General features: G+C 54.0%; 47 protein-coding genes and 3 pseudogenes (2 of these 50 cut by a window edge). 32 read left to right on the top strand and 18 right to left on the bottom strand.

The window, feature by feature from the left end; all coding sequences use genetic code 11:
* From ACN2TU_RS16750 to ACN2TU_RS16735, 4 genes are all read left to right on the top strand, one after another.
* Positions 1–777, top strand: the 3' portion of a protein-coding gene (locus ACN2TU_RS16750; RefSeq protein WP_435156922.1) for a branched-chain amino acid ABC transporter permease. It extends 267 nt beyond the left edge of the window; the window shows 777 of its 1,044 coding nt (coding positions 268–1,044); its start codon lies off the left edge, out of view; it ends in the stop codon at positions 775–777.
* Positions 774–1,529 (top strand): ABC transporter ATP-binding protein, encoded by a 756-nt coding sequence (locus ACN2TU_RS16745; protein WP_435156920.1) that lies wholly within the window; start codon positions 774–776, stop codon positions 1,527–1,529. Before ACN2TU_RS16750 ends, ACN2TU_RS16745 begins: the two co-directional genes overlap by 4 nt.
* Positions 1,530–1,641: 112 nt before the next feature.
* Positions 1,642–2,346, top strand: coding sequence for an ABC transporter ATP-binding protein (locus tag ACN2TU_RS16740; RefSeq protein ID WP_435156919.1), 705 nt, complete (start codon positions 1,642–1,644; stop codon positions 2,344–2,346).
* Between the two features lie 125 nt (positions 2,347–2,471).
* On the top strand, positions 2,472–3,620 hold the full coding sequence (locus ACN2TU_RS16735) for an NAD(P)/FAD-dependent oxidoreductase (RefSeq protein WP_435156918.1): 1,149 nt from the start codon (positions 2,472–2,474) through the stop codon (positions 3,618–3,620).
* 730 nt (positions 3,621–4,350) lie between these two features.
* Here the strand turns inward: ACN2TU_RS16735 and dacB are convergent.
* On the bottom strand, positions 4,351–5,838 hold the full coding sequence (gene dacB / locus ACN2TU_RS16730) for a D-alanyl-D-alanine carboxypeptidase/D-alanyl-D-alanine endopeptidase (RefSeq protein WP_435156917.1): 1,488 nt from the start codon (positions 5,836–5,838) through the stop codon (positions 4,351–4,353).
* A 562-nt stretch (positions 5,839–6,400) separates the two neighbouring features.
* Positions 6,401–9,025 carry an efflux RND transporter permease subunit gene (locus ACN2TU_RS16725; RefSeq protein ID WP_435156916.1) on the bottom strand — a complete coding sequence of 875 codons (2,625 nt, stop codon included), beginning with the start codon at positions 9,023–9,025 and terminating at the stop codon, positions 6,401–6,403.
* 130 nt (positions 9,026–9,155) lie between these two features.
* Here ACN2TU_RS16725 and ACN2TU_RS16720 point away from each other — a divergent pair, with 130 nt between their 5' ends.
* The 3 genes and pseudogenes from ACN2TU_RS16720 (at position 9,156) to ACN2TU_RS16710 (ending at position 12,094) form a co-directional block, all read left to right on the top strand.
* On the top strand, positions 9,156–9,950 hold the full coding sequence (locus ACN2TU_RS16720; RefSeq protein ID WP_435156915.1) for a TrmB family transcriptional regulator: 795 nt from the start codon (positions 9,156–9,158) through the stop codon (positions 9,948–9,950).
* 679 nt (positions 9,951–10,629) lie between these two features.
* Positions 10,630–11,019, top strand: coding sequence for a Rid family detoxifying hydrolase (locus tag ACN2TU_RS16715; protein ID WP_435156914.1), 390 nt, complete (start codon positions 10,630–10,632; stop codon positions 11,017–11,019).
* A gap of 7 nt (positions 11,020–11,026) precedes the next feature.
* A pseudogene (locus ACN2TU_RS16710) lies at positions 11,027–12,094 on the top strand (glucose 1-dehydrogenase).
* Positions 12,095–12,151: 57 nt separating this feature from the next.
* Here ACN2TU_RS16710 and ACN2TU_RS16705 read toward each other — a convergent pair.
* Positions 12,152–12,355, bottom strand: coding sequence for a hypothetical protein (locus ACN2TU_RS16705; protein ID WP_435156913.1), 204 nt, complete (start codon positions 12,353–12,355; stop codon positions 12,152–12,154).
* Positions 12,318–13,532: an aminotransferase class V-fold PLP-dependent enzyme gene (locus tag ACN2TU_RS16700; protein ID WP_435156911.1), complete on the bottom strand. Its 1,215-nt coding sequence runs from the start codon at positions 13,530–13,532 to the stop codon at positions 12,318–12,320. The genes ACN2TU_RS16705 and ACN2TU_RS16700 overlap by 38 nt, the downstream gene beginning before the upstream one ends.
* A gap of 106 nt (positions 13,533–13,638) precedes the next feature.
* On the opposite strand from ACN2TU_RS16700, the gene ACN2TU_RS16695 reads away from it, so the two are divergent.
* The 3 genes from ACN2TU_RS16695 to ACN2TU_RS16685 all read left to right on the top strand — a co-directional run bounded on the left by ACN2TU_RS16695 (position 13,639) and on the right by ACN2TU_RS16685 (position 15,345).
* A complete protein-coding gene (locus ACN2TU_RS16695; RefSeq protein WP_435156909.1) occupies positions 13,639–13,779 on the top strand; it encodes a hypothetical protein in 141 nt (46 codons plus the stop codon).
* Between the two features lie 170 nt (positions 13,780–13,949).
* Complete coding sequence (locus ACN2TU_RS16690; RefSeq protein WP_435156907.1) at positions 13,950–14,102, top strand: DUF2080 family transposase-associated protein; 153 nt, start codon at positions 13,950–13,952, stop codon at positions 14,100–14,102.
* 1 nt (position 14,103) lies between these two features.
* Positions 14,104–15,345, top strand: coding sequence for an RNA-guided endonuclease TnpB family protein (locus ACN2TU_RS16685; RefSeq protein WP_435156905.1), 1,242 nt, complete (start codon positions 14,104–14,106; stop codon positions 15,343–15,345).
* A 190-nt stretch (positions 15,346–15,535) separates the two neighbouring features.
* On the opposite strand, the gene ACN2TU_RS16680 is transcribed toward ACN2TU_RS16685, so the two are convergent.
* Positions 15,536–16,360 carry a PIG-L deacetylase family protein gene (locus ACN2TU_RS16680; protein WP_435156903.1) on the bottom strand — a complete coding sequence of 275 codons (825 nt, stop codon included), beginning with the start codon at positions 16,358–16,360 and terminating at the stop codon, positions 15,536–15,538.
* Positions 16,361–16,484: 124 nt separating this feature from the next.
* On the opposite strand from ACN2TU_RS16680, the gene ACN2TU_RS16675 reads away from it, so the two are divergent.
* Entirely contained in the window at positions 16,485–17,600 is a 1,116-nt protein-coding gene (locus tag ACN2TU_RS16675; RefSeq protein WP_435156902.1) for a mandelate racemase/muconate lactonizing enzyme family protein, read from the top strand.
* Between the two features lie 6 nt (positions 17,601–17,606).
* Here ACN2TU_RS16675 and ACN2TU_RS16670 read toward each other — a convergent pair whose 3' ends face one another.
* Positions 17,607–17,858 (bottom strand): hypothetical protein, encoded by a 252-nt coding sequence (locus ACN2TU_RS16670; RefSeq protein WP_435156901.1) that lies wholly within the window; start codon positions 17,856–17,858, stop codon positions 17,607–17,609.
* A gap of 128 nt (positions 17,859–17,986) precedes the next feature.
* On the opposite strand from ACN2TU_RS16670, the gene ACN2TU_RS16665 reads away from it, so the two are divergent.
* The 5 genes and pseudogenes from ACN2TU_RS16665 to nagZ all read left to right on the top strand — a co-directional run bounded on the left by ACN2TU_RS16665 (position 17,987) and on the right by nagZ (position 24,545).
* Positions 17,987–18,823, top strand: coding sequence for an SDR family NAD(P)-dependent oxidoreductase (locus ACN2TU_RS16665; RefSeq protein ID WP_435156899.1), 837 nt, complete (start codon positions 17,987–17,989; stop codon positions 18,821–18,823).
* Positions 18,824–19,515: 692 nt separating this feature from the next.
* Positions 19,516–20,136 (top strand): annotated as a pseudogene (locus ACN2TU_RS16660) (N-acetylmuramoyl-L-alanine amidase).
* 283 nt (positions 20,137–20,419) lie between these two features.
* Positions 20,420–21,592, top strand: coding sequence for a hypothetical protein (locus tag ACN2TU_RS16655; RefSeq protein WP_435156898.1), 1,173 nt, complete (start codon positions 20,420–20,422; stop codon positions 21,590–21,592).
* A 178-nt stretch (positions 21,593–21,770) separates the two neighbouring features.
* The gene (locus ACN2TU_RS16650) at positions 21,771–22,937 is read left to right on the top strand and encodes an exo-beta-N-acetylmuramidase NamZ family protein (protein ID WP_435156897.1); all 1,167 of its coding nucleotides are present in this window, start codon (positions 21,771–21,773) and stop codon (positions 22,935–22,937) included.
* A gap of 6 nt (positions 22,938–22,943) precedes the next feature.
* On the top strand, positions 22,944–24,545 hold the full coding sequence (nagZ, locus tag ACN2TU_RS16645; protein WP_435156896.1) for a beta-N-acetylhexosaminidase: 1,602 nt from the start codon (positions 22,944–22,946) through the stop codon (positions 24,543–24,545).
* A 52-nt stretch (positions 24,546–24,597) separates the two neighbouring features.
* Here the strand turns inward: nagZ and ACN2TU_RS16640 are convergent, their stop codons facing one another.
* Positions 24,598–25,395 carry a creatininase family protein gene (locus ACN2TU_RS16640; RefSeq protein ID WP_435156895.1) on the bottom strand — a complete coding sequence of 266 codons (798 nt, stop codon included), beginning with the start codon at positions 25,393–25,395 and terminating at the stop codon, positions 24,598–24,600.
* A 525-nt stretch (positions 25,396–25,920) separates the two neighbouring features.
* Here ACN2TU_RS16640 and ACN2TU_RS16635 point away from each other — a divergent pair.
* Complete coding sequence (locus ACN2TU_RS16635; protein WP_435156894.1) at positions 25,921–26,763, top strand: glycoside hydrolase family 18 protein; 843 nt, start codon at positions 25,921–25,923, stop codon at positions 26,761–26,763.
* Positions 26,764–26,838: 75 nt separating this feature from the next.
* On the opposite strand, the gene ACN2TU_RS16630 is transcribed toward ACN2TU_RS16635, so the two are convergent.
* On the bottom strand, positions 26,839–27,600 hold the full coding sequence (locus ACN2TU_RS16630) for an IclR family transcriptional regulator (protein ID WP_435156893.1): 762 nt from the start codon (positions 27,598–27,600) through the stop codon (positions 26,839–26,841).
* An 890-nt stretch (positions 27,601–28,490) separates the two neighbouring features.
* Here ACN2TU_RS16630 and ACN2TU_RS16625 point away from each other — a divergent pair.
* Positions 28,491–28,919 (top strand): DoxX family protein, encoded by a 429-nt coding sequence (locus ACN2TU_RS16625; RefSeq protein ID WP_435156892.1) that lies wholly within the window; start codon positions 28,491–28,493, stop codon positions 28,917–28,919.
* 17 nt (positions 28,920–28,936) lie between these two features.
* Here the strand turns inward: ACN2TU_RS16625 and ACN2TU_RS16620 are convergent, their stop codons facing one another.
* Positions 28,937–29,449, bottom strand: a complete 513-nt coding sequence (locus ACN2TU_RS16620; RefSeq protein WP_435156891.1) for an MOSC domain-containing protein — start codon at positions 29,447–29,449, stop codon at positions 28,937–28,939.
* Between the two features lie 904 nt (positions 29,450–30,353).
* Positions 30,354–30,731, bottom strand: coding sequence for a hypothetical protein (locus ACN2TU_RS16615; RefSeq protein ID WP_435156890.1), 378 nt, complete (start codon positions 30,729–30,731; stop codon positions 30,354–30,356).
* A gap of 1,166 nt (positions 30,732–31,897) precedes the next feature.
* Here ACN2TU_RS16615 and ACN2TU_RS16610 point away from each other — a divergent pair.
* The 4 genes from ACN2TU_RS16610 to ACN2TU_RS16595 all read left to right on the top strand — a co-directional run bounded on the left by ACN2TU_RS16610 (position 31,898) and on the right by ACN2TU_RS16595 (position 37,582).
* Positions 31,898–32,920: an O-antigen ligase family protein gene (locus tag ACN2TU_RS16610; protein WP_435156889.1), complete on the top strand. Its 1,023-nt coding sequence runs from the start codon at positions 31,898–31,900 to the stop codon at positions 32,918–32,920.
* Between the two features lie 504 nt (positions 32,921–33,424).
* The gene (locus ACN2TU_RS16605; RefSeq protein ID WP_435156888.1) at positions 33,425–34,255 is read left to right on the top strand and encodes an undecaprenyl-diphosphate phosphatase; all 831 of its coding nucleotides are present in this window, start codon (positions 33,425–33,427) and stop codon (positions 34,253–34,255) included.
* 769 nt (positions 34,256–35,024) lie between these two features.
* Positions 35,025–36,470 carry a sugar transferase gene (locus ACN2TU_RS16600; RefSeq protein ID WP_435156887.1) on the top strand — a complete coding sequence of 482 codons (1,446 nt, stop codon included), beginning with the start codon at positions 35,025–35,027 and terminating at the stop codon, positions 36,468–36,470.
* Positions 36,471–36,667: 197 nt separating this feature from the next.
* A complete protein-coding gene (locus tag ACN2TU_RS16595) occupies positions 36,668–37,582 on the top strand; it encodes an NAD-dependent epimerase/dehydratase family protein (RefSeq protein WP_435156886.1) in 915 nt (304 codons plus the stop codon).
* Positions 37,583–37,599: 17 nt separating this feature from the next.
* On the opposite strand, the gene ACN2TU_RS16590 is transcribed toward ACN2TU_RS16595, so the two are convergent.
* From ACN2TU_RS16590 to ACN2TU_RS16580, 3 genes are all read right to left on the bottom strand, one after another.
* Positions 37,600–38,664: a glycosyltransferase family 2 protein gene (locus ACN2TU_RS16590; RefSeq protein WP_435156884.1), complete on the bottom strand. Its 1,065-nt coding sequence runs from the start codon at positions 38,662–38,664 to the stop codon at positions 37,600–37,602.
* 139 nt (positions 38,665–38,803) lie between these two features.
* A complete protein-coding gene (locus ACN2TU_RS16585) occupies positions 38,804–39,946 on the bottom strand; it encodes a glycosyltransferase family 4 protein (protein WP_435156883.1) in 1,143 nt (380 codons plus the stop codon).
* Between the two features lie 76 nt (positions 39,947–40,022).
* Positions 40,023–41,180: a glycosyltransferase family 4 protein gene (locus tag ACN2TU_RS16580; protein ID WP_435156882.1), complete on the bottom strand. Its 1,158-nt coding sequence runs from the start codon at positions 41,178–41,180 to the stop codon at positions 40,023–40,025.
* Between the two features lie 319 nt (positions 41,181–41,499).
* Between ACN2TU_RS16580 and ACN2TU_RS16575 the strand changes: the two genes are divergently transcribed.
* The 4 genes from ACN2TU_RS16575 (at position 41,500) to ACN2TU_RS16560 (ending at position 47,687) form a co-directional block, all read left to right on the top strand.
* Positions 41,500–42,813: a sulfatase-like hydrolase/transferase gene (locus ACN2TU_RS16575; RefSeq protein WP_435156881.1), complete on the top strand. Its 1,314-nt coding sequence runs from the start codon at positions 41,500–41,502 to the stop codon at positions 42,811–42,813.
* Between the two features lie 375 nt (positions 42,814–43,188).
* Entirely contained in the window at positions 43,189–44,937 is a 1,749-nt protein-coding gene (locus ACN2TU_RS16570) for an O-antigen ligase family protein (protein WP_435156880.1), read from the top strand.
* Between the two features lie 141 nt (positions 44,938–45,078).
* Positions 45,079–46,014, top strand: coding sequence for a hypothetical protein (locus ACN2TU_RS16565; RefSeq protein ID WP_435156879.1), 936 nt, complete (start codon positions 45,079–45,081; stop codon positions 46,012–46,014).
* A 131-nt stretch (positions 46,015–46,145) separates the two neighbouring features.
* On the top strand, positions 46,146–47,687 hold the full coding sequence (locus ACN2TU_RS16560) for a flippase (RefSeq protein ID WP_435156878.1): 1,542 nt from the start codon (positions 46,146–46,148) through the stop codon (positions 47,685–47,687).
* A gap of 170 nt (positions 47,688–47,857) precedes the next feature.
* Here ACN2TU_RS16560 and ACN2TU_RS16555 read toward each other — a convergent pair whose 3' ends face one another.
* Entirely contained in the window at positions 47,858–48,769 is a 912-nt protein-coding gene (locus ACN2TU_RS16555; RefSeq protein ID WP_435156877.1) for a hypothetical protein, read from the bottom strand.
* Positions 48,770–49,007: 238 nt separating this feature from the next.
* Here ACN2TU_RS16555 and ACN2TU_RS16550 point away from each other — a divergent pair, with 238 nt between their 5' ends.
* Positions 49,008–49,931: an NAD-dependent epimerase/dehydratase family protein gene (locus tag ACN2TU_RS16550; RefSeq protein ID WP_435156876.1), complete on the top strand. Its 924-nt coding sequence runs from the start codon at positions 49,008–49,010 to the stop codon at positions 49,929–49,931.
* Between the two features lie 425 nt (positions 49,932–50,356).
* Positions 50,357–50,740 carry an amphi-Trp domain-containing protein gene (locus ACN2TU_RS16545; RefSeq protein ID WP_435156875.1) on the top strand — a complete coding sequence of 128 codons (384 nt, stop codon included), beginning with the start codon at positions 50,357–50,359 and terminating at the stop codon, positions 50,738–50,740.
* Between the two features lie 11 nt (positions 50,741–50,751).
* Here the strand turns inward: ACN2TU_RS16545 and ACN2TU_RS16540 are convergent, their stop codons facing one another.
* The 4 genes from ACN2TU_RS16540 to ACN2TU_RS16525 form a co-directional block, all read right to left on the bottom strand.
* The gene (locus tag ACN2TU_RS16540; RefSeq protein ID WP_435156874.1) at positions 50,752–51,252 is read right to left on the bottom strand and encodes a DM13 domain-containing protein; all 501 of its coding nucleotides are present in this window, start codon (positions 51,250–51,252) and stop codon (positions 50,752–50,754) included.
* Between the two features lie 360 nt (positions 51,253–51,612).
* Positions 51,613–52,239 (bottom strand): class I SAM-dependent methyltransferase, encoded by a 627-nt coding sequence (locus tag ACN2TU_RS16535; RefSeq protein ID WP_435156873.1) that lies wholly within the window; start codon positions 52,237–52,239, stop codon positions 51,613–51,615.
* 186 nt (positions 52,240–52,425) lie between these two features.
* Positions 52,426–53,094: a YjcZ family sporulation protein gene (locus ACN2TU_RS16530; RefSeq protein WP_435156872.1), complete on the bottom strand. Its 669-nt coding sequence runs from the start codon at positions 53,092–53,094 to the stop codon at positions 52,426–52,428.
* A gap of 291 nt (positions 53,095–53,385) precedes the next feature.
* Entirely contained in the window at positions 53,386–54,066 is a 681-nt protein-coding gene (locus tag ACN2TU_RS16525; protein ID WP_435156871.1) for a helix-turn-helix domain-containing protein, read from the bottom strand.
* Between the two features lie 89 nt (positions 54,067–54,155).
* Between ACN2TU_RS16525 and ACN2TU_RS16520 the strand changes: the two genes are divergently transcribed.
* The 4 genes and pseudogenes from ACN2TU_RS16520 to ACN2TU_RS16505 all read left to right on the top strand — a co-directional run.
* Positions 54,156–55,175, top strand: coding sequence for an NAD-dependent epimerase/dehydratase family protein (locus ACN2TU_RS16520; RefSeq protein WP_435156870.1), 1,020 nt, complete (start codon positions 54,156–54,158; stop codon positions 55,173–55,175).
* A gap of 645 nt (positions 55,176–55,820) precedes the next feature.
* Positions 55,821–56,852, top strand: a pseudogene (locus ACN2TU_RS16515) (restriction endonuclease).
* 159 nt (positions 56,853–57,011) lie between these two features.
* On the top strand, positions 57,012–57,320 hold the full coding sequence (locus ACN2TU_RS16510) for an AbrB/MazE/SpoVT family DNA-binding domain-containing protein (RefSeq protein ID WP_435156869.1): 309 nt from the start codon (positions 57,012–57,014) through the stop codon (positions 57,318–57,320).
* Positions 57,317–57,671, top strand: the 5' portion of a protein-coding gene (locus ACN2TU_RS16505) for a PIN domain-containing protein (RefSeq protein ID WP_435156868.1). It continues 83 nt past the right edge of the window; 355 of the gene's 438 nt are visible here — the first part of the coding sequence; the start codon lies at positions 57,317–57,319; its stop codon lies off the right edge, out of view. The genes ACN2TU_RS16510 and ACN2TU_RS16505 overlap by 4 nt, the downstream gene beginning before the upstream one ends.

Here is a 57,671-nt window from a genome sequence, read left to right as displayed (position 1 = left end):
CTGTCGGCCCAGGATACCTTCGCCGGTATCGGCTTAGGTTACCCGTGGCCCTTGGCACTGGTAGTTGGGATAGTCGTCGCGGCACTGCTCGGTGCTATCGTTGGTGCTACGTCTCTTCGCCTGCGTGATGACTTTCTGGCTATCGCTACCCTTGCCACTGCCGAGATATTCCACACGTTGTTTGTCAACTTCCGAAACATATTCGGAGGGAACGTCGGCATTCTGGGCGTGCCACAGCCAGTGAAAGATGTTGCCAGTGGTAGTGATACCACACTGCTCGCAACCATACTGCTATTTGGTGGTTTTACCATGGTGATATTTGCGATTATTACACGGTTGACCGACGCGCCGTATGGCCGGGTGTTGCGAGCGATCCGCGCAGATGAGTTAGTCACACGGTCGGTTGGGAAGCCGACGTTCACCTATAAGATGCAAGCGTTTGTCTACGGTGCCGCACTTGCTGGCCTTGCTGGTGGCCTATTTGCGCTTTATAACGGTGCGGTTGCTCCAGGGTTCTTTACCATTCAGGTCACGGTAACCGTCTGGATTGGAATGTTGCTAGGAGGAGCTGGTAATAACCGTGCGGTCTTGGCAGGTCTCGCGATTATCATGGGCCTTCGATTGATGTCGCGGTTTGCACTTGATATTGCTCCAGTGTCGGCTGATGCGTTTGCATCTATCCGACTCATCCTCATTGGAATCATATTGATACTGGTCATCCGCTATCGGCCAGCCGGTATTTGGGGAGATGCGAAAGAGCTGGGGGTCGATTCATGAGCTTACTTGAGGTTGAGAACCTAGTCAAGGAATTTGGTGGTCTTCGCGCGCTTGATCACCTCTCACTTTCAGTCGATCGGGGGGAACTTGTCGGTGTAATGGGGCCAAATGGCGCGGGAAAGTCGACGTTTTTCAACTGTGTTAGTGGCGTTGTCCTCCCCGACGATGGTCAGGTTACATTCGACGGCAACGATGTTACTGGTGACTCCCCCGAAAAACTGGCTCAGACAGGAATGGTTCGTACCTTCCAGCACACACGGGAACTGGAAACGATGACGGTTCGCGACAATGTACGGCTCGCAGCACCCGACCAATCCGGCGAACATACGATTCCTGCATTATTGCACACGGATGGGATGAAGAAACAAGAAAACATGGTTCGTGATCGGGCTGACGAACTGATTGAAGCGTTTGAACTCGACCACCTCGCCGATGAGTATAGCAGCAACCTTTCAGGTGGTCAACGAAAATTACTGGAATTGGCTCGAGTTTTAATGCTCGAACCGGATCTTCTCCTGCTGGATGAACCATTCGCAGGGGTCAACCCTACGTTGACTCGTGAAATCGCCGATCGTATCCGCGCTCTCAACGACGATGGTATGACAATCATCCTCATCGAACACGAACTCGAGACCTTAACCGAATTGGTCGATCATCTGGTCGTTCTCGAACAGGGACGCCTCCTCGTTGAGGGCATTCCCGACGAAGTTCTGTCGGACGAGCGTGTTATCGAAGCGTATCTCGGAGAGTAATTATGTATGCACAATACCCCCACGACTGCACCGAAACTCGACTTCAACTAGAGATCACCGACTGGCGGTCACAGATACCTGTTGAGGCCAGCTCAAAGGCGGAGGTTGTAGTGTGACATTGCTCGAAGTCTCACAACTCGATGCCGGCTATGGTGACCTCCAGGTACTCTCTGACATCGACCTTCATGTCGAACAAGGCGAGTATGTTACTATCGTCGGTCCAAACGGTGCCGGTAAATCTACTGCAATGAAGGCAATCTTTGGCCTCGCCGACCGCCAAGGGGGATCCATTACCTTTGACGGCGCTGATATTACAAACCTTCCTCCAGAGTCAGTCATTCACAAAGGACTGAGCTACGTTCCCCAGAACGAGAACATCTTTCCCTCACTGACTGTCACGGAGAATCTCCGACTCGGAGCATACATTCTCGATGATATGCCCGACGAGAGGCGACAGGCCATCTTCGATCGTTTTCCAATCCTATCCCAACGCCTCGACCAGAAGGCTGGGTCCATGTCCGGTGGTCAGCAACAGATGCTTGCAATGGGCTGTGCACTGATGCTAGATCCAGACCTCCTGTTATTGGACGAACCCTCGGCTGGCCTCGCGCCGGATCTGGTTACTGAGATGTTCGACCGCATTGACGCGGTCAACGACGCCGGAACAGCTATCCTGATGGTTGAACAGAACGCAAAGAAAGCTCTTCGGCGTTGTGACCGTGGATACGTGCTTGCGCAGGGTGAGAACCGTTACGAGGGCTCTGGAAACGAACTACTCGACGACGAAGAGGTTCGGCGACAGTTCCTCGGTGGCTGACTATCGTTTAGTGAGAAAATTAAGACATATTTCATACGGCGCATGCTTTGACTGACTTGTAAGAATTCACTCTGCTAGTTGTTCACAGTAGACTTATCTCGTTTCGAGATACAATGTAAGACAATATGGACGTTGTCGTAGTCGGAGGCGGAATTATCGGTCTATCCTCGGCATACTACCTTGCACGAGCAGGCGCAAACGTAACTCTTTGTGAAAAAGGTTCGCTCGGGATGGAAAGCACTGCGCGCTCTGCGGGCGGTATCAGAATGCAATTCTCAACTGAAACCAATGTTCGGCTGTCACTAGCAAGTCAAGAGGTGTGGAATACTTTCGACGAGGAATTTGGAGTTGACATCGCGCATCGCAAATCCGGCTATCTCTTTCTCGCACGTGATGAAAAGACAGCACAAAAATTCCGTGAGAACGTAACGATGCAGAATGATCTCGGTGTTGAGACAAAGTATCTCTCACCATCGGAGGCAGTAGATTATTGTCCTGGACTTCGTTCAAACCGTTTTCTCGCCGCGACCTACAACGCTACGGATGGATATGCCGACCCGAACCTTGCTGTGCAGGGGTATGCCGAAAAAGCGAGGGAACTCGGTGTCGATATTCAGACGAAAACTGCGGTTCGCAATATTATTACCGATGGTTCGAACGTCACGGGTGTTGAAACGGATGTTGGGAAAGTTGATGCGGATTACGTCGTTAACACCGCTGGTGCATGGGCGGGGAACCTCGCCGCGATGGCGGGAATCGATCTACCAATATACCCGCGACGGAGACAGATAGCGATCGTCGATCCGACACAGCCACTTCCGGAAGATCATCCATTAACCATTGACCTCGATACAGGGTCGTACTTTCGCCCGGAACGAGATGGAGCAGCGATCGTCGGCGGTCATTTCAGTGACGAGGATGCTGATGTCGATCCAGAGACGTATTCAGACTCAATGTCCCTTGAATGGGCGGCCACAGCCGTCGAACACGCAGCGAACTATACAGCGTACTTTGACGGCGACTCGCGTATCAGGAGAGGATGGGCGGGACTGTACGCTGTAACGCCGGATCACCATCCCATCATTGAAGAGACCATCCCGGGATTCATCACTGCTGCGGGTTTTTCAGGTCATGGTTTCCAACATGCGCCCGCGACTGGGAAATTGGTCGCCGAACTTTGTATCGATGACAGACCCTCCCTCGTCAATATCGACCCGTTGTCAAGTCGTCGATTTGAGAGCGATAACGAGCTCATCGAACAAAATGTTGCGTGAAAATAAAGACCCAAGTATATATTAGGTGACAACCATGACCAAAGAACTGTCGTTTTGAATGGATTATCTGACGCTACTCCATCCGGCAAATTGCACCTCCTGTTTTCGTCCGGTTTCTAACAGTAGGCACCGCATAACAATATTCATCGCGGCCATTGAATGGAATGCGGACGGCGATGGGAGTCCGCTGTTGCCCTGACCCCGCGACGTTCGAGTCCAACACACGCCGTCTCTGGCGTCCTACTCTCGCAGTGTGGCTGTGCCGTCATTCCCAGCGCGGCCATAATGCGTTCCGGTGGGGAAACTCCGAGACGTGAGAACGGGTTGCTTGTTGGTAGAAGCACCATCGACGCTCCGACTCGTGTCGTCGATGGCGGCCACGAAGTGGCCCCGGTGGTTCGATTCCACCCCCGTTCGTTTCTTTCGGTGAGTCATCTTGCTACCCTTCCTGTAGTAATATAGTGATAAAATGAAATTTGATAATACTGACTAAGTGGGATCACCATGAACAATCAACCTCGAACCTTTTGGACAAAATACACAGTATCTATACTCCCGTCCGGTTTTAACTCTGTGTCGGGCTGCATCCGATATGACACCCACAGCAGCCCGACAAGCGCCTTGCCCATCTCGTCACGTCTAAAAACATGGTTGGGAGGTGCTACGTGAGACCTCGTGGTGTAATCACGTATCCGGAGTCGTGGAAAACAGACGACTATGAAGCCATCTATCAGCTTTTCGCGAGCGCAGCGACTAAATAGTCTTGATAATCGCGTGCGTCCCCGAGTCCGACCGTTACGTTCGACATGAGAATCGAAAACAAAATATCCGGTTTCGTTGAGCGGCGGATAGCACCGGAGAGTGCACGCGTCCCACGAACTGTCCCGGTTTTTGCTTGGACGGGGACGTTTACGTCTTCCAACCGGTACGTGAGCGTGCCTTCACCGGGTGTTGGCAGTGACTCGAAGAACGTGTCGGACCATGGCTTCTTTTGTGCCCATTCCAGCAGGGAGACGACATTGCGTGCGGAAACGAGGTTGAATTGTGAGAGTCCAGATCCGTCTCGAAAGACGGTGGCGTCGGCTCCCAAACTGGCGAAGTACCCGTCGGCCAAGTCCGTCCACGCATCGAACGACCCCTCACCGAGTGCACGGTGTGCCGTCCTGAGCGCCAACTGGTCGGCATCGACATTGTTCGAGTACGTTAGCATCGGGTCGAGCACCTCGTGTAGTGGTTCTGATTCGAGACCGAGTTCGAACGCCGGTGTCGTCTCTTTGCGTTCCGTCCGCAGCGCTACACCACCTTTGACGGTGATACCTTCCCGTTCGAGAGCGTCTACGAACACCGCGGCACAGTGCTCATCCGGACGCATCACCGGGGCTAATTCGGTCTCCTTGTAGCCCGGTGGGAGTTCGCCGATCGCGTAGATGGTGTTCGTAACTCGGTCGAGGTAGGTGTAGAAGTAACCGTCTGCTTCTGCAGGCGCTTTCGAAAGGTATGACTCGACGGATACAAATTTCGAGCGTGGTTCGACTGTGAGATTGATAGCCCCGTTGGAACGCTCAGCGGTGAGAGCTACCTTATTCCAGTTAAGGGCGAGCGTTGAACTCGGTGCACCATACGAGTATTGTGGATCCTCCCACGTCCATCCTTCCGGATACCCAGGACCGCGAACCGAGAATACCGGGCCGTAGCCGGACGTCTCAAATTCGGTGATGTCGGCGACGACATCACCATGGACAGTCTTTATTCCCTGTTCGGAGACCTGCTTCGCCAACGTTTCGAGCTGCGATTTCGCCAGGACGTCGCCGGTTCCGCGAAGTACAATATCACCGTGAAGTTGTGTGCCAGCCGTAGAACCATCCCCGAAAACAGTCGTTTCGGTACGCGCGTCCGATCCGAGATGTTCGAGTGCGAGTGCAGCCGAAAGGAGCTTTGCGTTCGAGGCAGGTTTGACGACTTTGTCAGCTTCATGACTCGCCAGTACGTCACCGTCTGTTCCGAGCTCTTTCGCGTATACCGAGACGATTCCGCCGGGGAATTTTTCATCCGCTTTCGCAAGTAGGGTCTCGATAGTCGTCAGTTCGGAATTCGATTCGTCGGATTCATCGTCGGTTTGGGTTGCTGTGGCGGTGTCGCCAAATGCTGCCCCGACACCGATCAGACCTGTTGCTCCGAGAAACGTTCGTCTGTCCGCACCCCAGATTTTATCCTTCATTTCGATAATAAATTTATTATTAGGGAATAAGTAATAGCGCCCATTCATGCTAGGTGACATCCTCCCACGCCGAAAGACGCGGGCCTCCTACACCCACCAAGGGGCGGTTCGGTGGGATGTTTAGGGTTCGCACCCCGACGAGGTGCTGGCACTGCCACGGTACCGGTACTCCTATCGCGTCCGGGATACAGACGAGACTTGGAGTTACGTGATTATTTTATGTCGGTTCCGCCGTCCGTGGGCTTACTTTTTGATGCGGCAAACACCGAGTCAACTGCCAGTTTTCGGACTGTCAGAATCCGATAGGGTACCATCGAATCGACGCCAATAAATATGCACTTAGGGCGTCTAAAAATTTCGAAAATGGAGTTTGAATAGATGAAGATTGCGCTGTATCCCTGCCCGCAAGAACGGGGTTTTAGCGCCTGCAAACCTATAAATCGGACCAATATTTCAGCAAGGCAGCAAAGAGAATATGCGAGACGGTTCCATCGATGGGTCTTTCCTTCGAAATGCACTCAGGGAATGACTCCCGAAAAGCTCACTGACAGATTGTTTGGTGTCAGTCTGTGGTAGATCTCACAGCTTCCTCGGTAGTGGACGTGTCATCCGACAGGTGACGATCCCAGAGGACGAGGAGGCTGGGGAGAACTACGACACTTGCGACGAACGCATAAACGATAGCAGTACTGGTAACCAGTCCGAATCGTTGAAGCGATGGGACAAGCGCGAACAGGAGGACAGCGAACCCGCCAGCGGTACTGACAGCACTCGCAAGCAGTGCGCCTCCGGTTCCAGCGACGGTCGAGTCAAGCGCCGCAAATGCGTCGTTTGTCCGCTGGCGTTCTTCGATGAACCGTTCGCTAATATGGATCGCATAGTCAACACCGATACCGATGGCGATACTCGCGATAATCGCAGTTTCGCTGTTGAACGGTATCGAAAGAAGATACATCGTCCCCAGAATCCACGATAGTGCGAAGACGACAGGAAGCATCGTCACAGCTCCGAGTGAGAGGGTACCGTACCGTCGATAAAAGATGCCGGTAAGGAACACGAGAATGACGCCGAGAGTGATGAGGAACGTCTCGACGAGCGTTGTCAGCAGATTTTTCTGGACGAGTTCCGTGATGATTGGTTGACCGGTTGCAGTTGATTCCAGAGGCGTATTTCGCTCGATGGTCGCAGCGATCGTCCGCATTTCGCTCGTGATGACGCCTGTATCGGCACCGCCTTTGATGCCGACGCTCATTCGGAGCGCCCGATACTCGCCGTTAGTTCGATGGAAGACGGCCATCGCTCGATCCGGTTCGGCGTCGTACACTGCATCGTATACTGTCTTCAGATTCTGGTCGGGAATTCCGTCACCGTCTGCGTCGTTGCGTTCGACGGTAGCAGCGACGGTTTCGTTGGTCGCAGCCGTCTGATTGATGACCGAGAGTGGACTCTCCACGCTCGGTTCACCATTCGCCAACGAAACGGCCGTCTTGCTGCTACTCACTTGCTCGTGTGCGGCAGCAAGTCGATCCAGCGCCCGTGGATTCGTCACTGGACCTTCAATCAGTATCTCGGCCGTTGACCGATCACGTGACTGCACAAAATTTTCGTTGAGGAAGATAACGTTTTCCCGGAGCGAATAGTCGCTCGGAGCGAATGGCTCCGGAAGCGAATCCATCCACTGGGGCGAATCACGTGGCAGGAAATCCACTTGATTGAGGGATGTGTCGATGTCCGTCGCAGCGTAACCACCACCAGCACTCAAGAGCAATGCCACAACGACGATAGCAACTGGAATACGACGCGCGATTGTCGTTCCAGCGCCGACAATCCTGTTGGCGACACCGCTGGTTCCGAACGCACGCTTGCGACGGTTACGTCCTACTCGCTCAAGCAATGATTCAAGTTCAATCTTGATTGTGGGGAGGAGTGCAGCGAACACGATGAACGCAGCGACGATGCCGGCAGCGCTTACGAGGCCGAACTCCGCAATGGAAGTGATCGGACTGACAGTGTTTGAGAGGAAGCCGACGGCCGTGGTGAACGTTGTTGCTGCGAGTGCGACCGTTACGCCAGCAAGACTGACACGCATTCCTTCTCGGGGTGTTCGCTCGATATCCTCTTTTCTGGCTTCTCGGTAGCGCATTACGACGTGCAGTGCATAGTCGATGGAAAGTCCGATGAGCAAGAACGGTACGGCAATGATTATCTGTGTGACGCCAATACCGGCCCACCCCATGAATCCGCCCATCCAAACGAGTACGAGCACGACGCCGACGAGTGCAAGTACGATATCGAAGATATCACGATATGCAATGATGAGCACGAGGAGAATGAACGCAAGTGCGATCGGAGAAATGATAGCGAAGCTTTCACCAGTTGCCTGTCCGGACTCTTCATCGACAATGCCAGCACCGAACACGAACGTGTCGTCGCTCACCTCCTGCTGAGCAATCTCACGAGTAGCGAGCTGACCCTGAACCACATCCTGAGGAAGGGTATCACCAGCTGCTTCGACGTGCTGGAAGACAAACAGCACGCGCGCCGTCGCCGTTGTACTGCCTGCGTCGTAATCCGTCGACAGTAACGTATAGGGGTTTACCGTTCCCGACCGGGCACGCGAAGGGTCAAGCACTCTTTCAGTCACTGACTCGACTTCAGCAGTCGTCATCGACTCCATCTGTTTGATCTGCTCGTCGAGCGTGGGCAAGCGTTGTGGAGAACCAGTGGCCCCACTTCGAATATCGGTGGCACTCGCATTTCCGGTCGTATTTTCGGATGGTCGAGCGTTGTTTTGGGATTCCTGTTGGATGGCGGCGATAGCTATCTGATTTGCGATGCCGACAGTCGCCTGCCCGTCCGCGAGCGTGGCGTTTACCGTCTCGTTCTCGCGGAGTGTACGTTGTAATCGCAGTGTCTCGAGTAGCGACTCTTTTGAAAGAACGTTGTCACCCCGAACGACAACCTGCATCGCAGTGGTGTTTTCCTGACCGGTCGAAAAGTTCTGCTGGACGTAATCGAGTTTCTGTGCTTCCGTCGAATCGCTACCGAAACTCGCGATTGTCAGTCCCGATTCGATATTGCCTGCACCACTTCCAATCAGGACGGTTAGCAGGAGCAACACGAGGAGGACAGGACGACTATACCGAATCAATAGGTTCGCGTATCGTTGTGCGAGTCCGGAAGTCATGTACTGGTGACCAATGAGGGTGATGACTTAACTGTTTGTAGAATCGTACAACAACTACACCCCCTATTGAAGCAGTGCGATGATAGACAGAAAACCACTTACAGTCTGCGAGCCGAGGAAGAAACTGGAGATGGGCGCACATGAAGCCGTCAGGGCATTGCAGAAACTCGGATTGTCAAGCTACGAGTCCCAGGTGTTCGTCGCCCTCCAGCAACTGGGTACCGGGACAGCACAAGACGTGAGTGAAGTGTCAAACGTCCCCCGATCACAGGTGTATGGCGCGGCCGATGACCTCGCCAACCGTGGTCTGCTTGAGGTCGTCGAGTCCTCACCGAAGGCATTCCGGTCAGTGAGTCTTTCAGCGGCCCGTGAGCAACTATCCGCCCGTATCGAACACGAGCAGGAACGGGCATTCGAAAATCTCGAAGCTATCGAGAATGAACAAGCCTCGTATGCCGATGAAGAAACGGTTTCGACGTTGCGAGGCCACCAACCGATTCGTGAGCGGATGATCGACCTCATCGCGAGCGCCAACGAACAAGCAGTGTTGGTCGGTGCAACCGGCGAGTTACTGACTGACGACATCATCGGCGTGCTTTCTAACCGGGCCACTTCGGGGGTTCTGGTGATGATTGTTACCCGCGATCGGGCAGTACAGGAACACTTCGAGAATACCCCGGTTAATGTAATCGTGGTACCTGAGACACATCATGGTGGGTTCACCGGGCGAACGCTCCTTGTTGACGACGCAACCGTACTACTATCGGTACCCACCGAGGACGATCACCCCGAACCGTTCGATGAAGTCGCGCTCTGGACGGCTGGTACCAGCATCGGTCACATTCTCACGCGATTCATCCATGCGGGAATGGAATCCGGACTTGACAACTATCCATCTGATTCGAGTGAAATGGGAAAAATTTGATAAATTAGATATTAGAATTTTTGACATGTAAAAATTTTATGTATGGTGAATATCAAACAAGATAAACAATTGAAATCGGACGAGATCAACGAGGTTAGATGATTTTCAATGGTTTGAAGTCGTGTCTGGTTAATCAGGGTTGAGCAAATTGATCTAAATAACTAATTTATCCGTAATTAAATTAAAATAAATAAATATTTGATATTTATAGTATGGAGCGAGTTGCTTAGGATCTCAAAGAAAGAGAACTGTTGCATCCAAATACTATATTGCACGCGAGATAGCAGTTGTCCCTATCGACGTACAATTATTACGACTTAGAAAAACACACAGCAGTACCATCCTCCGAAATTCTATGAGTTGAAAATACGGCCGGCTTTGGAGAGTCAGGGTGTGTTGAAAACCGTCAGAGAGAACAAAATTCTCATGAGAGTATTGACCCCCGTCCGGAGTCCGATGAGGGGCGTAAGAAGCCGTCAGTTGCCGCGTTGATCGGTTTGACGACACCCAGTTTCGGCGGGGGGAGGGTTGGTTTTATAATACCGTGGGCTGATTACACGCCTGATGACAGTACGCACACCACACGTAGCCGCTGCAGCGAATCGTCCGTCGTTCACCCTCCGAGTTGAAAGTGAGCGAACGACGATGCTGACTCGCTACACTCGATCGGAGGAAACCAATGAAAGAGATTAGCACCGACGCCGCACCGCCAAGTATCGGCCCGTTCTCGCAAGGTATCCGCGACGGGAACCGCATCTACGTCTCAGGGCAAGGTCCGGTCGACCCCAAATCCGGCGAAATCGTTGGCGACACCATCGAAGAACAAACTGCACGAACACTCGAAAACGTCGATGCGGTTCTGGCAGCCGCGGGCCGCTCGCTCGACGACGTAGTGAAAGCGACCGTCTTCGTCCAAGACATAGATGATTACGACGCAATCAACGAGGTGTACGCCGACTACGTATCGTCGCCGTATCCCGCCCGAAGTGCAGTGCAGGTCGAAGACCTACCCATCGATATCGGCGTCGAGATAGAAGTCGTCGCTAGCGTCCGAGGGACGGAGGAGTGACGGGGCGATGAGAGCTGTCGCGGTTCGACGTGGCGAGTCGAAACCACGGGTCATCGACGTGCCGAAACCGACCCCAGCGTCCGATGAAGCATTGGTTCGAACGCTTCGAGTCGGCATCGATGGCACCGATCACGAAGTCGTCGGCGGGAACCACGGTGGATTTCCCGACGATTCGAACCACCAAATCCTCGGTCACGAAGCGGTAGGAATCGTCGAAGAATCGAACGGGACGCGATTCGAGGCTGGCGACCTCGTCGTCCCGACGGTTCGACGGCCATCGGGAGCGGAAAACGCGTTCTTCGAGCGCGGCGAGCCCGACATGGCTCCCGACGGTGCGTATCTCGAACGCGGAATCGTCGGCGCGCACGGATACATGGCCGACTACTTCACCAGCCACGAGCGGTTCCTCGTCGGCGTCCCCGACGACTTCGCAACCCACGGGTTCCTCGTCGAACCGATCAGCAACACCGAAAAAGCCATCCAGCACGCCTACGCTAGCCGGTCGGCGTTCTGATTGGACCCCGAGTCGGCGCTCGTGCTTGGCAACGGACCACTGGGTCTACTGACCCTTTCGATGCTCATTGGGAGCGACGACTTCAAGCGTTGCTACTGCCTGGGACGGCGCGACCGTCCCGATCCGACCATCGACATCATCGAACGCCTCGGCGCGACCTACGTAGATTCTCGGGAGACTCCCCTCACGGCGGTTTCGGAGACTCACGAGCCGATGGACTTCGTCTACGAGGCGACCGGTCACGCGCCGCACGCCTTCGAGACCGTCCTCGCGCTCGCACCGAACGGCGTCGGGGCGCTCCTTGGCATCCCCTCGGACGGCACCGTCGAGCTAGACGGCGGCCGCATCCACCGGGAGATGGTGTTGCAAAACAAGGCGCTGCTGGGTAGCGTCAACTCGAACGTCCGTCAGTACGAGGCGGCCAGAGAAACCCTGTCTTCGTTCCCCGACTGGTTCACCGACGAGCTCATCACGGACGTCTACGCCCCGGACGAGGCCGAGCGGGCGTTCGTGACCGGCGACGACGGTATCAAGACCGTCGTCGAGTTCGACTCGCTGTAGCGTCGCTCGCCGGGTCGCGGGGTTCGCTGGAAACGCGCCAACTACGCACCGAGGTCGCTACGGCGTATCGGCTCGTACGGCCATTTTCAGAATCGCCTTCAAGTAGAACTCCCGTTCGTACTCGGAGCGTTCGCCCAATTCGAGTGCCCCCGCAATAATGCTGACAAACACTGCAGCTATCGACGCTCCGGTTCGAACGTCCGATGATGCCTGCCTACTCGCGTCACCCTTCTGCCTGCGCGACGATGCGCTCGACGGCATAGTCGGCCTCGTCGTCGGTGAGACACATCGGGTTGACGGTGAATTCGCCCGCCGGAAGCGCGTCCGCGCCGACGAACACGCGGGGTTCCTCGCGGCGAAGTCCCCCGACGACGTCGGTCGCCGAGACGCCAGCGAGGTCTGCGTCCACCGAGACGACGACTTCCGGGGCAACGGCAACCTTGTCGTCGGCCGTGATAGACGTTTCAAATCCAGCGACTGCGTCGAGGTCGGCGGCGATGGCTTCGGCACGTTCGAGCCACTCCGCGGCGAGCGCCTCGTGGTCTTCCTCGACGAACAGTTCGAGCGCGCGAATCAGACCGGCGAGTTCCTCCTTGCCGACTTTCATCGCGCGGCCAATTCCCTGTCGTGGGACGCCGCCGAGTCGGTCGGGGTTCACGAGTTCGCGCGGGGGTTCCCACACCTGTTCTGCGGCGTGCATGTCGAGATGCTGGGCGGCGGCCGACGCGACGAGATCCTCGCGTCCGGCGAGGATGCCGGTCGTCTGCGGGCCACGGATGGCTTTGCCCCCGCTGAACGCAACGAGGTCTGCACCCATTTCCACGAACGCAGCGAGGTTGCTCACCGGAGGAAGTTCGGCTGCGGCGTCCACGACGACCGGAACGCCGTGGTCGTGAGCGATGTCGCACACGACGTCGAGCGGCGGGTTTGTATAGGATTTCTCTACATAGGCGACCGCCGCGGTGTCCTCGCCGATAGCGGCTTCGATCTCCCACGGTTCGACGTTTCGCGAGCCGGTGCCGAGGTGCTTGTCGTTGGTTCCCACGTCCACGATAGTCGCCCCGACCGCTCGGAGCGCGTGGTCGTAGCCCGTTCGGTGGGTTCGCGGCATGACGATTTTGTCGGCGACGCCGTCGGTGTCGGGGAGGCGCGCCATCGCCCCGAGATCGTCGCCCGCGATGCAGGCGGCCGCGCCGAGCGCGAGCGCACTCGACGCGCCGGACGCAACGTAGCCCGCGTCCGCGCCAGTCACGTCCGTTATCAGTTCGCTGGCTCTGGCCTGTAGATCTGAGAGACGGACGAATGCCTCCGACGCACGGGACATCGCATCGACGGCCTGCGGTCGGATTCGGCTCCCGCCGATTCGAGTCTTCGTCCCGGTCGCGTTGATTACATGTGGGACGCCTAATTCCTCGTAGATGGTCTGCTCTGGTTGCATATGAACTCCCGCGTAGCCCGGAACCAAAATAGATTCGACGTCCGTCCAGTCGCGGTCACCGGTACGTTCATACGTTTCGGATGAGCATCGATATCACGTCACGGAAATGCCCGGCATCGAAGCCGGTACGAGCTACTTCGGCGTACAGGACCCAGAACACGCGACGACGGACGTGGACGTACCCCGCGGTCAAGCCGCGGGGCTTCCTGCTTCGATGACGTGCTTTGCATCCACCCGTCCCGAATGACGAGCGAACGCAGGGAGCACAGTCTGCACAGGCGTTGATATCAATACAAGCGCATACCTCCGTCTTCAGGCGGAGGTCGAGCGATAGGCATAGTTCGTCCATTCTTCGGTACCGTACACGGCTGGATTTCCAACCGATAATACCAAGTATATTCAATAGATATCCATTGTATGGTGAATCGCTTTGAGATCGAGGGCGAGGAAGTCCTTGATGGGGAAGTCAAACCCTTTGGGAATAGCGCCCACGTTACCGTTCCAAAGCGGTGGCGTGGGGCGGATGTGAAAGTCGTCCGCACTTCAGAACCGACAGAACAAGACGAATAACATGACCGAACTCACAGAGACGCTGGAGCTCAAACTTGTGAACCCGAATACTCACAAGCAGCGCAAACTCTGTGAGACGAAACATGCGTACCAACAGGCACTCAAAGCCGCGTTCGACGCGAATTGTACCACACAGTCGGCGACAAACGACGTGGTGGTCAACTACGATCTGAGTGGTTACGCGAAAAACGCCCTCAAAAAATACGTTCCACAACTCTGTGGCGGTAGCTACGACGCCAAGGAGCTGAAAGACGATCACCCTGTCCGGTTCACGAACGAAGGTCCGAAACTCGACCACAGACCGCAGAACACCATCGAGTGGTACATCAAAATTCCGCACCATGACGACTACCACCTCTGGTTGCCCGCACAACCGAATCCCAAACAGCAGGACTGGCTTGAAGCGTTGTACGCAGGCGACGCGTCGATGGGCGAGTGTCGATTGTTTGACCGTGACGGCGAGTGGTACTTCCACATCACTGCGACGCGGGAAATCGAAGAACAATCAGAATTCAGTTCGGCAAACGAAACGCCGATTGGGGTAGATATCGGGGAAGCCTCTTTGGTAACGGTGTGTCACCGTGACGAGCGCGGTTCCCCGACTGCACCCAACCTTTGGAACGACGAAGGCAAGGCGGTTCGACAACTTCGAGAGACGTATTTCACGGCGACCCGCCGTCTTCAGCAACGCGGAAGCGAACGCATCGCGGAGTCTTACGGCGACACACTCTGGCGACAGATCGACGATATCATCCACACAGTCACGTCGGAGGCTGTCAATTATGCCGATCAATTCGAGAATCCCGTCCTGGTTCTTGAAAACTTAACGTACATTCGAGAGAGCATGGACTACGGTGCGTTCATGAATCGGCGGTTGCACGGGTGGAGCTTTGCGAAGATCCACTCCCAACTCTGCTACAAGGCCGCCGAGAAAGGGATTCGTGTCGAGACGGTGAATCCTCGAAATACGTCGAAGGAGTGCCACGTATGTTACGAGGTTGGCTACCGCCCACGTCAGGCGATGTTCAAGTGTACGACCGACGAGTGTTGGGTCGGAGAGTACCAAGCAGACGTCAACGCCGCGCTCAATATTGCAGACCGCTACCTCGGCAGAGAGAGCCGTTCAAGAGAACACACGGACGGCGATGACTCGGCCGAGGATGGGGAGCGCTTGACCGCTCCGCAAGACAGCCACGTCGATGCTGACACCCAGCAAGTGACGCGTGGAACGTATGCGTCTTGAAACCTGAGGGTCGTCTCGGACGGCCTGAAATCCCATGGTGGGATTCCCGCGTCTTTAGGCGCGGGGGGAGGTCAATTCGAACTGTACCGTCACCCACGACTCGCCAGCAAGGAGAACGGACGTCATCGTCCGTCGAATCGGACGCTCACGGTATGAATATGGGGATTACCGGCTCCGGTGGCCGATCCAGTCAAAACGGAAACAATCGCTCGGCCGCCTCGTCGGTGAGCGGTCGGCCGTACTCGCTCACCTCGAACGCTTCCGCGTAGCGAACCGCCGCTCCCGCGTCGCCGCATCGCTCGACCAGGGCGTCCCGGAAGCGATCCGACACGGCTTCGATTGCTTCGACGTGCGGTAAGCCACAGTCTCGGAGCCACTCGAATCGCATATCGGGGTCGTCGGGCACGTCGTCAAGCATCCCTTCGACGTACGGCAGCCACTCGTACATCTGGGACTTGTGGCAGTCGAGCATCTCGAACTTGCGTTCGGCGGCGTCGTCGATGTCCACCACTACATCCGGTGAGAAGGGATAGGGTCGGTCGAACGTATCGCTCAGGTACGCAAAAACGGGGTTTTCGTCGAGCGCGGCGGTCGTCGGGCAGACGTTCGGCACCGTGACCAGATAAGCGGCGTCGCGCACGATTTGGGCGGTATACCGGTGATCCGGGTGGTAATCGTTCGGCCGGTGGGTGAGGACGAGGTCGGGTCGGAACGTCCGAAGTCGTCGGATGAGCCGGTCGCGGTTTTCGAGTGACGGTTGAAGCCGACCGTCGGGAACGTCGAATCCGTCGAATGTGACGTCAGCGACGGCTGCCGACGCCTCGGCCTCCGCGCGGCGGCGCTCGACCAGCTTTCGTCCCGCGAGTTCGTGGTGGCCCGCCTCGCCGTTCGTCATCGAGACGAACAGCACTTCGTGACCGTGGTCAGCGTACTTGCAGGCGACGCCGCCTGCTTTGAGGTCGCAGTCATCGGGGTGAGCACCGATGACGAGAACGCGAACTGTCTCGGTTGGCATCGTTCGTCAGAACTGTCGGTAGACGCATAAATACTACGAACGACAGAACGCGGCGCTCGCGTTGTCACGTGTCCGTCGCTGATCCGAGAGGAATTATTTTATCGGTAGACTTCGAGAAGCAAGTATGTCGATTACGAACGTCGATGCCATCCCGGTAGAGATGGCCGTCAAGCCACTCGAAGCCGACCTCGGTCTGGCACCATACGTGAGCAACCACGACGAAGTCGAGTCCGTCGAACGCATGCTCGTCAGAGTCGACACCGACGACGGCGTAACCGGGTGGGGCGAAATGCTCGTGGGCATGAAATCCGCCGCGGTGACGAAGGCAGTGATAGACGACGTCATCGCCCCCGAACTCGTCGGCCGTGAGGTCGGCGAGATACGCGACTTCGTCGATTCGTTCTACTTCCCGTACGTGAAAGTGCGGCCATTCCTCGGTGCCGTCGAAACAGCGCTCTGGGACGCGTTCGGCAAGACGGTCGGCCAGCCCGTCCACCGGCTTCTCGGGGGCAAGACCCGTGACAGTGTACCGATCGCAACCTGCCTCGGTATCCTCGGGCCCGAGGAGTCCCGTCCCTACGCCAGACGAGCCGTCGAACACGGGTTCACCACGTTGAAGACGAAGGCCGGCCCTGACTGGCGCGAAGACGTCGCGCGAATCCGAGCAATGCACGACGAGGTAGACGGCGAGTTGGAGTTCCGTCTCGACCCCAATCAGGGGTGGGCGTTCGAGGATGCGGTTCGGGTCGCTACCCGCCTCGAAGAAGCGGGCGTCCTGCTTCAGTACCTCGAGCAACCGGTGCGCATCGACACCTACGGCACGTACGCCTCGCTGCGGAACCGCGTGCGGACACCGATAGCGGTCAACGAGGATACGTATTTCCCGCGAAACCTCCGCTACCTCCTCCAGGCCGACGCCATCGACGTGGCAGTCGTGGATCTCGTCCCCGCCGGTGGCATCCTTCGCGTCCGCGAACAAGTCGCCATGGCCGCCAACGCAGGCGTTTCGGTGTCCCACCACTGTGGATTCGACCTCGGCGTCAAGACGGCGGCTATGCTCCACACCGTCGCGAGTACACCCGGCATCAATCTGCCGCCGGACAGCGTCTACTATGGCTGGGACGACTACATTATAGAAGATCCGTTCGAGGTCGAGGACGGCGCGTTGACAGTCCCGGACGGGCCGGGATTGGGTATCGAGGTAGACGATACGAAAGTCGAACGGCACCGGATCGATTAGGAGCAACTAGTCGGTTTCGGCGACCCAGCTGACCGGCGCACGCATGTTGAGCGTCGTCGTCACGGGCGAGCCGTTTGGGCCACTCCCGTCGTTGGTTCCCGGATTCGAACTCATGGTGACGTCCTCGTCGTTCGGGTTGTCACCTTGACAGCCAGCCAGTCCAGCCATCGCCGCGCTTCCTCCGAGTGCAAGCCATTGTCGCCGGGTTAAGCCGTTGCTATCGGCGTCGCCGTCGGAACCGTGGTTAGCGTTAACCATACTATTTTCAAAATTTATATAATTAGTATAAAAATATTTTGGTAACACATCTGATTAGATGTGAGTGGAACATGGCTGATCCGGTCAGAGCGCAAAGTAGTTGCCTTCTCAGCAGAAACAGCGAGGATATGTTTGAGAGTAACTATGATCGAACGGACGAGGTCGCCATCGTCACTGGAGCGAGCAACGGCATCGGCCGCGCCGTCGCCGAACGCCTCGCCGCAGCGAACGCGACCATCATGGTGGCCGACGTGGACGACGACGGCGGCACGGAGACGGTCGGGGCCATCGAGGACGACGGCGGCACCGCCGAATTCGTTCGCGTCGACGTGAGCGACGCGAACGACGTCTCGGCGATGGTCGAGGCGACGATGGACGCATACGGCAGTGTGGACGTGCTGGTGAACAATGCAGGTGGCTCGTTCGACGACGGGAACCCCCACCGAGTGAGCGAGGAGACGTGGAACCGAATCATCGACGTGAACCTCAAGGGTCAGTTCCTCTGTGCCCGAGAAGCGCTCCCGGCGATGATCGAATCCGGCGGCGGAGCGATGGTTCACGTCTCCTCGGTCAACGCGCGAACCGGCATCGGACTCGCCGCCTACTCCGCCGCGAAAAATGGCATCCTCGCGCTGTCTCGACTCATTGCTACACAGTATGGCCGACACGGTATCCGCTCGAATGCCGTCTGTCCGGGCAGCATCATCACTGACGCGTCGAGCGAGAAGCTGACCAACGAGGGGCCGGTTCGCGAGGAGTGGCTCAACCAGTATCCCGTCGGTCGGTTCGGTTGCCCGGAGGATGTGGCTGCCGCCGTCGCCTTCCTCGCCTCCGACGCGGCGTCGTTCATCTCCGGTACTGAACTCACCATCGACGGTGGTCTCACGGCCGGTCTCGACCAACAGCTGGAGACGATGATGTACGACATCGACGACTCGCCCGCCCACGACCGAGGCGGCGCGTGAGGGATTTCGACCGACACGAAGGAAGTCGTCGCTTTTGCACTGCTCGTCGCGACGGCAATGAAGGACCCCCCGGACAATCTACCTGACGTAACCGGCGCATTCGCCCGTTGTAATGGTAATTCGTCGTCTGCCGACGTGACGACGGTGACGCCCCATCGCTGATTCTCTTCGCCACCGTTTCGACTCCGACGAATCGACGTACACCCCCCGAGCGACGGCCAAACGTGGTTCGTCGATGAATTGACCGCGTAGCTCGTCACCAAACCCCTTTCGACCAGACCGAAACCGGTGGTTCCCCTTGTGTGCCACCACCAATTGTGATAGACCAAGACAAGACGTGATGAGCAGCCCGTATGCACACCGATTACAATTCTATTTCTGTAATGTTTGTCTGTCCAGTCATATTTCCTGAAGTACTCACAGAGCGCCGGTAGCGACCGTTTCTATCCCGTTTCGACTAGGCGAAAACATTCATTTGCGAAATGTGAACGAAACCGGGTTGATACGACCAGGTAACGGTCGGCGCGACTGGAAATGCCTGGTTCGACTCTCGAGTTCCGGTTCGACTCTCCGGAATTGTCGCCGGTTACGGATGCGACGGTGGAAGACGGGATCAAGGAAAACGACGTGTCATACTCTAATATCTAGGTTTAGAAAATAAATTAAATTTTTTCTATTAATTGTAGAATGCGATGGAAGAGAATAATAAAGCAACTTCGACTCGGCGAGACGTACTGAAACGCGCCGCCACGGTTGGCGTGGTTGGCCTCGGTGGTACTGCACTAACGAGCGGTTCGGCGGCGGCGAAGCCAACGGTCGACTGGGAGCCAGCCCATTCGAGCAACTACACGGGCGCGAACCGCGGCGCGGGGAAGATAGACTGGATCGTCATCCACACCGTCCAGGGGTCGGCCAGCAGCACGGTCAACTGGTTCCAGAATCCCGATGCTGACGTCAGTGCCCGCTACACCATCTCGGAGAGTGGCTACGAGTACCAGAGCGTCTCCGACATGAATATCGCGTGGCACGCCGGTGGATCGAACTACAACACGTACTCCGTCGGCATCGAACACGGCGGTTAGGTCAGCGAGACCTACGAAGACGCCCAGTATCGCGCGTCTGCGAAGCTTGCCAGTTGGCTCTGTGACCAGTACGGCGTTCCCAAACAGCATCCGGGGAGCGTCCCATACGACGCGGCGAATCCGGCCAACGGCGGCATCATCGCCCACTCCCAGGTTCCAGGAAGCACCCACACCGACCCCGGTGCGAACTGGGACTGGGGATACTACATCGACCTCGTCAACTCGTACTGATCGCCGTACGAGCACCGTCGCTCCGGCCGATATTTTTCACGCGAGAATGACGAACGACGCGGTAGCAGCTCCACTGGTTGCTAATTCTCGTCGTCGTTCTACCCGTTTGAACTGCGATGGGTACCACGCTCGCCGTGCGTTCGCGCGATGGTAATCTCAACCGACGGATTCGGCGGCGTTGGGCGACGAAACCCTGAATGCAACGGTGACGCGTCACGACGACTTTGGTCGGATTATTGCTTCGACCGGTAATCTTTATTACGAGCCCCGTACCTTGGGTGATATGGTCGCAGTCTGGAGCTATCCGTGGCGACTGCTCTCGCAAGACCCAGCCGAGACGCGACGAGAATTCGCCGAGTTGGGAGTCACGAGCGTCACCGTCGCCGCACACTATCACTCTATCCGAACGCTCGACCCGCGTTCGGATGATGGTCTGTTCGAATCGTACGAAGGGGGTTGCTACTTCGACCCCGACAACGGAGCGTTCGCCGACACGCCGATCGACCCGCCGGTGAACGAGTTGGACGGGCGTGCGGATCCGTTCGGTGACGTCGTCGAACTGTTCCGGGGGAGCGGCATCGACGTGAACGCGTGGCTGGTCTGCTTTCACAACTCGAAGCTCGGCGCGGACAACCCGGCGTTCCGCGTCCAGAGCGCGTTCGGCGACGCGCACGAACACGCGTTCTGTCCGTCGCACGAGGAGGTTCGCACCTACTTCGAAGCGGTCGTGCGCTCGCTCGCGGACTACGATGTCGGGGCCATCAACCTCGAATCGCTCGGGTTCCCGAGCGCCTTTCACGGTCACGGCGCGACGTTCGGCCACGCGAAAAACCACGTTATCCGGGGAACGCCGGAGGAAATACTCGTCTCACAATGCTTCTGTTCGGCGTGCCGGGAGCGAGCAGCGGATCACCCCGTCGATTTCGACCGGGCTCGTTCGGTCGTCCAGACGGTCGTGGAGGGTATATTGAGCGAGCCGACACCGCAGGTGCGGTCGCTCGAACGTCTCGTCGCGGAACATCCCGTCCTCGACGACCTCTTCGACTTTCGGGCGTCGGTCATCGAATCCCTCATGGAGCGCATCGCGACCGCCAGTGGCGAGGTCGCCCTCACCTACTCCGCGTCGGACGGCCTCGGCCGCGACCCGAACGAGGGGTGGCCTGCGGGCGTCGTCCTCGACCGGATTCGTCCCTACCTTGACCGCATCATCGCGCTGTGTTACACGGACGACCGCGAACTCGCCCGCCGTCGAGTCCGGCAGTATCGGGAGACGGTCGACGTTCCGGTCGACGCTGGCGTCACGCTCAACCCCGACGTGGTCGGAACCGAAACCGAGTGGCGAACGATAGTCGACGGTGTCGCAAACCTCGCGGACGAAGTGCACGTGTACAACCACGCGCTCATGAGCGATGCCCACTTTGAGTGGTTCGACGCCGCCGTCCCCCGTCTTGGGTAGTGACGCCGCCGAGTCGAACTGACGACGCTACCCGAGTTCGGGGCTGTTTCGATGCGTTTACAGTCCGCGGTTGGACGTGTGTCGGCACTCACCGGCGGAGTGGTCACATCACGGTCGTCGCTCGAAGGATGAGACGGGTACACAATGATTTTTAAGGCGACGATGCAATGACCGAAATATGGTTCAACTGGGCGTAGAACGGTTGCTTGACGAGCGAACCGACGCAGTCGGCAACGACCGACTCGGACTCATCACGAATCCCTCGGGGACTGACAGCGACCTCAACACGACCATCGACCTGCTCGACGAGCGCGACGCATTCGACCTTCGAAAGCTGTTCGGTCCCGAACACGGCATTAGAGGCGACGCGCAGGCAGGTGTGAAAGTCGACGACAGCATCGACGAACGAACAGGCCTCCCGGTCAAGAGCCTCTACGGGGAACAGCGCCAGCTCCGGTCGGAGATGGTTGCGGACGTAGACACCCTCGTTTACGACATGCAGGACGTCGGCTGCCGGTTCTACACGATCATCTACACCCTCGCGTACGCGCTCGAAGGTGCGGCCGACGCCGGAAAACGCATGGTCGTCCTTGACCGCCCGAATCCCATCGCGCCGCTCCCCGTCACGGGCAACCGTATCGACGAGTCGGTCTCGTCGTTCGTCGGCGCGTACGAACTCCCGATCGTACACGGGTTGACCGTCGGTGAGCTCGCGACGTATTTCAACGAGGAGTTCAACATCGGCGCAACGCTGGAAGTGGTTGAGATGCGCGACTGGTCGCGCTCGAGTTGGTTCTCCGACACTGACCTGCCATGGGTGTACCCCTCGCCGAACATGCCGACGCCGGGGACGGCGACGCTGTATCCCGGGATGTGTTTCTTCGAAGGGACAAACCTCTCGGAGGGGCGCGGGACGACGAAGCCGTTCGAACTCGTCGGCGCGCCGTGGGTGGACGCCGACGAATGGGCAGCGGAGTTGTCGGCCCAAAACTTGGACGGCGTCGCGTTCCGCCCGGCGTACTTCTCCCCCACGTTCTCGAAGCACGAGCGCGAGAACGTGACCGGCGTACAGGTTCACGTCCTCGACCGCGATGCCGTCAATCCCGTAACGGTCGGTCTCACGGTTCTCGCGTCGGCGTTCACGACGTACGACCGATGCGAGTGGGTCGAGTACGACGACGGCTATTTCGTCGACAAACTCGCGGGCGGTAGCTATCTCCGCGAAACGATCACTACCGCGGACGCCGCGAGCGAACCCCGAGACATCGCAGCGGATATCGCTGGGCACTGGGAGGACGACCTCGCCGAGTTCGCTGACGTGCGAGAGGAGTATCTCCGATACTGATCACAGATGGCCACACACACACCATCTACCGACGTGGAATCGACCATCTCGTCGCTGTCGCTTGACGCAAAAGTCGGCCAGTTGTTCATCGCGGGCTTCGATGGAACCACGCCGACCGCCGAAATCGAGGAGTTGGTCGCCGAACGGCGACTCGGCGGCGTCATCTACTTCAGCAGAAATGTCGAATCCCCGAATCAATTGCAGGAGCTCTCGCGGACGCTACAGGCGTTCGTCCCGGATGACGGACCGCCGCTCCTCGTGAGCGTCGACCAGGAGGGTGGTCGGGTTGCGCGACTCTCGTGGGGAACCGAACAGCCGAGCGCGATGGCGTTCGGCGCGGCCGACGACCCTGAACTCGCTACGCAGGCTGGCGAAGCCGTCGGCGGCGAACTACGGTCGCTGGGCATCGACGTGAACCTCGCGCCGGTTCTCGACGTGAACAACAACCCCGACAACCCCGTCATCGGCGTCAGGTCGTTTGGTGAGAACCCCGGGCGGGTTGCCGAACTCGGCACGGCGTTCGCCGACGGGCTACAGTCCGCGGGCGTCGTTGCCTGTGGGAAGCACTTCCCGGGACACGGCGACACCGCGGTCGATTCCCACCGCGACCTGCCGATCCTCGACCACGACCGTGACCGCCTCGATCGCGTCGAACTCCGCCCCTTCCGCCGCGCTATCGACGCCGGTATCGACGCGATCATGACGACGCATGTCGCGTTCCCGACCGTCGCCGATGACGAGCGTCCGGCGACGATCGCTCCGCGAGTCGTCACCGGACTGCTCCGCGAGGAGTTGGGGTTCGAGGGACTCGTCTTCACCGACTGCATGGAAATGGACGCCATCGCAGACGGCGTCGGAACGGTCGAGGGATGTGTGCAGGCGGTCGAAGCGGGCTGCGATCAGATCTGTGTCTCCCACACCCCGACGAAACAGCGCGCGGCCATCGATGCCGTCGTCGATGCTGTCGAGTCAGGGCGCATTTCGGAATCCCGTATCGACCGGTCAGTGCGGCGAATTCTCCGGGCGAAGCGGATGTACGACGCGGGAACGGTCGAGGTCGCGCAGTGGGACGACGCTGCCGAGGACTGCCGTGCCATCGCACGCACCGTCGCCGAGCGCGGGGTCACGCTCGTCCGCGACGACGCTGGCAATCTTCCACTCTCCGACGAACCTATCACAGTCTACGAGTTCGACGGCGGCCGCGGCTCGCTCGCCGAGGAGGTTCGCGACGACGGCGGCGCGTTCGCGGCGGCGCTCTCGGTGGCAGGCGTTACGGTGGACGCGTCGGTCATCACCGGTGAAACGCTGGCGTCCGAATCCGCGGCGGCCGGCTGTCCGACGGTCGTTCGCACGTCCAATGCCGCTTCGAATCCGGAGCAGGCGGCCACGGTTCGTAACCTCGTCGCGGGCGGCACGGACGTCATCGTCGTCGCGACCAGCAACCCCTATGACCTCGCCGCGTTCCCCGGCGTCGAGACGTACCTGACGACGTACGACGGAACGCCCCCGTCGCTCGCCGCCGCGGCCGACGTGCTCGTCGGTATCCGGTCATCGACGGGTCGGCTCCCGGTCACGATACCCGACCCGACGTCCGGCGACAATCAGTGAGTCGGAACCGGTGATTCGTACGTTCGAACCGGGGACGTCCGCCGCTACCGTCCTACCGTGCCTGTTCGGATACGGAGCGTAGCACGTCGGCGAGTTCGTCGCCTAGTCGGTCGAACAATTCCTCGCCTTTTGCCGCGCTCGCCAGCGACGGGTCGCCGATGGCCCCCGACGCCGAATACTCTTCGAATTCTCGATACGAAGAGAGCGTGCCGCCGACGAGCAGGTCCTGCGTTCCACGCTCGTACGGTTCGTCCAGGTATTCGGCGTCGGCGTCCGCCATCGTCACGAGATCTGGGTGGAGGTGGAGCATAAGCGACGTTTCGAACTCGCCGCCGTGGGCCATACCCCCCACATCGCTCTCTCGAATATCGTCGATGAACGGCCCCGCGAGTTGGAAGTACGTCAGGCCGGTCACTTCCACGTCGGGATGTGACTTGCCGACCGTGCTAACGACGTTGTCGATGACGGAAGCGTTGCCCCCGTGGCCGTTGACGAAGCAGACACCGTCGAATCCGTTTTCGAGCGCGGTGTCGGCAACGTTCTCTAGTAGCGCGAGGAGGTTCTCCAGTTCGAGCGTCATCGTACCGCCGAGGGAAGTATGGTGTGGCGAGAAGCCCGACCAGATTGGCGGCGTCACGAGCAGCGGGACGTCGTTGGCGCGCTCGGCACCGAGGTGGGAGACGGCGTCGGCTAGTAGCGTGTCGGTGGCGACGGGGAGGTGATGGCCGTGTTGTTCGATGCTGCCGACCGGGATGACGACGAGCGAACCGTCGTCGGTTCCGGTTTCACGAATTTCGCGTCGAGTCTTCGTCGCCCACGCGACGGACGAGGAGCGTCCTGTTGGAAGCATAGAAGGGATTGCTCGCGTCGGCCGTATATGTATTTGGGTCGACCTGGGTCGACCGAAAGAATCTCCGTTCGCGGAGGGTGAGGGAGACCACATCTCCACTGCACCGAATGGAGGTGGTGCAGCCGCAGTTCGTATTCCTGTGATGCCACACTGTATCAATATATATTAATCAATACTTCTATTGGATAATCTGATGTCAAAGCAAGAAGTAAGCGGAACGAGACGTAAATTCATAAAGAGTACCGGATCACTGGCGACGCTATCGATCGTCAGCGGTGTCACCGGAGCGCATCGGAAGGAGCGTAGCGGCAGCCTTTCCTCCGACAAGCACGTCGTCGGGTACTACCCCTCGTGGGCAACCGAGTACGGGCCCCGTGACGTACCGTACGACAAGATTACACACCTGAACTACGCCTTCCTCGAACCAACGTCGAACGGGGAAGTCAAGCTCGCGGTCACCGGCGACGCCTCCCCCGAACTGCTCGAGAAGTTCCGTGCGGTAACGAGCAATCGGACACGTCGTTCATGTTCTCCATCCAGGCTGGATGGTACTCCGGTCGGTTCTCCGATGCTGCCCTCACCGCAGAGCGGCGGGAGCGGTTCGCCCGAACCGCCATCGAGCTCGTACGGACGTACAATTTCGACGGCATCGACATCGACTGGGAATACCCGGACGGGACAATTCGAGAGAGCGACCCACACAATTTGGTGCTCCTCCTGAGTGAAATCCGGCGACAACTCGACGACGCGGAGCGAGCGGACGACCAACGATACGAACTGAGCATGGCGGCGTCGGCCAACCCGTCGGTTATCGACTCGCAGGAAGTGGGTGCGTTCAGCGACGACGTGGACTTCCTCAACGTGATGAACTACGACCTCCACGGGACGTGGGACGAGCGCACCCACTTCAACGCGCCGCTCTATCCCGTACCGGACGCGCCGAACGCGAAGCCGACGTTCACCGCCGACCACGCGATGCGGTACTGGGCTAGTCAACCGATAGCGAAGGAGAAACTACACTTCGGGCTCCCGTTCTACGGGCGCACCTTCGAGAACGTACAGAACGAACACCCAAGCGACCACGGCCTGTTCAACTCGTTCGACTCCGCGTCCTCAGTGACCTACGACGACATCCAGCAGAACCTCAAACCCCAATCGGACTATGAGTACCACTGGCATCCCGACGCGAAAGTACCGTGGCTGTACTCCGCGGCGGAGGACACGTTCGTCTCCTACGACAACATCGATTCCATCGCGAACAAAGTGGACTTCGTGAAGAGCAACGGATTCGGCGGGGCGATGTGCTGGGAACTATCTCAAGACCCCAGCAACACGCTCATCGGGACGATGCACGACCGACTCCATTGACCCGCACGGGCTACGCAAATCGCACGGCGGTGCGATTCCCCGGTCACTCGCGAACGCCGTCTCGTCGGGAACGCTTTACGCGTGTGCCAACTTCAGCTCGACGATATTTTTCGCCCGCAGAAGTTCCTGCAACAGTTGCTCGTCCGGGTCGGCACGAATGCGACTTGACGGCCCGGAGACACTGATCGCCCCGATAACCTGGCCGTTCTTGTTTTTGATGGCAACTGCGACACAGCGGACGCCGCGCACGCGCTCCTCGCTGTCGACGGCGAACCCCCTCTCACGAATCGTCGCCAGTTCCGTCACAAGTTCCTCGCGGTCGGTTATCGTGTTCGACGTTCGAGCGGGAAGCCCCCGCTGTTCGAGGATCTCCTCGACCCGACTTTCTGGCAGGTACGCGAGAATGGCCTTGCCGAGGGCGGTCGCGTGGAGAGCGACGTGTTTTCCGGGATGCATATCGAGGGGAATGGAGGTATCCGCCTGTGCATCGTACACGTACACCCCCCGTCCGTCCTCCTCGACGAGGAGGCTCGCCGACTCGTCAGTTTCGGCGGCCAGTTTGTCGATTTCGGGTTCAGCCACCTCACAAATCTTCCGCCGAGAGCGAACGTATTCGCCGATTTCGAGGAATCGGAAGCTGACGCGGTAGGTGTTGTCGTCCCTGACGACGTAGCCCCGCTGGACGAGGGTTCGGAGATGGTTGTGAACCGTGCTGTCGGGCAGATCGAGATGGGCGGAAATCTCCGTGAGACGGGCCCCGTCGAGTTCACAGAGGGTTTCGATGATGTCGAACGACCGTGTGGTCGTCCGAACCGGGGTGTTCGACTCGTCAGTCATTTACCTTCTTTGACCACCTTCCGGGGGTGAGGTAATATAATTTCCTCTGTGGACGCTGGAGATGTTTTACATTCGTTACCGGTTCGAACGAGTCATCGGTTCGTCGAGCGTCGATAGTCACCATCTGTCGTCGAGTAATGTGGTCGTCGAGAGTACGCACTCGCAGATTTTCGATGCAGTTTTTGAGTGATTCAGTAATGAATAGATCACACAATATAAATCGCTATTTCGTACCGATTCGTCGTCCACGAAGAACGGAATTAGGTATCCATTTTTCTACACATTCGTCGCGTTTTGATGTCATTTCCCCTCCACGTGCTCAAGTCGTATCTCGATAGAAATCGAACGATATGAGCGCCCATACCGAGATTAATAGTCGAATTCTCCGTTCCATAGCAATCGCGTTCGTCGGCAGTCATATGAAGAAAAGGGGCAACTGGTAAGGAGATACGTCGACCAACTACGGTCGTTTCAGGAAAAAACGTCGCGCCTGAGAAAGTTTTATATCATACAATACTATAGATAGTTTTATTTAGATTAATTTCGATTTTATAGGGTGGTATTCGCATTCTTGCCCGACGAAGCCGATGCTCTCGCGGACGGTTACGAACGGAGTACCGACATCTGAAACATATCTCGGATGGTAGATTGATGTTAGTCAAACGGGGGAGTCGGACGATTCCACTGCTTGTTCGCTTCGAATCGTCACGAGAGATGACGAAAGCTTGCTATCAAGGATATCCGATCCTTCTTCGAGCGGCAGAGAATGGCCACTTCAGCCGCTGTATTCAACTAGACGCTCTGTTTCATGAACGATAATATAGTGGCGGTGAACCAGCCCTGAACCGGAAATGGAATACCGTTTTCATTGACCGCTTCCTAACACGAGTATGAGCGACCATATCGACGCTCCTTTGGCTCGGCTAAAACGACCGCTCCTCTATGTGATGAGTTTCGTCTACATCGTCGCGGGGGTACTGCATTTCGTCGCCCCGAAGGTATACGCTCGAATCATCCCACCCCAACTCCCTAGACCACTGATGCTCGTCTATCTCTCCGGAATCGTGGAGATCGTCCTCGGTATCGGCGTGTTACTCCGGCGGACACGTCGTCGATCCGCGTGGGGGCTAATCGCACTGTTGCTCGCCGTTTTCCCGGCGAACGTCTACATGGCAACCAATGAGATGATACCTGAATCGGTTCCCGGTCAAGCCCGCGGCATCGCTCGGATTGCGCTGTGGGCGCGCCTCCCGTTTCAAGGTGTTCTCATTCTCTGGGCATGGTGGTACACGCGCGTGACGCCCGAGAACGCCAAATAAAAGCAAAAGAAGTCCTATCACCGAGTTTTCGATCGCAGCCGATCGATGATACTGGCAGTTTTATCGATCGACTCGATGTCGGTGATCGAATCGCCGACGCTGATTTGCCCGGACTCGACCACGTCCGCACAGATACCGCCTCGACCGTGTTTGAGCGCTCGGGCAACACCATCCTGTTCGTTGAGCTGTTCGACATGCGCACAGGGTGGGCGTGGTCGTGTGCCTACAAGCAGCGTATCGCCGATCCTGAATCGATGGTTCAGTAACTCGTGAACATCGATTCCATCCGTCACGATATTTCGCCGATGTTCACCGGCCGTCAGATCGAGTTCGAACTCCCGATTGATTTCGTCGATTGCTTCTCCGCCAATCAACGTCACCTGACAGACATCGTACGGTGAATAGTAACCCGTCCCGTTGAAATACCGGTCGTTCCGGAATCCCCTGTTGGCGACCGCCTGCACCTCCGTGACCGACTGCATTGGTTCGGAACCGGCTGCTGCAATGAAGAGATCGGTGACGTGGGACATAGTCGTCCGTTCGACTCCGACATAGATAATGGCTCACACCGTTTGTGCTCGTCCATACCTCGGTTCAAAAGCGTCTCTGCTGTGTCCTCAACGGCTGAGAGAGACCGATATGCTGTGATGAATCCACCCGTGTGATAAAATGCAATATTTGAACGACCACAGTGGAGCGAGCAATGGAGCCATCCATCGCGAGTCGACAGTGTACGATTTCGATCCGGACATCGAAACCACAGGGAACGACCGGCAATACCCATCCTGAGTGGATTCAACCCAGAATCAGACCGTGATGCCACTACGAGATTGCGCCCGAAAGAATGTTCCTCATGTACCCCTACCTGAGGTAGTTTATCAAAGATTGCAGGCGCAAAAACCTCGTCCTTTCGGGCGGGGATACAGCGCCGTCTTTGGTTGCAAACACTGAAATCGGAAGGTTTGCGTGCCAACAATACGGTTCTGTGATTGTCGATTCGATGGTACTCCATCGGATTTGACTGTTCGTAAACTGGCAGTTGATTTGGTGTTTGCCGTACCAAACAAGTAAGCCTTCGGACACCCAACCGACAGAAAACAACCAAGTAATTCCGAGTCCTATACAGGATAGGAGTACCGGGGGCGTGGCACTTCCATCGGCGGGTCGGGTCGGGTCGTAAACGTACGTTCCCAAACCAACGTAATCGGGCGTGGGAAGCCCCGCCGTGTACCGCGGGGAGGATGTCACCCAAAACCGAGTGTTGGTAAATGCTTTCTGCTATCGGTTCGAATCTCGACAGTTGAGATGGACTCGCCATCTCGCTTCGAGAGGGCAAACCGTGAAACGTCGTCATCCGACCGCCAACACTACTCATCGAAAGCGAAGACGCGACGAGGGGAGTGTTCAACCAGCCAGTAGAACGTCCCGCTGAAATCAGGTCTCGTCAGGGTTCGCATCCTGCACTTCGACAATTTCCGCCTGCGGGATGACCGTCTCATCGCCGCTCGTTCGGATCTGAATCGACTGGCCGGGAAGGGCAGGGTCGTCCTCATCGGTAGGTTCCTCCGGAACGGAGATTCCTATGACCGCATCAATAGTGATGGATCGACGTTGAATCGGGTCGCCGTCGTGTTCGACCGTCTCCCAGATTTCGGCGTCGAACTCGCTCATGCTTTTGCCGAAATACTCCTCCGCATCCTTATTGATGGAATCTTCGGTCTGTGACTCTCCGGCCGTCCGGTTACCGTCTTCGACCTGTTCGTGCTGATACTGATAGACGTGTGCGAACATCGTCGCGGGTACGACAGTCACCAACTAAAGAATATAGCATGAATAATACTGTATTACTTCTCACGGGTGGATGCGGGTCTTGTGAGAAGTTGCACCAGGTGAAAGGACTTAGACGCGAATTGTATCAGAGTCTATGATTTTACAATTCGACAGTCCGGATCATCCAACCATCCGAGGTAGATACGTCGAGTAACGGATCAATTCACTCAGACTCTGCGCGAGTGTGTTTGCGGGCGCTTAGAATTGGCTGAGAACGCCAAGCTGTCGACACGATTGATACAAGCACGAAGGAATGCATATTTGAGAATTAGATAGGCTGGCGATTGTGGTGCGAATTAGCTGATAGATTAGAGTTTCCAGCTATCGGTGCCACACGTACTCCGAAGGAATCTGACGGTCGGGCCATTGTCGAAAATCTCGATCAGGAACTCGTCTCTTCGACGGTGAGTCGATGTGACTTCGGATCCCGATTGATAATCGTAATGTCGATCGGATTCTCGATGAATGGTAGTGACGTACATCCCGAGAGCATCGGTGAATCGCCTCGGTCAGAAATCATCATTGTGGTTTCGAAACTCTACGAATTGAACTGTTCAAAACGGCCTTTAATTGTTTTCATCCAAATTCAACCAAATAAAAAGAACTGAGACGACTATGGCCGATATCATCTCCTCTTACCAATTAACTCACTGTCGGAAGTGAAATAGAATAAAGAATTACTCTTTTTATCCCTTAGTACCATGGTGCTTCTAACTATAGAGGAAAAAATGAGTTTACAAGACAAACAAAAAGCTTCTACATCACTATCACTGAATCCGTTCACAGAAAACTTCAGGCCGCTAGCCCTTATCCAGCTACTTCTGATACCACTTCTCCTTGTAGATGTTCTCCTCCGCTCACCAAACTCTCCCGAACAGTACGGGTCGTTTCATCTCGTCTTGCTTTTTCTCTACGTATCTCCTTTGCTACTGTTCATGCGCAGTTATTACGATGAAGATTGGAATCTGTGGCTGCATGTCGCACAATTTGCGGCACTGATACTGCTAACCTTTATTCTTCTCCGACAGCACAACAAATACATACCTGTACCAGAGGAAGGACGCACCATACACGTCGCTTTGATCTTCCTATTATACACTCTGTATCCACTAACCAGTCACAACTTCTTGCAATTTCTCCGAAGTAGAATGGTGTACATCAGTTCATACGTGACGCTACTCGGGATATATTTCTACCACGTCAACGAAATGAGCGCCGGCTCAACGAGAGCGTCGTTCGTCGTTTACGTGGCATTGATAATGGGACTGAATCTCTTTTTCATACCCAGGTACATCTCACGGAATGTCTTTCTTTGGGGCGTCTCCCTCGTATCAGCGTTTGTCGTCACGATCGGATTGCCGGCATACATAATCGGGGAATACGAGCTCTCCTGGCTGCAAATCAAGCTCTTTAACGCGAAGTTCGCACTGCCGCTGCTCGGGACGAAAGTTCACTTTTTGCAATCGATTTTATCGAATCCGAACACCGTCGGTGTTCTCGCGTTCGCAGGTGCATTTGGGGCGCTTGTATTAACAGGAGAATACTCTCGCCGAAGGCAATTACTGTTGATACCGGTTGCAGCGATGCTGTTTCTGGTGAACGGCCTCGGCCTGTACTTGACACACTCTCGGGCGGCCTGGCTCGCGTTCGCTCTGGGGTCGACCGTGTATATCGGATACGTCGTATTTGATCGTCAAAGCATTCCGTACACCGTCATATCCCTCGGAGCACTCACAATACTGTTCTTCGTTGGAATCTTTTTGACGATAATTCCGATAGATACTCACGGTCGATTTGCCCTCTGGACGGGGGGATTCCGAACAATTCTAGAGGCCCCATCTCCGCTCGGGTATGGCGTTATCAATACCCACGAGGCGATCGCGCCGAATGTTCCAAATCCGAATTTGCGAGGATACTCACCACACAACTCGTATGTGGAGATTTTTCTCCATACCGGTATCGTCGGTGGATTGGCGTACATAACGATAGTGCTGGGAAGCATCTTTGAAGGGATCGTTCGAAAAAACACCGTCGATGTCCCGATGCTCGGATTCGCCCTCGCGTTCTCGATCAATCAAATGTTTGAAGTTTATTCGCTGTTCAATATCGCTGTTGGATCGATACTCTCTTCCTTGGTTTTCGGCTACCTCATCTGCGGCTATCGTAAGTGAATCTCTCGAGCGTTCGCCTCGATGGAAAACCCCATTTTACCCGTCATTACGAGGGCCATCCGCTGAAACGCCACATTGCCGTGGTCTAAAAGCGCTCGGAAGTATCATAAACTCAGTCTCATACACAGCGCGCTCAGAATAGAATGAAGATCGTAGACCACAGAACGAGTAAAGTTAGTGTCGAAACGAGAAAGGCGATCCAGAAGCCGGTAAATTCGGATAGTTTCGGGCTGAAGGTTTTGATGGTTACGAACTGCATTGTCTCGGCTACCCATTTACTGTCGGATTCAGATATACAGTCAATAAATAGATATACGTTCACCTAATCTGCACACAGGGTCACTAGTACACCATCTGATTCGGTTTCATTTTGTTCAAAAATATGCAATTATAGAAGATGAAGTGGATAGCTTTCGGCCGGATGCAAATCATCGTGTTCTTATTGTTTTTCCAACTCAATCTAAAACCGAATTACCTTTCTTCCTTGGCTAGTATTCCCATTTTATGGCCGAAAAGTCCCTCCTTGTCGCCATCGTCGCGGGTATCTTACAAGGGATCTTCGAGTGGCTTCCGATCTCCAGCGAGGGAAATATCACTCTATTTCTTCGTGCAATGGGGAGTCAACCAGATGCAGCACTGCGCTTCTCTCTCTTTTTACACGCAGGAACTGCTGTCGCCGCTGCGGTGTATTATCGAGGTGAACTTAAAGGCGTCCTCGAATCGCTTCCGGATTGGCGCCCCAGTTCGGCGTTTCAGACTCGTCAGGCAGAGCTTTCGTTTCTGACCGTCGCAACTCTCGCGTCCGGAGCTGTCGGACTCCTCGCGTACAAGACTCTCGATGCTGTGGTTTCTGAACTAGCGGGAGGGGGCTTTGTCGCGCTTATCGGCGTATTGCTGATCGGTACGGGAATACTCCTCCGAACCGCTGACCGATTTGAATTAGGAAACCGTGAAACACCAACGTTGGTAGATGCACTTCTCGTCGGCGCGATGCAAGGATTGGCTATTCTCCCAGGAGTTTCGCGGTCGGGAACGACTGCGGGAACACTTCTGTTCCGTGGATATAGCGGTTCGGACGCGTTTCGTCTCTCGTTTCTGCTTAGCATTCCGGCCGCGGCGGGTGCGGGAGTGTTAGTCGTTCTCGAAACAGGTGGCCTTCCCGTCGTCGCACCCACAGCTGCCGTCGCTGCACTCGCGTCTAGTGCTATCATCGGCTATCTCACTATCGACATGTTGTTGCGAGTCGTCGAACGTGTGTCCTTCTGGGCTGTCTGTGTTGGTATTGGTGTGCTAGCAATTCTGGGAGGTATTTTCTTACTCGAATTCCAGGTGTAGGAAGGCTTCCAAGGAATGTAACCAGGCGAAAATCGATTTGATGAAGTATCGGTAAGAAGTACTTTCAACGATTGTTGTTAAAATCCGATGAATGCGTATCCGATTCCAAAGGAAGCCAGCAGAATACCAATTGCAATCATCACATCGTCGATTGTCATTTGTTATGATACCTCCGATCGTATTTTGTCTATGTTATTCGGATTATATATGCTTTATTAATAAATAATATGGTATTTAGGGCCATTTTCAATTTCATAAAAATATCGATATTCGCAAGCTCACACTATTGGTCGGAGATTTGGAATCACTTTCTCTCGGTGTGAAACCAGGAATTAGGTTCCAATTAGAGGAGATGTAGCACTGAGAAAGCGATTCCAAACCAGAGGGCAGCAGATAGTATACCACCAATCAGATATCCTCGCCAAAACGAGTTCGTGTTGTTCTGAGAGTGTGTTGAGAATTTCGCGTTCATTTGGCGAGCAGCACCGATTGAACCATTGATTGTAGTGACCTTTCGTACGTCCGCATATCTGAACGATGTATTGCTAACAGTATTGTAATGATGTCCCTACCTGTTCGTAAACGAGACTTGCTTATATTCCCTATTTGATTTATATAAAATAGATACTATTGAACCAAAATACAGTTATACACAAAGTAATGATCAGATAAATTTCTATATAGACTGTCGCTGGTTCATTATACAAAGATAATTATATATTCCTTTAAAGGATCAGCTTTATAGTCTTGTGCTAACTTTAATTTTTCAATGTCCTCCACATCCCGTTACCGCTTCACAAGTATTGCTGGAACGGTATTATTAGTTGTACTTGCGGTTGCGGTCGCAAACTACACTGCCGTACAGGTATTTATTACGACCTCAATTCCAGTAGTCAGCCAACTTCATGCGAATGTCCTTCCGCCAACGAAAATCGCTGTCGCGGGGTTCATCACTGTACTTCTCGTGACAGGGAGTCTCATCCCTATGTTCAAACCCCGTCCTCGGCGGATTCTGGACACGCTCTTCGTCACAGAAAAACAACTTTTGATCGCGATGCTCGGACTCGCAACCATCGGTTACTTCGATTATTCATATCGTCTCCCCCGATCGACGCTCATAGTTATTTCGGCATTGCTCGGGGTTTTTCTTCCGCTACTGTTCGTTACTATTCGTAGACGGCCGAGTATCAAGAATGAGCGAGCGATCATTGTCGGGGACGATATTCGACACATCAATGATGTCCTCGAAGTCATCAATACTCCCGTTTTAGGCTATGTCTCACCAGTAAGCGGTAAAGAAATCAAAGATTGGGAACGAAAAAAGGTCATTACTGACGGTGGTACTGAACAACCCTTGCCAGGTGTCAAACGCCTTGGAGGACTTTCTCGATTAGAGAACGTCTTACTCGAAAACAGTGTTGATGTCGCTATTTTAGCCTTTTCTACCACCGATCGAGCAGAGTTCTTTGGCGCACTGGATACGTGTCACCAGCATGGTGTGACTGCGAAAGCCCCGAGCCGTCAGATCGATAGCATTCTTACCAAGGCGGAAGCGACGGAAGATGACAAACTCGTCGAAATTGCCCTCGAACCATGGGACTGGCAAGATTATCTATTCAAACGGGCGTTCGACGTGCTGTTTGCATCCATCAGCCTCCTCGTGTTTGCACCACTACTCGGAGTCATAGCACTGGCAATCAAACTCGACAGTCCCGGGCCAGTGTTTTATAGCCAGGCACGAACAGCGGAGTTTGGTGGGACATTTCAAGTGTACAAATTCAGAAGTATGGTCACCGATGCAGAAGCCGAAACTGGTGCCAAGGTTAGCGAAGAGGACAAGGGTGAAGTTGACCCGCGTGTCACGCGTGTTGGCCGGATTCTCAGGCGAACCCATTTGGACGAGATTCCACAGCTGTGGTCCATCCTTGTGGGGGACATGAGCGTCGTCGGACCGCGTCCGGAGCGACCGGAACTTGATTCCGACATCGAAACTGGGGTCGTGGAGTGGAGAAAGCGCTGGTTCATCAAGCCCGGATTGACCGGACTCGCACAAATCAGCGACGCGACCGGCCACGAACCGGCCAAGAAACTACGGTACGATATCGAGTATGTCCGCCGACAGTCATTCTGGTTCGACGTTCAAATCGTGACTCGGCAACTGTGGCAAGTGGTAAGGGACGTCGGGTATCTCATCCGTGGCGAAGAAAAACGCTAGTTTGACTATCATCGTCCTTTCTCGATTCTTCTCTTTATGGGTAATCGTCCAACTGTATCTCTAGTGCTAGCGTTCTTCCGTCGGACGATGCAATAGACGGTTGATGTTTCAGCTCCTAATTTGGACGTATATGTCTCGTATCAGACTATCGCCCCAGTAGAAACAGATTTAATCAAGGGGTCTCCACAAGAAAGACAATGGTAGAAACGCCAGTCGACCAAGCTGTCCTCGTCACCGGCGGAGCGGGTTTCGTCGGAAGCCACCTTGTCGATGCGCTCGTTTCCGATAACGACGTTCGAATCCTCGACAACTTTTCTTCCGGGAAGCGCTCGAACGTGAACAAAAATGCGACGGTAATCGAAGGGGACATCTGTGATTCCGAGACATTAGCCCGTGCAACGGCCGACGTCGACCTGATATTCCACGAAGCGGGCGTCGTGAGTGTCCAACAGTCCGTGGAGGAACCAATGCGCGCAAACGAAGTGAACATCGATGCGACCCTCGCCCTGCTCGAGCGGGCACGTGATATCGGTGCTCGCGTCGTCTTGGCGTCAAGTTGTGCGATTTACGGTCAGCCAACTGCAGTCCCAATTTCCGAGGACGAACCCTTTTCCCCATCATCCCCATACGGCTTGCAGAAATCCGCGCTCGATCACTACGCTCGTCTCTACGAGGAGTTGTACGGGTTGGAGACGGTCGCACTCAGATACTTCAATATCTACGGACCACGCCAATCGAGCGGTGATTATAGCGGCGTCATCAGTATCTTCAACCGCCAAGCAACGAACGGCGAACCGATTACCGTCGATGGCGAGGGGAAACAGACCCGCGATTTTGTCCATGTTGATGATGTCGTCAAAGCCAATCTCCTGGCAGCGACGACCGACCATGTCGGTGAAGCGTATAACATCGGCACCGGCGAGAGCGTAACGATAAACGAACTCGCCGAGACGATTCTCGACGTCTCCGGGTCATCGTCAGAGATTGTCCATACGGATCCCCGTCCAGGGGACATCCAGGAAAGCGAAGCGGAGATCTCGAAGGCAAATGAAAAGCTTGGCTACGAACCGACTATCTCGTTACACGAAGGATTGCAATCCATCATCAACTGAACTTGGAGAACGAATTTTCAACTTACGTCTCTGGTAGATGTCCAGATATCGATGGAAGTTCCCGACAAGAACCGTACGAATCCGGAAGCGAAAGCGAGGTTCATACTGAGGAAATACGCCGGTATTCCAAACAGCGCCGACGATCGAGCGCGCGGGCTCGCCATTCCAACTACAGCCGCTCCATAGCACGCTAGTTGTCCGACCAGTAGCGTCGTCGCCAGGAAGGACGGGATAAGTGTTGCAAGCACTGCGTTCGACAGAAGAACAAGAAGTAACACTGCAGGTAAACACCATCTGCAAACTTTGTGTGAGAAAAATTCGAACGCGATCAGTCCGTGTCGAGGGGAGAGCAATGACCGGTACCAAACGAGAGACTGATAATTTCCAGCCCCGATTCTGATCCGCCGTCTGTATTCCTGCCACAGGTTCCCAGTTGTTTCTTCGGTGGCTTTCGCCGAATCGACGAACACGATTCGACGACCGCTCATTGCCTGTTGTAGTACTACAATAAAATCGTCTGTGAGGGCTGCCTCCGGGATCTGATCGAAATTATTCCGGCGTAGCGCGAGCATGCCGCCATTGGCGCTCACTGTTGTCCCCAATTTCGATTCGAGTTTTCGGATGCCTAATTCATATTTCCAATAGGAACTCTCGGTACTCTTCCCCTCGGCGTCAACCAATCGAAGTGAGCCCGTCGTCAATCCCACAGCATCGTCGGCGAGTGGTGCGACTAATTCGATTATCGCATCGGAGTCGTACATCGTATTTGCGTCGGAAAACACGAGTACATCCCCGGTTGCTTCGGCAACTGCTTGATTAAGGGCGTAACTCTTTCCTCGTCGTTCCTCCAACGAGAGGAGTCGCGTTCGAGTCCCAGCGTGTTGTTCGACTATTGTATCCGTCTTATCGGTCGAATCCGAAACGATGATGCAATCGAATTGACCGTCGTACTCGATTGCTCGTGTATTCTCGAGCTTTTCCTGCATGATCGATTCTTCGTTATGTGCAGCGACGATCATCGTGACCGATGGACGGAAGTCTGGGTAGTTCTCCTCATCCCGTTGCACGAATTTCGATAGCACAATGAGGACAAGTGGATACCCGACATATGTGTATAGCATTATTGACAACCCGACAATAAAAGCGAGTGTCACCAGAAGAGCGATCATCGTTCGGCAATTCTCAAGACGGGAAGATAAGAGTTGGCGATAGTGATCTCAATCAGAACATTGAATCCCAGGTCTTTGCGATCTTTTCTGCCGTCTGTTGCCATGAGAATTTGGTTGCTCGTTCATACCCGAGCTCTCGATACTTATCTCGTGCGTGCTCGTTTGTCCACAGGTCACTGATTTCTCGGCTGATAGTGGATACGTCCTGGGGATCAACCGTGATTGCCGCATCACCGACTACTTCCGGGAGTGAGGAGGTACTCGATGTAATAACGGGTGTACCTGATTGTATTGCCTCTAAGACGGGGAGACCAAATCCTTCATAGAGCGATGGAAACACGAAAATGCGAGCCATATTATACAGGAGTGGGAGATCTTCTTCTGCAACATAGCCGGTAAATGTGATCTGATCCTTGAAGTGACACTGTTGATATACCTCTTTGAACCCTTCGTCTGCGAGTTGCTCTTTACCGACTATTACGAGCGGCGGCCGCTCCTCTTCGCTCAGTAAGGACAACGCTTCGATAACCGCCACTAAATTTTTCCGTGGTTCGATATTCCCGACGTAGAGAAGAAACTGGTCGGGTAAATCGTATTTCTCTCGTAGTCGTTCACTTGTTTTCGACGAGAGCTCGCGCGGCCGATAGCGTTCATTGGCTGCACCTGGTGCTACCGAGATTTTTTCGGGGTGGATATCACGGTAGTTCTGGAGATCTTGCTCCGAGTGACTCGAAACGGTGATGATCCGATCTGCTTTTTCCACTGCTCTACCGAGGAATGCTCGTAGGTAAATACGATACAATCGAGGATGCGCATCTGGATAGGTTCGATGAATCATATCGTGGACGATGATCGTACTCGGCCCATCGAACATGATTGGCTGAACGAAGTTCGGTCCGAAGAAAGAGCCTACTCGGTCTTCTTTTAGCGCCCTTAGCAAGGTTATATTCACCCACCATGTCGGTGCAGCAGCCCCGAGTAAGTTGTCAACGAACCCGGGAGAGCGTATTGGTCGCCAAACCAGTGTGGTGCTCTCCGGGATTTCGATCGATGCAGGGGATTCGTTCGCGCGGTCGTCGTAATATGCATATAGCGTATGCCCTGCGAAAGCACCCGACTCGATGATGTTCGCAAGATAATTGCCAACTCCCGAGATATTTCCAACAAGCGTTCGTGCGTCGAGACCGATCTTCATCGGTTTCCTTTTCTAATGTGGTTCTATAATAGATTCCGCCTTTGAATCGAAATTTCAGTAGTTCCTATAATATGGACTACTCCACCTTGATCGTCCGTGGGGATGGGCTGTCGAGTTCCCCTCCCACCACGGTTCGTATTTCCGTTCGAAAACGATCTCGACCGAATTGCTCGGTAATCGACGGGAGGTTTGTTCGAAGCTTTCGTTCAAATTCCGGATTTGAGAGAACGGTATCGATATTTTCTACAGCTTCCGAAACAGAGTCATAGAGGAGAGTAGACTGATTATTGACAATTTCACGCTGACCACCGCTATTAGGTACAAAGGGAAGAGCTTCTCCAGCGACCATTTCTGCAACGACCATTCCGAAATGCTCGTTGTTCTTCCCATGTAGTCCGTATCGGTGTGTATTCACCAGTTGGACTAGCTCTTCACGACTAACTTCGTTCTCTATATGAACGAAGTCGTGTTTCTCTGCTCTCGCTTCTATTTGTTGTTGATAGTCGGACATATGTGGTGGTCCGATCAAATGAAGATGAACATCATGACCACGTTCGTGAAGTCGAGCAATGATTTCGATGTTTCGGAGGATGTTCTTATCGGGTGCGAAACGACCGATCGAAACGAAGCCGTTCTCCTTTTCGTCGTGCGGGGCGGGGTCGAATTCCTCGGTATCTACCGGGGGATAGACGGTTTTCGGTCGGATATTGTACTCCTCTTCTACAAGATTGGCCATCCAATCGGAGTTTGCAAGCGCCATCGAATTTCGGATCCGTTCGGTGGATGCACCTGCGATGTATCTGCAGAATTCTGTATAAACATCCCGTGAGCCACTTTGGTCCCTCGCATCGAGTGCAACTTTCGGTTGGGAGTAAACAGGGTGGTGGAAATAGAGGATCGGATTGCCATCCGTTCCTAATTCATTAAACGTTCCAATCACGAGGTCAAACGCATGCAGCGATTCCCGAATAGCACGGTTTAGTAGCGCATATTTTAAAAGACCTAACCGAGAGCCTATCGCCTCATTCAATATCGTACTAGACGTGGGGACTCGAACAGTTATGTTACCGACGTCTGCATTATAATAGGGATTCAATTTCTCGAAATCCGGTGTCTGTGTGGTAAACAGAGTAACGTCATACTGATCTTGTAATGCTTCTAGCACGTTCATGCAAACGGCTTCCGCACCGCCTTTTACGGAAAAATCCGGATGGATTACTGCGATAGTAGTCATGTAAATCACGTACTCTCCTGTTACGGTAAGTAGTCCCTGTTTTCGTGGGCATTATCATCAGACTTGTGACTACGTATCTAATAATGTTTATCCGATGTAGTAGAAAATAATACTATCCCCGTCTCCGATACTGGATGCGTGGATTCTATTTGGTCGCATTGTAGCATTGGATTGCCGATTTACAGCACTATATTATTGATTATGATCTCATATAGTTTTTAATCCTACCTAAGAAATTCGCAAAGAAATATCCAGAGAAGATGGAAAACTAAACAGTGGATGAGTGATTAGAATTATCCAATCGAAATACGAGGCCAAAATGACAAATATTGCACTTGTAGTTCTCGATACCCTTCGGAAAGATGCGTTTGATAAACATTTTGATTGGCTACCTGGGAAACGATTCGAACGGGCCTACTCAACGGCTAATTGGACCGTCCCCGCTCACGCTTCCCTATTTACTGGCCTGTATTCAAGCGAAGTAGGCGTCCATGCGAAGAACATGTATTTCGACGCGGACGAGCCTGCAATCGCTGAACAACTTCGGGAACAGGGATACGAAACGCGCGCATTCAGCGCAAACACGAACGTTTCGGGTCACTTCGATTTCGATCGCGGATTTACTCAGTTCGACGCTCCAGAAAAGATGGAGCATCTAAATGACGATAACCAGTTCGATTGGCGAAATTATAATCGAAATGCGGACGATACAGGTGCCAAGAAATACCTGAAAGCATTGTATGCCTGCATTCAGGACGATTCCGCAACGATCCCCTCTCTGGTGACTGGAATCAATCTCCTTCGTTATGGTGGAAATCCCACCGAGTATGGAGGTTCGTTAGAAGCGCTAGAATGGCTCGAGGAGACGCAGTTTGGTGACCGAGAGTTTCTCTTCCTTAATCTCATGGAAGCACACGAACCATATCGAGTCCCGTCTGAGTACCAAACCGTTGAAGAGCCCGATTTGACTGGCTCTGTCGGAGATATCAGCATTGATGAAGTCGATGCTAGTCAAACGAAACAAGCATACGACGACTGTGCCACTTATCTTTCCGATATCTATAAGGAAATTTTCGACCTTCTATCTTCCAAGTTCGATTATGTGATTACCGTGGCTGACCACGGCGAACTTCTCGGTGAACACGATTCGTGGGGTCACGAATACGGGATCTATCCGCAATTGACGCACGTGCCACTGGTCATCTCGGGCGATGACCTTTCCGGCAGTGACGCTGGTGCAGTGAGTATCCTTGACGTTCATCGAACGATTCAGACGCTCGCCGGTATCGAAGGTGAATCACGTGGACGGAACCTCCTCGAGGATCTCTCCGAGGGGTCGTTTTTGACCGAGTATCACGGACTCACCTCTTGGAGCGAGAAAAAGCTGGAGGAAAATGGATATGGAGACGATGTTGAGCGGTACAACGATGATCTCAGCGGGTACGTCGCTCCACAAGATTACTACGGATACGAAACTCAATCAGGGGTCCAAGTCACCGGTACGAATCAGGATCCAGATGTCAGCGAGAAAATACAACGACTGTGTGAAGAATTGGACATCCGCGACGTGGAGAAGAACAACGACGTTCCGGACGAAATCAAAGATCGATTAGAGGATCTGGGATACGCTTAACTTTATATTTCCACGCCCTTCTTCACTGCTTATTCAGCTCTACTCGACGTGAGAGCCGCTGTTACGAGATTATATTGGTGAACAATAGTGTAAAGATACCTTAGGAGTATTTAGTGATTAGAATACCCGGCGAAATCAGATGCTCACTATGGATAATAAATTGTAATTTCTGTTGTTTGTCTCCCATTGAATATCCATAAGACATTTGAGCATTAATCCCAACTTGATAATCTCTCCGTTGAGTTATTGGGACGATTAATTTAATCTTTTTTATACGATTATAATCTACATCACGGTTTTATACTATGATTTATTATTGGACATATTCGCCTGTCCTGGAATATATTTATAGACTCGCTTTGCCTGTAGAACCATATGGGCTTACTTGGATCTCGGAACAGCACGACTATTTCCAATGCTTGGTCTCAAACAATTTTCCTTACTTGCACCCTTATTGTTGGGCTCCTATTGGGTGCGCCACTTTTTCATTTTATCATTAAATCCTCCGGTATACCACTCCCACTTCCACTGCTCGTCGGAGTCGGAATTGTTGGCATAGTGTTTGCAGCCGTGGTGGTATCTCAAGATGCCTGGCTACTTGGTGGCTTCATTTCACTCATCGTCCTAGCCACGTTTAATGCGGATATACCAATTTTGCCAGCTGCAAATAAATATCCAACCGCCATTGTTGGACGGATTCTGTTAGTCCACTTTCCGCTCATATTTCTCTGTTTAATCGCTGTAGCAGCTGGTTGGTATTACGATTCACCGGGAGTACCAGTCTATCTTCTCGGTGGATTTGTCGTAGCCACAGTACTTTCAGTAATCTTTGGAATTCGCGTGAAATTCATACCGGCTGGATTTTTCGTTCTATATGCAGTGGAGATCGTTGCTGTCGTCTGGTTGGTTGAAATGGCGATACGGAAGGATATTCTCACGATGAAACAACTCGTGACGATTTTTCTACTCATCATTATCGGTCAGGCATTTGTCGGAGTCGCCCAACTACTTCATCAGGGTTCTTTTGGTCTGTCTTATCTCGGAGAGGGAGGTGCGTACAAACGCGTTTGGATGACACTCCCAGTGGTGGGTAGCTTTAGCATAGGTCCATTTGTTGCCGGCTTTACAGGTATGTCGTTCACACTCTCGATATTCTGTGCAACAGCCATACCAATTGTTGCGAGTCTGGCGATTAGAGAAGATGGTATACGACGCAACCTTCTCCTCCTCAGTCTCGTCTTATTCGTCGCAATAATTCGATTCTCCGCAGCAGATTCGGTACGAGGTGCTGTTATACTTTCCTCACTATGTTATGGTGCATTGCTTTTCTACCTTCGTTCTAAAGATACGTTGACGATTTCACTCCCGAAAGGAACGAAAACTAAAGGCATATGCCTGGTTCTCCTCCTCTTGTTAATTGTTCTCGTCCCCTCGCACGTGACTGGTGACTCGTTCTCTACTACGATGAGCTCTAACTCATCACCTGTGGAAGTTGTATCTCACTCGACGGCTCACGATGTGGCTAGTGGTGAATCACTTGACTTAACGTCACAGAATGTGTCAGAAAGCGATAAAACAGCATCGACTAGGGAGAAGACGACGTCAAAAAGTGGTGAATCAGCATTGACTAAGGAAAAGAAGTTAGTCACATCTGCAAATAACACCACAAAGAAGGTGTCAATCCCATTCTTTTCGACTGCAAACTTAGGAACTCGATTCCAACAGTACGGTGTGGCTCTTGATGTCTTCGCCGATCACCCTATCTTCGGAATCGGTGGTGTCAATTTTGTACATATCGCAGAGGATTATGGACTTTCCGTCCCCGATGGATATAGTCATCCTCGACTCATTCACAATACCTATCTTGCGATATTGGCGGAAACTGGGTTGATAGGGTTTAGTCTGTATATGGGTTCATTAATCTGTATCGGTTTTTACGGTTGGCGGCTTCTAAATATGAACTCGACTGACCCATTGCTAGTCTCCGGCATTCTCGCTGGACTGGTCGGTATCGCAGCGTTCGGGTTTTGGAATCCTCAAATATACAATATGAAAATCACGTTCATCTTTTGGATATTAGGAGGCGCAATCTTTGGAGAGTATCAGAAAGAGAAAAATATGTAGAACAAATCCCGTAGGATCGGTGCTTGACGAGGACTCAACGCTCTAATAGATGCCATATGCCGTCATACCGTCATAAGTATTATACTCCTCCTGTGTTTATCTGAAGTTGAATTCCGCTTTCGTACCTATACTTGGAAAAATATGAATAAAGTAAAAAAAGTAATCGATAACCCTGAAAAACTATTGTATAAGGCTCGCCAACACATTGGTCGAGTAGAAAATAGGGTATTCGGATGCGATGTGATGGCTGAAGATTGGGATAACCTCCTTATTTTAGATGCTTGTCGGTATGACATGTTCGAACGCCTGGTAGATTTCCCCGGGAAGTTGCATTCGCGGCGTTCAGCAGGATCCGCAACACGTGAGTTTATCACTAACAACTTCACAGGGCGAACGTTCCTCGATACAGTGTACATAACGGGGAATCCGTTTGTGTCCATGGATGCGGGGGATTCTTTCCATGCGCTAGAAGAGACTTGGAAGACACACTGGGATGAAGAACATGGTACAGTTCTTCCGGAGAGTATCCAAGAAGCTACACTAGAAATGGCGGATCGATATCCGGATAAAAGAATCGTTGCCCACTTTATGCAGCCACACCATCCCTTCATCGGCCCGTTTGCACGAGAAGAGATCGGTACCCTGAGCGGGAACAGCCACGCTCGACAGCGAGCTCTCGGAAAAGAATCGAATGATGAAACCGGACAACGGGTCTGGTTCAAAGTAAGAAACGGGGAACTTTCACGTACTACATTAGAACGTGCGTACGATGAGAACCTGGAAATTATTCTTCCAATCATTAAGAATCTTTGCGAACAATTAGACGGGAAAACCGTCATTACCTCCGATCATGGAAATCTACTAAATGAACCTGCGTATCGAGTTCTTTCAGCAAGTCCACATCGGTATTCTCACCCGAAATTTGCAACTGCTGAGTCGCTAGTCACAGTCCCGTGGTTCGAATATCCATTCCAATCCCGTAGAACGATTACTAGCGAACCACCTACCGATCAAGACCATCAAGACGTGACTGACGATACGATCGACGAACGGTTAGAGGCTCTAGGTTACAAATAGAATCAGAACAACTTTACCACTCGAAGCGGCGAAAAAGATAACGAAGTCTCCGATGGAATCGAGGATCGTTGAAGAATAAAGAAAACAACACAACTCACCATCCATAGATATAACCGCCCATCCTCCACACTATGACAGAAAAAATTAATAAGATTTCACAAACTCTCGCATCGTCCGGAGCGATACTCTTTGCTGGAATGATCCTCCAATTGGGCATCAATTTCGGTTCGAAGCTCCTCATTGCTCGAACGTTTGGGAAGGTCGATTATGGAGGGGTTTCACTCGGAATCACACTAATGACAATGGTAACTGTTCTCACCCTTGCGGGGACTGATACAGGCATTGGTCGTTATCTCCCGCGGTTCGAGGATGATGAACGCAGACGTGGTGTGCTCCTATCCGGCTTTCAGATCGTTCTTCCGTTTGCCTTGATAGCCGGTTGTCTGATTTTTCTTTTCTCCAGCACGATAGCAGGTACCGTATTCAACGATTCAAACCTGAGTCCAATCATCCGTGCGTTTGGCTTCGCCATTCCGTTCATGGCTTTCGTGAAGCTTACAATCGGCAGCGTGCGCGGTTTGGAGGATTCGCTCCCGAAGGTGTATCTCCAGAATATCGCTGTTCCTGTCTCACGTTTTGGGATGATAGTCGGAGCAATACTCTTGGGGCTCGGAGCCGTCGGTATCGCGTGGTCGTATGCACTTTCCTACTGTACTGCAGCGATGTTCTGCCTATACTACCTTTATCGTCGAACGCCATTGCTGGCCGATATCAAGCCAGTTGGAATGCACAAAGAGTTACTTGTTTTTTCGGCGCCGATTATGATTACCGCCACCATGAACATGATATTATCAAACATTGATATATTTATGTTGGGTATATTTTCATCCGGAACGGGGGGGATCGGAATCTACAACTCGGTGTACCCTATCGCGTCGATGCTTACCGTGGTTCTAACCTCCTTTGGCTTTATTTTCATGCCGGTAATCTCAAAGCTCCACTCGAACGGTAATCTCACCGAGATGAGGAGGATGTATCAAATCGTCTCTAAATGGGTTTTCCTAGCGACAGTTCCGATATTTCTCGTTGTCGTACTGTATCCGGATGTCGTGATACGTAACACATTCGGTGCAGAGTACTCACCAGGCGCATTTACCCTCACACTTCTTTCAATCGGATTCCTCGCTCACGCCGTCGCCGGTCCAGCTGGAAACGCGTTGACTTCCATCGGGAAAACGAAGTTAATAATGATCGACAATATCTCGGTTGCTTTCGTGAATGTCGTACTTAATCTCGTGCTGATCCCCAAATATTCGTACTTCGGAGCAGCAATCGCAACTACTGCTGGTTATCTGTTGATGAACAGTCTCTATCTCATACAACTGTATCGCTCTATCGGAATCCACCCATTTGGACGATCGTTGTTTCGAACAACGATCGCTGCTTTAGTAGCAGCTGGATTTGCGTATGGTGGTTCCTGGATCCTTCTTGGGGACATTACGCTCGTCAAGCTCATCGGTGCATTTTCATTCTTCTGTGCCATCTATGTCCTGCTAATACTTGTCCTCGGAGGGATTGAGGAGGAAGAACTGGCGCTTGTGGAAGGGTTTGAAAACCGATTCGATATCAATCTCACAGGAGCAAAACAACTGGCACGACGCGTCGCAAAATAATCCATCATGATGAATAATTCTCCGATGACGTCTATGAACACCAAGCGGTAGCACGTTCGTAGCGAGGAATCCATGAGCGAACGACTCGGAATGAGAACGGATTATCGTACTTAGATGCCGATGTATCGGGACTGTGTTTCCACCGGCATATTCAACCACGAGACAGCTGTTTATACTACATAGCCTAGATCTTGTAGCTGCTGCTCAACCCCCGATTTATCATATTCCTCAATATTTTCGGGTGGTTCAGGGACTATCTTTTTTCGATCGTCACTGTGAACGATGAACCACGGAACATGGACGAGCTCATCCATATATACTCCGTCAGGATGACCGTAGATTCGAATCGGTGTTGGAAATACCCGTTCACCAAGTAATTCACCATGATCCGCTGAAATTACAGTTTTTCCCTTGAGTTGTGGAAGTAAGGTTCTAACATCCTCAACTACTAACTCTAGATTCTCTTCATAAGCTCGCTGAACGAGTCCGTTTTGCAATCCATATTTTTTGGGTATTTCGTTCAATTCGTCAGTAGCATTGAAATGTTCACGTCCAAATGGGCCGATAAACGGGTAATGTGGCTGAACATAGTGGATAAGTAGTCGCTTATTCGGGTATCTTTTGCTCGCTTCGAGAGCGACTTCGGTAAGCGTTTCTGGCCGGGCGATCGTATTTCCATCGCCTTCTCGAAACTTGCTTTGCCAAACCCCCTTGTGCGCATGAAGTTCCGAATTAATCTCATCGCGTATATGTGCATAATTTCCGTTTGCAGTGACATAGACGACATCATGTAAATTTCGGTCAGAAAAATTTGCCCGAACCCACTCACGTGTCATACTTCCTCGTGAAATCCTGGATTCTAACGTTCCATCCAAATCGCTTGCATGGGGTTTAAAAGAATCGTAACGGCAGGCGTCGAGGATAATGAGATTATCCCAGTCTTCGGCAAACACGTCGATTCCCTCTGCATTATATCCTCTATCGTTTCTAGCTTGATAATAAATACGACTGATCTGTCTACCTATTGCGTATCTATCTGGAATATTTCTCCTCTTAATACGGCGAATAACACGGTCAATCATTCCCGGAGAGTATCTTTCGATTCTACTTAATTATTGCGTCCAAATGAAAATTGAGTTTAATATTCACTGGTAAGGTCAATCTTAAAATGTAATAACTAGCAATATTCAAATCTGTGTTGAGTAGTCTGATTATTCATAAGATAGTATCGCAGATTGGCTGTCATGATATCCCTCGCAACTCCACTATCCGTTTGTTATAAGTAACGCCTCTGAGTCAACTAAAAATAGCGCTCCACAAATGCAACTTACTGACAAACGCGTCCTCGTTACCGGCGGTGCAGGGTTCATCGGATCGAATCTCGCAAACCACCTCGCTACGGAAAACGACGTCGTCGTCGTCGATGACGGCTACCTCGGAACGCCCGAGAACCTCGACGACGCTGTCGAGTTCCACGAAAAAAGTGTTCTCGACGACGACCTGCCGACGGACGTTGACGTCGTCTTCCACCTTGCTGCCCTCTCGTCATACAAAATGCACGAGGAAAACCCAACGAAGGGTGCTCGTGTGAACGTCGAAGGGTTCGTCAATACGGTCGAACAAGCCCGAGACGATGGCTGTGAGACTGTCGTGTACGCCTCCACATCGTCCATCTACGGAAACCGAACCGAACCGTCGCCGGAGTACATGGACGTGACGGTCAACACCGGCTACGAAGCATCCAAGCTCGCGCGTGAGCGCTACGCCGAGTACTTCGCCAACCACTACGATATGCATATGGCCGGCATGCGGTTTTTCTCCGTGTATCAGGGCTATGGCGGGGCCGAAGAGCACAAGGGTGAATTTGCGAACGTCATCGCGCAGTTCGCAGATGATCTCGATAAGGGAGAAGCACCGGTCATCTACGGCGATGGCACCCAAACGCGGGATTTCACGCACGTTTCCGACATCGTGCGGGGATTGGAACTCGCTGCAGAACACCAGTTGACGGGAATCTACAATCTCGGTACGGGCGAGAGCTACGACTTCAACACGGTCGTGGAGATGCTGAACGACGAGTTAGGGACGGATATTCAACCGGAATACGTCGAGAATCCGATACCAGACGACGTCTACGTCCACGATACGATGGCCGATACGACCGCGATGTATGAAGCAACTGGGTGGGAACCAGAGATTTCGTTCAAGGAGGGTCTCGAACGGGTGTGTAGACAGTACGTATGAACTTGAGTACCGAATAAGACCATGGTAAACGGTTTCGTCGTGATTCTGCATCGAGATTAAGAAATCGTGCCCCTCCCCGATATCGTCGGTGATGAACACAATCTCACGGTGTATCTGTAGACGACAGACGAACACTTATTCACACCCGAAGCGCGAGCGGAACTGGACACAGTTTTCAGGCATCGGCGGCCGGAATTCCAGCGACAAGCACGTCCGATTGGAGAGTGAATTTATACCGAAGAACCCAACCAGATGGTCTAACCCAATCGGTCAGTGTTGGACGGAATCACGGCTTCTCCAACCGGAATGAGTCAGTTTTGATGTCGAACTCGACTGGGAAACTCCAGTCGGGGTTCCGACTCGACATAAAAACAGCTTGTTTCAGCAACCAGTGGAGCTAATCCGTGTCTTTGGGAACGAATCGTATGGCAGAACTTGAAGCCGAGTTCGAAAAAAGCCGGTCAGATATCGCAACTTACCTCCGCGAGTTCGCTGACAAACTTGACTCGAATGGAACGCAACATACCAACGCGAGTAGTCGAACGCAGGGAGCCAACGAGACGACTTCCATGACCGACTCGACGGACGACACCTCGGTGCATCAATCCGACGCGAACAATCAAGAGAAGGTGACAATCCTCGTCGGGAACGACAGTGCAACCGTGAATCCTCCCGAAACGCTCTCGTTTAGCGTCGCGGTCGATTCGGATTCCTCGCTGATGGATTCAGGTGCCGAAGAGAGTGTCACCTTTACGCTTCGGTGGGCTAGCGACGACGTGCAAGAAGACGACGAACTCAGCGTTCACTGAACGCGTTTCGTTCAGGCATCCGAGAGCGTCGCTGAGCCGAACGGGACGCTGAAATCGTCACACCAGATACTCACGCCGTTGTACTTCGCAGGGTCGAAATCGGCGGGGAGTCGCTGGGTGAACGTTCCTTCTTTCGTACTCTCGCCACCGTCCGCCCCACCGTCAATGGGTACTTTCGTTCCGGCCTCGATATCGGCTTTTGTTTCGGGATTCTCGGCCGGTGTCAGATATACGTATACGTCAGGACCCTGCGTTTGCCGATACCCTTGGAAACGGAGGAAGTGTCCATCACTGTCCTCATAGAGAATAACGGTGCCGGACACGTCGTGGGCGGCGTCCGCGCCGGTAAATCTTCCCGTCTTGATGATTTTTGCGTCGGCCGGAACGGACGCTTCGTTCGCGGTCGTGGAGCGTTCGGGGAGGAAGATATCGGCGACCAGAGAACCGCCGCCCACCACGACAACGGCGACGACGATACCGACCACGAGAAGTTTGGTGACACTCAGTTGCATCGCTGCTCACCATCCATACGTTGGAGACAAAGATAATTTGGTTGGTAAGTCAGTCACCGTCACGTTACTTGCCTGACCGATTCAGCGCACGAGTCGGAGTCGTCGTTCTCGTAGTGGATAGGGAGAGGTGAGGAGATGAGGCAAGGTTCATCTCCGCCGTCCACTTATGATGGATGATCTCTGTGTCTTTTGTCGAAGACGGGATTATGGACGACGAATCAGGGTACTCACCCCTGTTTCCTGAACATTGCTATGAGCGATGGTGTGTGGATTATTGACATCGGTATTCCGCGGATGAAAAATACTGACCGTTACTCTCTTGTTGGGGGATGAGTGTGTCCTACCGTTCACTGCATCGACTCATTCGTCGGAGCGTCGAACGACAGCGAGCCATGCTTCGACGCTATCGTCGTTCGACGGGTCGATTCCCTCCTGGTCTGCGTTTACTTCGAATCGAGCGGGCTCGATTGTCTCCACCGACCAACCGTCTGTAAACGCCGTTCGAAGTTCACGTTCGCTGATTCGCCGCGGCCCCCAGTCTCCCGGCTCCTGGTCACTGAAACAGAGAATGACGACGTGACCGTTCGGTGAGACGGCGGAACGTAGCGACGAAACGTAGGTACGTCGGTCGTCATCGTCGAAGACGTGAAACAAGCCACAGTCGAGGACAACGCCAAACCGCTCATCGAGGTCGGCAAGCGCTAACGCATCGTGAACCCGGAAGCGTACTTTCCCCGCAACGTCACTCGCTTGCGCCTTCGTCCGTGCTTTCTCGATGGCTCGCGGGGACGCGTCGATTCCAAGAACCGAGAATCCGTGATCGGCGAGAAAAAGCGAGTTCTCGCCCGTTCCACAGCCGATATCGAGAACCGATCCCTCGAACGACCGCGATTCGAATACTGATTGAACGGCCGACTGTGGCCGGCCGATATCCCACGGCGGCGTTCCGGCGTACGCCTCATCGAATCCATCCTCTGGAGAACTCATCGCCAGCTTCGACGGACGGTACACGCATAGGTTTGTAGGCCGCAGATGGTACCCATCTCGATAGGTTCCGAGAAATATCTCGTTCGCGAATGCCGGAAAGCGATGGCGGTAGGTTATCCTACGGCTTCATCGAGTTCGCAATCGGTCGGAAAGCGGTCATCCAAGGCTGGGGGCCAGGTCTCGCTATCAACAACCTCCTTCGGAAGCGCGACCGGTTCCGATGCCGAAGCCCGCACCGATGATGACGAGCAGAATGAACAAGACCAGGATAAGTATGAATCCCGCACCGTAACCCTCGGCTACTCCGCCGCTCTGAAGGTTCCGTTCGAGCGTCTCCGCAACATCTCCATTTTCTAAAACCATCTGAAGATGCTCGAAGTGACGAGTGTCCATCCCGTCGAGATACGCAGAGACTGCGTTCGGTGCAGTATCGGATCCATCAGGCATGTTTCCGTTTGCAAGGGAGCCGATGAATTCGATGATGGTTTGTTCGAGATCGTCGTGTATTTCGACGGAATCGACGCCCATCTCGGTGACTGTATCGTTCTCGATAGTCGCCGCAAATCCCGCCAAGGTGAACAGCTCTTTCGTCTCACCATCGATAGTTGGCGCGAACTGCAACCATTCGAGATGGAATTCGTCGTCAGTGATCGAGAGACCCTTCAATTCGACGGCATTGTATTGTTCTTCGTCCTCTGCACCTGCGTATCCAGTGTTGGTGTCGCTACCACCGGCAACTGACCCGGAAATCGCCCCGGTAGCGAGTACCGAACCGAGGACTTGAACGAGAGTGCGCCGCGATTGCTGGAGTGGGAAACTGTTCGAATCGACCGCTGGTGATTTCTCATTGGTCATTGGTTCCGAACAGAGTAACCGTAAGTAGTAGTTTAGTTACTCACTTCATGAATTTAATAACTCAAAACGATATTCGAAGGCGACGTTGACAAGAACTGCATACCATCCGACGCATAATCGTTTGACGGGAGCGGAACTGTGGTGGTATCGTCCCTTCGACCATATCAAGGGTTCCGGCAGAACGAGGTCTCCAGACTGCAGTTCCCCGTGACGACGTTCGTCGAGCACCGCACCAAATGGCAGCATCACCACAAGTGCGTTTACGGTGCTGAAAGAAGGTATTTTTTGGCTTCAACCGTGGCTGGAATCCCACTCGGCCGCGAACGCTGCCCGGAGCACCTTCGACTCGGCTTTTCGGAGATGTTCGGCGGCCGTGCTGGGCGCACATCCCATCCTCGCCGCGATCGCTTCGTAATCAGCACCGCGAGGGATATCATAATAGCCGACCGCCAACGCAACCTCAACGGCCTCGCGCTGGCGTGGGGAGAGTAACGTCTCAGCGAGTCCCGGCGTCGCCCCTATACCGCTCACTTCGTCAACCGTCAGCTCGAAGGGGGGTGGAACGTCCTCGACCGAGGCTTGTACCTCGTTGAGCGATCCGACCACCGAGAACGTTACGGAGCCGTCCCCATTGTAGACCAGCGGTGGCACGACGAGCAAACTGCCGCGCGTGAAAGTACCGAAGAGTTGGCGTGACAGCTCGTTCAGTCGGTTCCGGAAGTAGACGTAAAAGCCGTCGTCACCGGCCGAGACGACATCGAAGTCCAGCACTTCCGGAACCTCCCGTACCTCGTCCTGAAATGCCTTGACATCGCCCTCCACGTAAACCATCAGCCCGAGACAGTCGCCCGAAACGTTCCAGTGGAGTCCGATCACTCGGTCGAGGTATGGTGCGCCCGAAAGCAACCTGTACATCGTGGGGAGGTCGCGTTCGCCGTCGGCTGGCGTGACGGTCAGCCGTACGTGTCTCATCCAGTGAACCCTTCGTTCTCCATGGCATAAACCCCCCGCAGGGTTCCGGCAGCGACGATACGACGCTGGGGAGCCATTTAGAAACTGCCATGCGAGTATTCATTGCAGGGGCCACGGGCGTCATCGGACGCCGACTGGTCGAACGGCTCACCGACAGAGGACACGAAGTGATCGGGGTCGTCCGAGACGATGATGGGGCCGCGCTCGTCGAGACACGAGGCGGGACGGCTCGATACGGGGACGTACTCGACCCCGACACGCTCATCCCCGCGATGGCCGGTGCGGACGCGGTCGTAGCCACTCAGACCGCACTTCCGGTGAAAGACAAGCCGACGGACGATGACTGGGCGCTGAACGACCGGGTCCGGGTGGAGGGCACGCGAAACCTAGTGGCCGCCGCCGATGGCGTCGAGCGGTTCCTCTTCCCGAGTATCGTCTGGGTCGCCCGGCAACCCGACGGTTCAGTGTTCGACGAACGGGCCGACCGCTACCCGGATCGCGCCACGCAGTCAGCGGCCGACGTCGAAGATATCGTGCAGGATGCAGCGTCCAAGCGGGGATTCGACGCCACCATCCTGCGATTGGGCTTCCTTTACGCACCGGACGCCGGGCACACACACCAGATGGGAAAACAGCTCCTCTCGGGTGACCTTCCGGTCGTCGGGGGTGGTCTATTCGGGCGGCGAGACGCCGAACTGTCGCTGCTCCACGCCGATGACGCAGCGCAGGCGTTGGTCGAAGCGATCGATGCCGACGCGACCGGGCTCTATCACGTCGTCGACGACGAGCCGGTGACCGTCGCCGACTTCTTCTCGGCGTTCGCAAACAGGCTGGAGGCACCGGAGCCAAGCAGAATCCCGGGTTGGATTGCGCGGTTTTTCGTCGGTAAAGAACAGGTGAACGTTCTCACGAAGCCGTTCCCCACCGACGCTGACCGGTTCCGTCGAGACGTCGAGTGGGAACCGACGTACTCGACGTATCGTGAAGGACTCGCTCAGATCGTCGAGCAATGGGAGAAAGACGGCACGCTTCACTCCACCACGACCGGGTACGAGTGGAGTGGCACCCGACCCGCGAAACAGGAGGGTGCCCCAACGCGAGCCCTCTGAACGTGAATCGTTGGTTCGGGCCTCTGTTCGACTGCCACCCCTCGATTGCAAATAGATCGTCGATGGAATGCGGCGATATACGTAGCGTAACGCCATGCTCGGAGCTATCCCGGTGAGAACAAGATACTCCGTCATCCAATGTCGAATCACAGGGATATATACGAATATTTATCCAAGGAATGGAAACAATCGTTTTATAATTTATTGAGAACAAAAATCTATGTGTGAGGTGGTTGTATTCCATAACTGACTATGGAACTCCTTCATCGGTTACGGAACGCCTTCGGTTCGGAGACGGCCACTCAATCGGCGGAAGAACAAGTACGAGCGACCGGTGATATTTTTGAATGTGAAGGGTGCGGGACGACGTTTATTTCTGAACCCACCCAATGTCCGCAGTGCGATCATGACGAGTTCCGGAATCACGGCAGTATCTGAGTGACCGACGGAGTGAACCGTCAGCGAGTCGCCCGAGTCGGGACACGGGACGGTTGGGAATCGACATCACTGCTCGTCTTCCCACGGACGATCAGTAGTCACCGGAAAACCATTCTAGGACGCTGGAGAACGTAGATGTTAGCGCATCAGTGCAAGTAGCACGCTTAGTCAGCAATCGTTAAGATCTTCGTCCGAAAAGAGTCGCTAATGGATACGACAGCCGTTCGTGACCCGATCCACGAACGCTTGTTTTCCCTTTCGCCAATGGAGTTCGAGGTGCTCTGTAAGGTTATTCTCGACCATAGCCTTCGAACGACCTCGTTGTCGGTCACACCAGCATCGCAAGACGGGGGAATCGATATCGAAGGGCGACTCAGCAACGATTGGTTTGCGGCTGACTTCGGTGTGCAAGTGAAACGGTATGCACTGGACAACTGAGTGAGCAACGACCGCGTCCACCGATTGGCCGGTTCACTGATGGAAAACAACTACAACCTTGGAACATTCATCAGAACGAGTTCGTTCACACGGCCAGCGATCGAGACGGCACACCGACTCCCGATCCAACTCATTTCCGGGGAAATGCTCACTCGGACGTTGGTAAACAGCGAAATCGGCGTGACGGTACACGATGGAACGTACGACCTCGATCCGACGTTCTGGCAAGATATTGGCAAATTGGACGAGACGATTCCAGCAAGCGAGGTGCCACTATCGAGTAACGTCAACCGAATTCGCGCGGTTCTGCGTGCGATGAAGCACACGGATGGAACCGCAGCGATCATTCAATCCTGGGTTGCAGCGAACACGGATATTTCCCTCTCGAATCGACACGTGTACATCAATGCGAACTCGGCTACGATCCTTGGATTTGCACGCAAAGAGCCTGCAACAGACCCGACGGAAGCACAACGATGGGGCCTAACGCCACACGGTGCGGAGTTCATCACCGTCCACCCGGAATCTGCGGATGCACAGAACCTCCTCCAGCAAGCAATTCGCGGCGTTCCGCTCGTCGAACGAATCTGCGAGCATATCGTTGACACGGGCGAGTTGACGATAAACGAAATCCAGCAGTTCATAACCGATGAGACAACCGGCCTCTCCGAATCGAGTGTGACCCGCCGAGGAAGTGTCGTTCGAGAATGGCTTTCGCAACTTCCCGATATCACCGACGAACGAAATGGCTCAGGAAATGCGAAGAAGTACGTTTATTCAGGTGCTTCGAAATCCGAGTGAATCTCGGTAGCTGTTCTAACCCCGAGAGAGTTCATATCCAGCATTTGGTTCTGATTCACAAGAGTAGAACCGGATCGCTATAGAACTCAAACCTAATTACGTAGTCATCCGACTCACCGATAGTGTTAGTAGTATTCGACCACATAAGTATAACTGAACATGGCAAGTAGTACTCGGGATCCAGAAGTAGTACGCGTGTCTCAGAAGGGGCAAGCAACGATTCCGAAGGCACTTCGGGAGAAATTCGGTATCGAGACTCCCGGGGAAGTGTTCGTCTACGAAGAGGGCGAACGAATCATCATTGAACCCATTCCCTCGTTTGACGAACTCCACGGCATTCACGCGAGCGAACACGAACCCGGCGAAGTACTGGAGAAGATCCGTAAGCAAAAGGACGAAGAACGACGCAGGGATGAAAAGCGTGCCGAGCGCCTTCGACCGTCCAAAGACGCGGATAGTGACACATGAACGACGCGTACGTCTTCGATACCGAAGCGATCATCGCGTTCCTCTACGGCGAACCCGGACACAATGTCGTCGCCGACTTGCTCGTCGATGTTGAGGCCGACGCGGAAGGCTACCTCACCGAAGCGAACGCCAGCGAGGTGTTCTACCTCGTGGCCCGCTTCGAGGGGACTGACGACGATACACCGACCGCCGCCTCGCTCCGCACGGCTGATCGTGACATTCGCGCCCTCGAACGTCGTGGATTGGCTATCGAGCGCACTAATTGGCGGTTCGCCGGTGAGGTGAAGGCCGACAGTCACATCTCGCTTGCTGACGCCAACGCAGTTGCGCTGGCCCACGACCGAGATGCGA

Source organism: Haladaptatus marinus, assembly GCF_051194195.1.
This window is presented reverse-complemented; position numbering and strand designations above follow the sequence as displayed.

Excerpts from the sequence above, each read along its gene's own strand:
- ACN2TU_RS16745 (WP_435156920.1), top strand. The coding sequence starts at position 774 with ATGAGCTTACTTGAGGTTGAGAACCTAGTCAAGGAATTTGGTGGTCTT.
- ACN2TU_RS16735 (WP_435156918.1), top strand. The coding sequence starts at position 2,472 with ATGGACGTTGTCGTAGTCGGAGGCGGAATTATCGGTCTATCCTCGGCA.
- dacB (WP_435156917.1), bottom strand. The coding sequence starts at position 5,838 with ATGAAGGATAAAATCTGGGGTGCGGACAGACGAACGTTTCTCGGAGCA.
- ACN2TU_RS16725 (WP_435156916.1), bottom strand. The coding sequence starts at position 9,025 with ATGACTTCCGGACTCGCACAACGATACGCGAACCTATTGATTCGGTAT.
- ACN2TU_RS16720 (WP_435156915.1), top strand. The coding sequence starts at position 9,156 with ATGGGCGCACATGAAGCCGTCAGGGCATTGCAGAAACTCGGATTGTCA.
- ACN2TU_RS16715 (WP_435156914.1), top strand. The coding sequence starts at position 10,630 with ATGAAAGAGATTAGCACCGACGCCGCACCGCCAAGTATCGGCCCGTTC.
- ACN2TU_RS16705 (WP_435156913.1), bottom strand. The coding sequence starts at position 12,355 with ATGCCGTCGAGCGCATCGTCGCGCAGGCAGAAGGGTGACGCGAGTAGG.
- ACN2TU_RS16700 (WP_435156911.1), bottom strand. The coding sequence starts at position 13,532 with ATGCAACCAGAGCAGACCATCTACGAGGAATTAGGCGTCCCACATGTA.
- ACN2TU_RS16695 (WP_435156909.1), top strand. The coding sequence starts at position 13,639 with ATGCCCGGCATCGAAGCCGGTACGAGCTACTTCGGCGTACAGGACCCA.
- ACN2TU_RS16690 (WP_435156907.1), top strand. The coding sequence starts at position 13,950 with ATGGTGAATCGCTTTGAGATCGAGGGCGAGGAAGTCCTTGATGGGGAA.
- ACN2TU_RS16685 (WP_435156905.1), top strand. The coding sequence starts at position 14,104 with ATGACCGAACTCACAGAGACGCTGGAGCTCAAACTTGTGAACCCGAAT.
- ACN2TU_RS16680 (WP_435156903.1), bottom strand. The coding sequence starts at position 16,360 with ATGCCAACCGAGACAGTTCGCGTTCTCGTCATCGGTGCTCACCCCGAT.
- ACN2TU_RS16675 (WP_435156902.1), top strand. The coding sequence starts at position 16,485 with ATGTCGATTACGAACGTCGATGCCATCCCGGTAGAGATGGCCGTCAAG.
- ACN2TU_RS16670 (WP_435156901.1), bottom strand. The coding sequence starts at position 17,858 with ATGGTTAACGCTAACCACGGTTCCGACGGCGACGCCGATAGCAACGGC.
- ACN2TU_RS16665 (WP_435156899.1), top strand. The coding sequence starts at position 17,987 with ATGTTTGAGAGTAACTATGATCGAACGGACGAGGTCGCCATCGTCACT.
- ACN2TU_RS16655 (WP_435156898.1), top strand. The coding sequence starts at position 20,420 with ATGGTCGCAGTCTGGAGCTATCCGTGGCGACTGCTCTCGCAAGACCCA.
- ACN2TU_RS16650 (WP_435156897.1), top strand. The coding sequence starts at position 21,771 with ATGGTTCAACTGGGCGTAGAACGGTTGCTTGACGAGCGAACCGACGCA.
- nagZ (WP_435156896.1), top strand. The coding sequence starts at position 22,944 with ATGGCCACACACACACCATCTACCGACGTGGAATCGACCATCTCGTCG.
- ACN2TU_RS16640 (WP_435156895.1), bottom strand. The coding sequence starts at position 25,395 with ATGCTTCCAACAGGACGCTCCTCGTCCGTCGCGTGGGCGACGAAGACT.
- ACN2TU_RS16635 (WP_435156894.1), top strand. The coding sequence starts at position 25,921 with ATGTTCTCCATCCAGGCTGGATGGTACTCCGGTCGGTTCTCCGATGCT.
- ACN2TU_RS16630 (WP_435156893.1), bottom strand. The coding sequence starts at position 27,600 with ATGACTGACGAGTCGAACACCCCGGTTCGGACGACCACACGGTCGTTC.
- ACN2TU_RS16625 (WP_435156892.1), top strand. The coding sequence starts at position 28,491 with ATGAGCGACCATATCGACGCTCCTTTGGCTCGGCTAAAACGACCGCTC.
- ACN2TU_RS16620 (WP_435156891.1), bottom strand. The coding sequence starts at position 29,449 with ATGTCCCACGTCACCGATCTCTTCATTGCAGCAGCCGGTTCCGAACCA.
- ACN2TU_RS16610 (WP_435156889.1), top strand. The coding sequence starts at position 31,898 with ATGGTGTACATCAGTTCATACGTGACGCTACTCGGGATATATTTCTAC.
- ACN2TU_RS16605 (WP_435156888.1), top strand. The coding sequence starts at position 33,425 with ATGGCCGAAAAGTCCCTCCTTGTCGCCATCGTCGCGGGTATCTTACAA.
- ACN2TU_RS16600 (WP_435156887.1), top strand. The coding sequence starts at position 35,025 with ATGTCCTCCACATCCCGTTACCGCTTCACAAGTATTGCTGGAACGGTA.
- ACN2TU_RS16595 (WP_435156886.1), top strand. The coding sequence starts at position 36,668 with ATGGTAGAAACGCCAGTCGACCAAGCTGTCCTCGTCACCGGCGGAGCG.
- ACN2TU_RS16585 (WP_435156883.1), bottom strand. The coding sequence starts at position 39,946 with ATGAAGATCGGTCTCGACGCACGAACGCTTGTTGGAAATATCTCGGGA.
- ACN2TU_RS16580 (WP_435156882.1), bottom strand. The coding sequence starts at position 41,180 with ATGACTACTATCGCAGTAATCCATCCGGATTTTTCCGTAAAAGGCGGT.
- ACN2TU_RS16575 (WP_435156881.1), top strand. The coding sequence starts at position 41,500 with ATGACAAATATTGCACTTGTAGTTCTCGATACCCTTCGGAAAGATGCG.
- ACN2TU_RS16570 (WP_435156880.1), top strand. The coding sequence starts at position 43,189 with ATGGGCTTACTTGGATCTCGGAACAGCACGACTATTTCCAATGCTTGG.
- ACN2TU_RS16565 (WP_435156879.1), top strand. The coding sequence starts at position 45,079 with ATGAATAAAGTAAAAAAAGTAATCGATAACCCTGAAAAACTATTGTAT.
- ACN2TU_RS16560 (WP_435156878.1), top strand. The coding sequence starts at position 46,146 with ATGACAGAAAAAATTAATAAGATTTCACAAACTCTCGCATCGTCCGGA.
- ACN2TU_RS16555 (WP_435156877.1), bottom strand. The coding sequence starts at position 48,769 with ATGATTGACCGTGTTATTCGCCGTATTAAGAGGAGAAATATTCCAGAT.
- ACN2TU_RS16550 (WP_435156876.1), top strand. The coding sequence starts at position 49,008 with ATGCAACTTACTGACAAACGCGTCCTCGTTACCGGCGGTGCAGGGTTC.
- ACN2TU_RS16545 (WP_435156875.1), top strand. The coding sequence starts at position 50,357 with ATGGCAGAACTTGAAGCCGAGTTCGAAAAAAGCCGGTCAGATATCGCA.
- ACN2TU_RS16540 (WP_435156874.1), bottom strand. The coding sequence starts at position 51,252 with ATGCAACTGAGTGTCACCAAACTTCTCGTGGTCGGTATCGTCGTCGCC.
- ACN2TU_RS16535 (WP_435156873.1), bottom strand. The coding sequence starts at position 52,239 with ATGAGTTCTCCAGAGGATGGATTCGATGAGGCGTACGCCGGAACGCCG.
- ACN2TU_RS16530 (WP_435156872.1), bottom strand. The coding sequence starts at position 53,094 with ATGACCAATGAGAAATCACCAGCGGTCGATTCGAACAGTTTCCCACTC.
- ACN2TU_RS16525 (WP_435156871.1), bottom strand. The coding sequence starts at position 54,066 with ATGAGACACGTACGGCTGACCGTCACGCCAGCCGACGGCGAACGCGAC.
- ACN2TU_RS16520 (WP_435156870.1), top strand. The coding sequence starts at position 54,156 with ATGCGAGTATTCATTGCAGGGGCCACGGGCGTCATCGGACGCCGACTG.
- ACN2TU_RS16510 (WP_435156869.1), top strand. The coding sequence starts at position 57,012 with ATGGCAAGTAGTACTCGGGATCCAGAAGTAGTACGCGTGTCTCAGAAG.